Consider the following 57,671-nt stretch of genomic DNA (forward strand, 5'->3'; position numbering starts at 1 on the left):
AACAACTCAAACTCAGTCACCACCGAACTTGAGTTGCCTTTCACACTGACAACATCTTCACACACAATATAAAGATTCTTTTAAGCGAGGCTAACTTATGCCTCAAGCTTATGACGAGAGCCTTGCTCTTTGTCTATGGTTAAACTTTAGAGTGTTAGCTCCAATTTGACAAACGAGAAAAATAAACCTAATAGGTGAAAAAAACTAAACTATATACTTTCGTCTAATACATTAAGATTGGATTGCTTTGGAAGCCAAGGAGTTGATGAGTTTTACAGGCACAAAAAAAGCGCTATAAAGCGCTTTTTAATATTTAAGACGGGCTTAAATAATTTGATTTTCTTTCCAAGCTTGCTCTTTTGCTAAACGGTTTTTGCGTTTATCACATGGATCATCGCAATCACAGGCTTTATCAATACCGACCGAGCCTAAACCACCACAGCTACTCGCCATAGATTTTTTTTGCACGATCATACCAACGGCCATAGCCGAAACTATCAAAATTAGTAAGCCAAAAGTAAGAAGAAAAAGTGACATTGCTTAGCCCCTATTGATCAGCAATTAATTAAACTCAAACATTTTTGAGCAACTGCTATTATATACCCAAATAACGTGAAAATAAACAAGCCAGCGCCATACTACAAATAAGGTTTGAATGCAGGGCTTGAGTAAGTAACTAAACCATCTTTTGATTTACCTATTAAGTACACTGGTAAATCGTGCTGCTGAGCATAGGCTTGCGCTTTCTCCATACCCATCACAGTAAGTGCAGTTGCTAAGCCATCTGCTGTCATAGCGCTTGGATGAAGCACTGTTACTGACACTAAGTCGTGCTTAATAGGCATGCCGGTTACGGGATCAATTAAATGAGTATAGATCTCGCCATCCATTTTATAAAAAATACGGTAATCACCCGACGTAGCAATACCATTTGTACCTGGCGATAAAACACGATGTACTTTACGCTCACCTGGCGCTGCATCTGGTTGCTCTATCGCAATTTTCCAATCCTGATTATTTGGCTTTTCACCTGCTATACGCAGCTCTCCACCAATCTCAACCATGTAATTGGTAATACTGTGGCTTTCTAATAACTGCGCTACTTTATCAATACCATAGCCTTTAGCCGTTGCCGAAAAAGAAAGCTCTAGTCCATTAACTGTTTTAGCCAAGCCTTGCTTATTTAAAATAAGTTTATCAATACCTATTTTTCCGACCATACTCGCAAGCTCTTCATCACTAGGGCGATTTGTTGGTTTTTTATCAGGACCAAAGCCCCATAAATCAATTAAAGGCCCCATAGTGACATCGAGTGTTTTAGTTGACTCACCTAAGCGGATGGACTCACTGATAACGGCCCTAAAATCTTCGCTAATTGGCATAACTTGATTTGCTGGTAATCTGTTAAATGTATTTATTTCAGAGTCTTCTATATAAGTAGACATAGACTGATTCACATCTTTTAAAACAGCATCTATTTGCAGCTGTAACTGTGAGGCAGATAGCTGGCCCTGCTCATCGTAATATTTAATATGATAAGTGGTGCCCATAGTCTTACCTTCTAAAAAGGTTTCTTTCGACTCTGGTTTTTCACCACACCCAGACAGTAATAAGGTCAGTGTGATTAGTAAAAAGGCCATTATGCCTTGTGAAGTACTTACTCGATTCATAACAGCTCTACTTAATAGATTGATAAAATTAAAGAATAAAAAAAGCCTCGTAACACAAGTGCTACGAGGCTGGTATTTTAACCAAAACTAAACTGTTTTGGTATTAGTGTTAGCCACCGAAGTCATCTAGTAAGATATTTTCGTCTTCAACACCTAAATCTTTAAGCATAGTAATAACTGCCGCGTTCATCATTGGAGGACCACACATGTAGTACTCACAATCTTCCGGCGCTTCGTGATCTTTAAGATAGTTCTCAAATAACACGTTATGGATAAAGCCAGTATAGCCTTCCCAGTTATCTTCAGGTTGTGGATCTGAAAGTGCTGTATGCCATACGAAATTAGGATTTTCAGCGGCTAGGCCGTCAAAATCTTCTACGTAGAACATTTCACGTTCAGAACGTGCACCATACCAAAAGCTCATCTTACGTTTAGAGTTCAAACGTTTAAGTTGGTCAAAGATATGTGAACGCATTGGCGCCATACCAGCACCACCGCCAACAAAGATCATTTCAGCATCTGTGTCTTTAGCAAAGAACTCACCAAATGGACCTGAAATAGTTACCTTGTCGCCTTTTGTAAGTGACCAAATGTACGAAGACATTTTACCACATGGCAAGCTTAGGTTTCTTGGAGGCGGAGCAGCAATACGCACGTTAAGCATAATGATGCCTTCTTCTTCTGGGTAGTTAGCCATTGAGTATGCACGAATTGTTTCTTCGTCTACTTTTGACTCCAGATCGAAGAAACCAAAATGGTTCCAATCGCCACGATATTCTTCAGGAACATCAAAATCTGCATATTTAACATGATGAGGTGGCGCTTCAATTTGGATGTAACCACCCGCACGGAAAGGCACTGACTCATCACCAGGGATTTGCAGTTTAAGTTCTTTAATGAACGTTGCTTTGTTATCGTTAGAGATAACTTCACAATCCCATTTTTTAACACCGAAAATTGACTCTTCAAGTTCAATTTCCATGTCGTTTTTAACATTTACCTGACACGCTAAACGACAGCCTTCACGGGCTTCACCTTTAGAAATGTGATCAAGTTCAGTTGGCAGGATATCGCCGCCACCTTCTTTAATGTGAACACGACACTGACCACAAGAGCCACCGCCACCACATGCAGATGATACGAAAATACCTGACTCAGATAATGCACTTAAAAGCTTATTACCTGCTGATGTAGTAATGGCTTTATCTTTGTCGCCATTAATACCGATGATGATGTCGCCGCTTGCAACTAACTGAGATTTAGCACCAATGATCACTAAAACTAGTAGTACAACGATAGCGATGAAAACACCAACGCCTAAGAAAATCTGATAATCCATGATTTATCCTCGCTACCTTTACAGTGAAATACCAGAGAATGACATAAAGCCAAGTCCCATTAAACCAACAGTGATGAAGGTAATACCTAAACCACGTAAGCCGTCTGGCACGTCTGAATACTTCAGTTTCTCACGGATACCTGCAAGTAATGTAATTGCAAGCGCCCAACCAACACCAGCGCCAATACCATAAACTACAGACTCGCCGAAGTTATAGTTACGCTCAACCATGAATGATACCGCACCAAATATTGCACAGTTAACTGTGATAAGTGGTAAGAAGATACCTAACGCGTTGTATAGTGCAGGGAAAAACTTATCTAATGCCATTTCAAGAATTTGCACAAGTGCTGCAATAACACCAATGAAAGTTAAGAAACGTAAAAAGCTAAGATCCGCATCTGGGTAACCTAACCAAGTAAGTGAACCTGGTGCAAGTACCGCATGATAAACCAAGTTGTTAACAGGTACCGAAATACCCAATACAACTATAACCGCTATACCTAGGCCAATTGATGTAGTTACTTTTTTAGATACTGCTAAAAAAGTACACATGCCTAAGAAGAATGACAACGCTAAGTTCTCAATAAAAACGGCTTTTACAAATAAACTAATATAATGTTCCACTATTTGCCCCTTACGCTTTAGCTTCTACTTGGTCTTTCTTATAAGTACGAAGTACCCATATGAATAAACCAATGATGAAGAATGCACTCGGTGGTAAGATCAATAGACCCATTGGCTGATACCAACCGCCATCTTGTACTAATGGGATAATATCAACACCGAATAGTGAACCCTTACCGAATAGCTCACGAATGAAACCAACAGTAAGCAGTACTACAGAGTAACCTAAGCCATTACCAATACCGTCAAGGAAAGACATAATTGGTGGCGACTTCATCGCGTATGCTTCAGCACGACCCATTACAATACAGTTAGTAATGATTAGACCAACGAATACAGAAAGCTCTTTTGCCGTAGCGTAAGAGAAAGCCTGTAATACTTGGTCAACAACGATTACCAATGATGCAATAATTGTCATTTGTACGATGATACGTACAGATGATGGGATCTGGTTACGAATAAGCGAGATAAAGAAGCTCGAAAATGCTGTTACTAGTGTCAATGCGATTGACATGATTAATGCATTTTTTAAGCTAGACGTTACCGCTAGCGCCGAACAAATACCAAGTACTTGTAGTGCGATTGGGTTGTTAGCTAAAACCGGACCAAATAGGACCGCCTTCATTTCTTTAGTATCAGCCATTATTTCAATGCTCCTTTACGTACTTTCGCAAGGAAAGGGCCAAAGCCATTTTCGCCAGTCCAAAAATCAACTGCATGATCAACACCGTTAGACGTTAATGTAGCACCTGAAAGACCATCGATCTTATGCTCATCATTGCCCGCAGTACCTTTAACAATTTGAATTGGAAGCTCTTTACCTTCCCATGTAGCAGTCCATTGTGGATTTTGGATTTCGCCACCTAAGCCAGGGGTTTCATTATGCTTGTAAAAGATAATGCCCTTAACTGTTTCACCATCGCTTTCAAGCGAGATAAAACCGTACATTAAGCCCCATAATCCGTAGCCTTGGATAGGAAGAATGATTGCATCAACTGAGCCATCTTCTTTCTTAGAGATATACACCGGCGACTCTTTAGTCACACGTTGAATACCAGCAATATCCTTAACGCCTTTCTCTTTAAGAGAAACACTTAGCGCTGCATCATATTTGCTTTTTTCAAAGTCGAAAATTGTTGGGTCTGTATCTACAAACTCACCTGTAGTCATATTTACAACGCGCGCTTCGATTTTTGCATCAAATGTTTCTAAAACATTTTCAACTTTATCGATACCCGCAGCAGCCAAGATATTGCTTTGAATATCTTTTTCTTTATTAGCTTGCTGTAAAGGACGAAGCTGTACAGAAGCAAACGATACAATGATTGCGCACACTAAACATAGTGCGACAACAACTGTTAACGTTTTGCCGATTGATTCGTTATTACTAGACATTACGTGCCAACCTCCGCTTAATATTAGCCTGCACTACAAAGTGATCGAACAGTGGAGCGAATAAGTTAGCAAATAAGATTGCTAGCATCATACCTTCTGGGAAAGCAGGATTCACAACACGTATCATAACCACCATAAAGCCAATTAATAGACCATATGCTAATTTACCTTTGTCAGTAAATGCAGCTGATACAGGGTCAGTAGCCATAAAGAACATACCAAACGCAAAGCCACCAAGTACTAAATGCCAATACCAAGGCATTGCAAATACAGGGTTAGTTTCTGAGCCTACAGCATTTAACAAAAATGCAGTCGCTACCATACCTAGGAATACACCTAGTACAATGCGCCAAGAAGCGATGCGAACATAAATTAAGAATAAACCACCTACTAACAATGCAAGTGTAGATGTTTCACCTACAGAACCTTGAATGAAACCGTAAAACGCATTCCACCATAATTCCATGTTTGCAAAATCAAGTGTGCCAGCAAATGCTTGGCCTAGCATAGTTGCACCAGAGAAAGAATCTACTGCTGTCCATACTGTGTCACCTGAGATTTGAGCTGGGTATGCGAAGAATAAAAACGCACGGCCGGCTAAAGCAGGGTTTAAGAAGTTACGGCCAGTACCACCAAAGATTTCTTTAGCGATTACTACACCAAACGTAATACCTAACGCAACTTGCCATAAAGGAATTGTTGCAGGCAGAATAAGTGCAAATAAAACTGAAGTAACGAAGAAACCTTCGTTAATTTCATGCTTACGCACAGAAGCAAATATTACTTCCCAAAAGCCACCCACTGCAAACGTTACCGCGTAGATAGGTAGGAAGAAACATGCTCCATAGAACATTTTAGCGCCCCAGCCTGCATCAGCGGTTAATTCACCACCGAATAACTGGAACAAACCAACTTGCCATGTGTTTGCTAGCTCAAAGCCTTGTGCTAAAGCACCTGCGGCCTGATGACCGATATTGAACATACCAAAAAACATAGCTGGGAACGTCGCCATCCACACTAAAATCATCATACGTTTTAGGTCGATGTTATCGCGTACGTGTGTCGCGCCTTTATTTACGTAGCCTGGTGTATAAAAAATAGTTGCAGCTGCTTCATACAGTGCATAAAACTTTTCATATTTACCACCGGCTTCAAAATTCGGCTCGATATCTTCTAGATATTTTTTTAAACCCATCTCTCTAGCCTTCCTTCTCGATCGTAGTTAAGCAATCGCGTAGGATAGAACCATACTCGTATTTGCCAGGACAAACGAAGGTACATAACGCTAAATCTTCTTCATCAAGTTCAAGCGCGCCTAATGAAATTGCACTGTCTAAATCGCGTGCAATTAAGTCACGTAACAATAGAGTAGGCAAAATATCTAACGGCATTACGCGCTCGTAGCTACCAATTGGAACCATGGCACGTTTTGAACCACCTGTTGACGTTGTCATTTTAAATAAACGACTCGGCGCAAGGTGAGAAAGGAATGTACGCGTTACAGAGAATTTATCACTACCTGGTGCAATCCAGCCAAACAATTCTTTTTCGCGACCTTCAAGTAAAACAGATACTTGAACGTGGTAACGACCTAAGAATGCATGAACACCGTTTGAAATAGAACCTGATAAAACAGAACCAGAAATAACGCGGTTATCTCCGTCTTCTAGCTCACCAGCTACTAAATCATCCAATGAAGCACCTAATTGTGTTTTCACTAAACGTGGGTTTTTAACGCGAGGACCTGCAAGCGAAATAACACGATTTGTGTAAATTTCACCAGTAAGGAATAGGTGACCATACGCAATAACGTCTTGGTAACCGATATGCCAAACTTGTTTGCTAACAGAAACTGCATCAAGATGATGGATATGAGTGCCAACGAGGCCAGCCGGATGCACACCACCAAACTCATGTACTTCTACTTGAGCTATAGATGAGCTAGGAACTTGGCTACCTGCTTTTTTACACACAAATACTTTGCCATCGGTCAAACGCGAAATAACAGCAAGACCCGCTTCAAATGCTTGCGCATTTTCGGCAATTATCACTGCAGGATCTGCAGCTAATGGGTTTGTGTCAGTTGCGGTCACAAAAATAGAACTAGGATTTGCATCCACAGCCGCTACTTTACTGAATGGGCGAACACGAAGTGCTGTCCATTGACCAGACTGGATAAGTACTTCTTTGGCTTTTTCACGCTCTAAGCTCGCAAGCTCGTCTGCTTTGAAAGAGTCAAAGGTGATTTGCTCACTGCCTGCTACTTCAATAACAACAGATTGCAGCACACGTTTAGCACCACGATTTATTTCTTTTACTGTGCCAGAAGCTGGAGCAGTAAATAGGACGCCTGGGTTCTTTTTATCTTCAAAAAGTACCTGGCCTTTTTTGACTTGGTCATCCACACGAACATGCATGGTTGGACGCATACCGATAAACTCTTCGCCAAGCACAGCTACACGTTTGACAGCAGAACCGTCATGTATAACTTGCTGTGGCGCGCCCTCTAAGGGTAAATCCAGACCTTTTTTTATATTGATCATACGCACTTGCATTACATTAAAGGAAAGAAACTGAAAAATCGTATCAACCACGTCGCCATTTGAGTTATTCCAAGTTATATCAAGGTACAAAAGAGCAGCTTGCTAGAAATATCAAACAAGCAACGTAGTAAAACTCATCACATATTGTCGAGATTTTAACATCATTTTAGATGACTATGCGAGTGTATTTATGAAAATTATACGACAGAAACACTTATTTAGTTTTGTTAAGTGATTTAAATAAAAATCAAGGTAGACCAAAGTGGTAGCCTAAGCAATTATCATTCCTGATTTCATCGTAAATTAAACAAATAGCATAATACAAAAAAAGCCGCTATTGCGGCTTTTTATATCTAAATTCTGTTAGTCAATCATATTAGCAATTGGCTTAACTGAATCTATGTCTTGATCGTAGTCAACACCGTCTATACCAAAACCAAATAAGCGTAAAAACTCATTATGGTAACCAACATAGTCTGTTAGCTCATCAATGCTGCTTGTATCAACACTATCCCATACAGCTTGAACGCGTGCTTGCACATCGTCTTCTAGCTCTTTATAGTTTTGGAATAAATGCCCACCGTCGTCAAAGCGAGGTGATTCACCATATAGGTTTTCACTAAATAATGCGTGAATTTGCTCAATGGTGCCTTCATATGTGCCATCTGCTTTCATAACTTTAAATAAAGCAGAAATATATAACGGCATAATAGGAATAGCAGAACTTGCTTGTGTCACTACTGCATTAAGTGATGAAACATACGCCTCACCATTTAAATCTTTTGTTGATTCTTTAATAGCAGCCGTTGCACGGTCTAAATCTTCTTTAGCTTTACCAATAGTAGCGTGTCCGTATATTGGCCATGTTAGTTCTTTACCAATATAAGTATAAGCAGTCGTTTTAAAGTTATCAGCAAGTACATCGGCTTCTTTTAAAGCGTCAATCCACATTTCCCAATCTTCACCACCCATTACTTTAATAGTGTTGTCGATATCGTCTTGGTTTGCTGCTTCTACCGTAATTTCATCAATTTCACGCTTTGATGTATTTAAGTTTTTAGTAGTAACGGCACTGCCAATTGGTTTAAGGGTAGAAGAAAACACTTCACCAGTGTTTGGATCAGTACGACGAGGCGATGCAAGGCTGTAAATAATGCAGTCTATTTTACCTAAATCGGCTTTGATAGTATCGATTGCTTTTTGCTTGATTTCGTTAGAAAACGCATCGCCATTAATATTTTTAGACCAAAGACCTGCTTCGTCTGCAGCTTCTTGAAAAGCAGCAGTATTGTACCAACCGGCAGAACCTGTTTTACGATCGGTACCTTCTTTTTCAAAGAAAATACCTAATGTTTTAGCACCACCACCAAACGCAGCAGTAATGCGCGATGCCAAGCCGTAGCCTGTTGATGCGCCAATAACTAATACATTTTTTGGTGCACTTTTTAATGCCCCTTGTTGTTTTACATAGTTAATTTGTTCTTGAACATGCTCTGCACAACCAGCTGGGTGTGCGTTTGTGCAGATAAATCCACGAATTTTAGGCTTAATGACCATTGATCATCCTATATCTTTTACAATAAAAATTAGCGCTAGTTTAAAGGCTAATACTAAAAACACTGATCTGATCAGTTAAACACTCATCAAATACTCTAAAACATTACTTAGCTAATTTTAGAGCCACCCATACAATTAGGTGAATCAGGCGCTTCGCCGCCCTGCTCTGTATACTCATCTGGTGTATATGTATGAATAGCGAGTGCATGAATATGATTTGCTAACTCATCTTTTAAAATTTCATTAATTTCGCGATGACGTTGCAATAAACGCTTACCCGCAAAACCTTCGCTAACAACCACTACTTTAAAGTGTGATTCAGTGCCAGCACTGTGCATATGACTTTCATTGATTACGTTTAAATGTTTACACGCAATGGCGTTGCTTATTTTTTCTTGGATCTGCTGCTGCATTGACATAAAAAGACCGTTTTAATTAGCTAATTTATACACTTACTATAACAATTTAACGCAGCGGTTGCCTAACTAAATTGCTTTTGCTTAATGTGTTTAATAAATCGGTAAGTTAAACTTATTCGCGGATGCGCAAGTGTTGTTTGCTTGGGTATTGCATGTTGGTAGTCTCGTTGGCTATGCCCATTCATTATTAAGCAGCTGCCACTTTGTAATTTTAAGTCAGTTACTTTATTGCTTGCCTTGTGCTTTAACTTTAAAACCCTATCAGCTCCTAAAGATACACACACAATTGTTGGTTTATCACCAAGCTCTATTTCATCATCACTATGCCATCCCATCGTATCATTACCATCTCGGTAATAATTAACGAGCAATGAGTTCAGAGGCTGGCTTAAATGTGATTCTAAACGCTTTCTCATATTAAGTAATAACTCATCCCATGGTTCTACTATTTGCTTACTACTTGAATAGCCGTATTCAATATTTAAATCGCTCATGAAACATTGCAGTCGTGGAATAGGCCCCGTTTTGCCGTAAACGGTTACATCGGGTTGCTGCCAAAGGAGGTTTTTTTGCAAATAATAAAATAGATCGAGGCTTTTTTGCGCACTAAGTGCCCTACTTTGATAAGAAAAGCCATTTGGTAACTGTTGGGGGTTGGCGTTTTGCCGTTGCATGTTAGAATTTACCTACATTAGATTACTGATCAACGAACCATTATGACGACGCAAGCCCAGCTAGGCGATAAAACCTTTACTCTTGAACGCTTTCCATTGGATCAAAAAAACCGCAGCTTACAAGCGTGGGATTCGGCAGATGAGTACCTTATCAATTATGTTAACGAACATCACCCTGATTGTCGCTCATTGCTTATTTTAAACGATAGCTTTGGTGCACTTGCTTGTTATTTTAATAAGTTAACGGTTTGTTCAGTTAATGATTCTTATATTAGCCACCAAGCTGCGGCTTATAACTTACAAGAAAACAAGCTGCCTACAGCAGAGTTTACGCAAGTAGATAGTTTGTCGGCATTACCAGAGGATGTAGATTTAGTACTTATTAAAATCCCTCGTAATGTGGGTTTTTTACAGTTCCAATTAAGTGAACTTAGTGAAGTACTTGCACCTGGTACACCAGTAATTGCCGCAGGTAAAACAAAAGAAATTCATAATTCAACAATAAAATCATTTGAGCAATTTATTGGTGAAACAACAACAAGCCTAGCAGTTAAAAAATCACGTCTAATATTAAGCAATGCCAAAGGCGGATATAAAGCAGCAGACTTCCCTACAACATGGGAACTTGAAGGTACTGAGTTTAATATAACAAATCATGCAAATGTGTTTTCGCGTGATTCGTTAGATATTGGTGCGCGCTTCTTTTTTAACTACTTACCAGAAACACCAAAAGCTAAAAGCATTATTGATTTAGGCTGTGGTAACGGCGTTGTTGGATTAATGACGCTGGCTCGCTGCCCTAATGCATCAGTTACCTTTGTTGATGAGTCTTACATGGCTGTGGAGTCGGCTCGGTTAAATGTAGAGATTAACCTAGGCGATAAGTTTGATAACTGTGAGTTCATCGAAAACGACTGTTTAACAGGCTTTGAAAGAGACAGTGTGGATATGGTGCTATGTAATCCTCCATTTCACCAAGCTCAAGCTGTTACCGATCACATTGCTTGGCAAATGTTCAAGCAAGCAAAAGATACTTTAAAAGAAGGCGGCGAACTGCGCATTATTGGTAATCGTCATTTAGATTATCATGATAAATTGAACCGCATGTTCGGAAACTGTAAGTTGTTAGGGTCAAACAAAAAGTTTGTCGTTCTAAGTGCAACTAAAAATAGTGGAATGCTATAAATGAAATTAACAAGCATTATACTTGGGTGTTGTGTATTACTAATACTTGGTGGCTGTGCAAATCAGCCTAGCCAAGTAATACTTAACCCTGTTTATAAAAGCGGCCAAATAAGCTCTATAAATAGTAGCTTAAGTACTAGTGTAATTGATTTACGAGGTGATACATCAACACTTAAACTTATTGGGTCAGACAAAACTAAAACCTTTGCAAGCCAAGGTATTACTAGCTCTATTAAAAGTGTTTTAGATAGTGCACTTAGCCGCAATGGCGCCAGTATTTCTAATTTGGCAAGTGTACGCTTTGAAGTAGATATTCATGCACTACAAGCGGTAGTAACCGAAAAATTAGTGAGCCATACCAGTGAAGCCCATATAGAACTTGGCGTGCGAGTTATTCGCGCCTCAAGTAACTTTAGTAAAGTGTATAGAGGTAGTGCTAATTTAGAAGGTCCATTTAGTCACGAGCGAGCAAAAATAGAAGGTCAGCTCAATAAGTTGACTGAGCAAATTATTACCCGCATTGTATCTGACCCTGAATTAATAGAATTTTTAGAAGGTTAACTATGAAACGACTTTTTTTAATCTGCTTAGGCCTATTCTTTAGTGTAAGTAGCTTAGCAGCCCAAGAAGGCCGCTTTGTGCAAAAGGATAATATTTTTCCACGCGTCGAAATTGTAACGACTATGGGTAGCATAGTGGTTGAACTTGATCGTTCAAGAGCCCCTATCACAGTCAATAACTTTTTAACTTACGTGTCAGATAAAAGCTATCAAGGTAGTGTTTTTCACCGTATTGAACGTGATGTAGAAAACGAGCGCGACTTTGTTATTCAAGGTGGTGGCTACGATAAAGATTACGACGGCCTACACGAAAATGACCCTATTTTTAATGAAAGCGGTAACGGTATGAAAAACGATATGTATAGCATTGCTATGGCGTATCAGGACCGTGAGCCTCACTCTGGTACTCGTCAGTTCTTTTTTAATATGGATAACAACGATCACTTAAACCCAGGTAAAGATTGGGGTTTTGCTGTTTTTGGTAATGTGATGGAAGGCTACGAAACACTAGACAAAATTATGGCTGTAGAAACGGGCTTTAATGAAAAAATTGGTTACGATTTTGTACCTGTAAAACCAGTGGTTATTTTAAACATAAAAATGCTTGAGCAAGTCCCACTGTAATTTTTTAAGAGCAGCTTAGCTGCTCTGCATCTAAGCCAATGAAGGCCCTATGAGCAAATCACTCTCTATTAGCGAATATTTTTCTTACTTTAAAGACAAACGCTTAATCCATATTTTTATATTTGGTATGAGTAGCGGTTTTCCGTGGGTACTAATTGGCTCTGTTATGTCGGCTTGGCTAAAGGATGAAGGGCTAAGCCGCAGTATGATTGGCCTATTTGGCATTGTATTTGGCGCCTACAGTATCAACTTTTTATGGTCGCCACTCATTGACCGTACAAAACTCCCTGTTTTATATAAATGGCTAGGCCAACGCCGCAGTTGGATACTATTTTGCCAAAGCTTTATTTTTATTGGCACCCTGCTACTAGCTGGCCTTGATTTAAAAGCTAATCTGGCAATTGTTGCTGCAATTTGTTTATTAATCGCCATTGCTTCTGCGACACAAGACATTGCAATTGATGCATTTAGAATAGATACACTAAGCGAAAAAGAATCGCACAAAGCAACAGCAGCTGCAGCTATGGCAACGTCTGGTTGGTGGACAGGTTATGCGCTTTTAGGTGCCATTCCGTTTTATATGGCCGATATCCCCTCGCTCGACTGGCCACAAATTTATTACTTTTTAGCTGCTGTAATGCTGCTGCTAATGAGTGGAGCACTGTTTGCAAAAGAGCCTGAATCTAACCGCGAAGCAGTACATGCCGAACTTGAACGTGTGTACCTTGAAAAGCTCTCATCAGCAAAACAAACGCCACTTACCAAAACGGTTGCCTGGCTTGCAGTAACCGTTATTGACCCCTTTAGAGCTTTTTTTACTAAAAACGGCGTTAAAACAGCATTGGCATTACTTGCGTTTATTTTCTTATTTAAGATAGGCGAAGCGTTTTTAGGGCGTATGTCGATTGTGTTTTATAAAGAAATTGGTTTTAGTAATAGCGACATAGCAACATTCTCAAAGGTAGGTACGGCGGTGCTTACAATCATATTTACCTTTGTTGGTAGTTTATTTAATCAAAAATATGGCATTGTTAGAGGTTTATTTATAAGTGGCATTGCAATGGCTGCTTCAAACTTAGCCTTTTCGTGGATCGCTTTAGTTGGCCCTGATTTAAGGCTATATGCCTTTGCTATTGTTATTGATGGGTTTACGCAAGCATGGTCGTTAGTGGCTATGGTCGCCTTTATATCGATGTTATGCGATAGAGCATTTAGTGCAACGCACTATGCATTACTGGCATCATTAGGAAATTTAGGACGAACATTACTTTCGAGCTACAGTGGTGTCGTCATTGATGATTGGTTAATGGGGAATTGGTCGCTGTTTTTTGTTTTAACAGCCTTAATGGTTTTACCTTCACTGATATTTTTATATCTGATTAGGCATAAGTTGTATGAGCTTGAGAGAAATTATCATCAAAATATTTAATGCATCCCTGCATTAACATATTGCTTAGCACTATAAGTGCCCCTTAAGTGTACTAAGCAATTTTTGAGTTAATCTACTTTTAGCAAGCTAAGTGCTTCATGTGGATCAACTTCAAGAGCTGTACAATAACGAACAAACTCAATTACATCTAAACGGCGTTCTTGATTTTCAATCTTGCCGATAAACGAATGAGGCGTTCCAAGCACTTGTGCTAGGCTTCGCATTGTATGACCCTTTTCGTGGCGTTTACTTTTAAGCCACTTTGTTAGCTTTGCATTTTCTTCAGAAGAAACTGTTTTGCCCATCATTTTACATCTCCTACTAGATGATTTGACGTACCTATTAAAGCAGTAGTCTCTATCAATAGCTGTAGGCAAGTAAGTAGTCATACTTACATTCAATAGCAAGCTATTGCTTAACAAAGCATGTGTTGCTACTCACTCCACCAATATAGCTAAAAGAACTACGCTAATAATATGGTAAAGATTTATTTTTATTGAGAATGAAATTTTGCCCGTCTCATTCTTGGATACATTATATACTATTAACACTTTGGTTAAATAACTAATTACATACTCGGTACAAATATGAACACGAGTGAATATTTATAAACGCTGAATACTGACCTAAGTACTCAAAAAATATTAATAAATTATTTCTAGTTATAAAATATTTAAAGGAATATTTATAACAATTTTGTTCCAATTTATCGTCATATGTTTATGATTAAGCAATAATTAGCACCAAAAAGGCCGAATAATGTTCAGACTTCTTTTTTTATTACCTATCATATTGTGCCTGAGTTGGTACTTTTTTTTGCACCATAACGGCGTACCAATTAAGCAAGGCAAAAAAGGCTTCATATACATTTTAGCGTTTTCTGCTTTTGTACTTGGCTTTTTTGTATTGATAATGCAAATAACCGAATACGCCCCAACCGATTTGTAGGCATTAAAAAAGCCGCAAAAGCGGCTTTATTCTATTTAGCATTTAGCTGTTAAACGCTAAAGCTTGCACCACAACCACAGGTTGTTGTTGCATTAGGATTAGATACAAAAAAGCGTGCGCCTTCTAATCCTTCGGTGTAATCAACTTCACCGTCAACCAAATATTGAATGCTCATTGGATCGATAACGAGTGTTACACCATTTTTTACGATTTCCAAATCGCCAGGATTCGCTTTTTCATCAAAAGTAAAACCATATTGAAAACCCGAACAACCACCACCTGTTACGTAAACACGCAGTTTTAAATCTGGATTTTCTTCTTCGTCGATTAACTGTTTAACGCGAACAGCAGCTGCATCGCTGAACTTAATTGGTAATTCTTCAGACATTCTAAAACCCTCAATATCGCAATGGCGTGATTATCTAATACCCGAGTGTTTTAATCAAGTATAGTAAAACAACTCTTTACTCTAAGTTATACCTATAAATAAGTAAAAAAGTGGCTAAACGTTAGCTCACTAAAATAATACTTAAGCAAACTAAAAGCGACCCTTGTAAACTAAAAGTTCGTTAAAAATTTTAGTTATAAATAATAGGTCTTAATCTTTACTGCAAATTGTTAATATAAATTACAAAAATTTCAAAATCACAACGACTTAGCTAAACTCTTTTGCTAAAATGCTGCTGAAAAATGCGGCGAGGAAATAATGCATGTGGCTTGAGCAACTCAGACGTCGACTGGCAAAACCTAAAACATCTGTACAATTATGCTTACTGGGCGTAGTTGCCGGACTAATTGCTGCTTTTTTTATTATTTTATTTCGCTTAACTATTTTATTTTTCCAAAGTTTATTTTTAGAAACCCCTGACGACTTTACTACTCTACCTACACTTGAACGTGTACTCATGCCTTTAATTGCTGCATTACTAATAGCCACGTTTGCTGCTTTTACTGGGTTTAAACATTACCGTTTAGGCATTCCTTTTGTTATTCATCGTATTAAACGCCATTATGGGCAAATGCCTTTATACAATACGGTTAATCAATTTGTTGGTGGCGCACTTGCACTCATTAGCGGTTTTTCGGTCGGTCGAGAAGGGCCTTCCGTTCATATGGGCGCAACAGGTGCGAGTATTTTAGCAGATAAGCTACATTTACCGCATAACGCCATGCGCACTTTAAGTGGTTGTGGTGTTGCCGCAGGTATAGCGGCTTCATTTAATACCCCCCTTGCAGCTGTTATTTTTGTGATGGAAGTGGTACTTCGAGAATATAAAGTACACATATTTGTGCCAATCATGCTTGCCGCTGTTACTGGTGCATTAGCTACACAGTTTGTTTTTGGTGAAGGCTCTGAGCTTGCCCTCATTACCATAGCGCCATTGAGCGGCTGGCATTACCCTTATTTAATATTATGCGGTATGGCGCTGGGCGCTATAGCATTTAGCTTTAATCAAAACTTAATGCTAATTATTAAAACATTTAAACCTTTAAGTATGTTTCCTCGTTTACTAATCGCAGGCTGTATTGCCAGCTTAATAGCTTACGCGGTTCCTCACGCTATGGGCTCTGGTATGAGTGCAATTACTATCGCGGTTGAATCCCCTGATAACGTAAAGCTACTGACCACCATTTTAATCGCTAAACTACTTGCCACATTGTTTGCTATTGGTTTGGGTATTCCCGGTGGCTTAATTGGTCCGGTAATTGGGCTTGGCGTATTAATTGGGACATTAATGGCCTTTTTTGCCCAATACATTAGCCCGGGTACTGATATTGCGGGTACATATGGTGTTTTGGGTATGGCTGGGTTATTAGCGGCTACGCTGCATGCACCACTTGCTGCACTAACAACAGTAATGGAGCTTACATCATCACCTGAAATAATTGTTCCTGCGATGATAGTAATAACCACGGCCTATGTAACTGCATTACAATTTTTTGGAAATCGCTCCATATTTTTACAGCAATTAGATTTTCAAGGTTTGCCGTACCATGTGTCCCCTGCAACAGAAGCACTTCAAAAAGTGGGAATAATGGATGATATGGATGAAGACTTTAAATTGCTTTATTCAGACGATAAAGAACAAATAAAGAACACGCTTGATGCGATGGATAGTCAAACACCCTTGATTGTTTTTGACGAAGAAAATGGCTATCGCCTCGCTGAATACGATTTAACGCTAATGTCTGACGAAGCAATAAATATAAATTACATTAGCTTGCAGGGCATCAGCAGCCAAGCCACCCTAGCCGATGCATTCGATATACTAAAAGATAAAAGAAGTGGCGCGCTTTACGTTTATAACCTTTTAGATAATCAACAAATTATGGGGCTATTACGCTGGGATCAAATTCATCATATTTTAACCATTCGTAACAGCTTACTTTAAGCAATAAGGACTATTATGAGCGCATTATTGATTTATAAAACACTCCACATATTTTTTATGATTGCGTGGTTTGCCGGTATTTTTTACTTGCCTCGATTATTTGTATATCACGCAATGAGCGAAGAAAGATCATGCAACTCGATGCTTAAAGTTATGGAGCGCAGGTTACTTTACTTCGTAACCCCATTTGCTGTTTTAACGGCTGTATTTGGTGTATTAACCATTGTTGAATATGGTCGTGATTGGTTTAGATACAGTATGTGGTTACATTACAAACTTGTACTGGTAATTATTTTATACGTATACCACGGCTACTGTTTTAAGTTATTGAGTGACTTTAAACATGACCGAAACACTAAAACAGACCGCTTCTACCGTATTTTTAATGAGCTCCCTGTTATTGCGCTGCTCATCATAGTGGCACTTGCGGTAATAAAACCTAATTTATAAGCTTTGTAGCGCATGTTAAACTGCGCTGCAATTTACAATACTTGCTATAACACGCGCGATTGCGTGCTCCATTTATGGATTATCGCGCCCATTTGATTGATTAGGAATTACCCCATGTTAAGTTTCCAAGGCGAACATATACTGTCTGTAAATCAGCTAGACAGAGACTGCATTGAACGTATTTTTGCAGTAGCTAAAAAAATGGAGCCTTATGCTAAAAAGCAAAAGCAAACAACGGTGCTTAAAGGCGCTATTTTAGCTAATTTGTTTTTTGAACCAAGCACTCGTACACGAGTTAGCTTTGGTACAGCCTTTAACTTACTAGGCGGTGGCGTACGTGAAACTACAGGTATGCAAAGCTCAGCTCTTGCTAAAGGTGAGTCTCTTTACGATACTGCGCGCGTTATTTCAGCTTACGCCGATGCTGTTGCTATGCGCCATCCTGACGCAGGCTCAGTAAGTGAATTTGCTGATGGCTGTACTGTGCCGGTTATTAATGGCGGCGACGGTCCAAATGAGCACCCGACCCAGGCATTACTTGATTTATTAACCATTGAGCGTGAATTACAGCGTTTTGATCAAAATATTGATGGCATGCATATAGCGCTTGTGGGTGATTTAAAATATGGTCGCACAGTGCATTCTCTATCAAAACTATTGTGCCATTATAAAAACGTAAAGTTTTCGATGGTCGCACCTGATGGCCTACAAATGCCAACGAGCATTTTAGATGCAGTAGAAAATGCAGGACACAAAATTGAGCTAGTAAACAAGATGGAAGGTAATTTAGCAGCCGATATTGTTTACCAAACACGTATTCAAGAAGAGCGCTTTCCTTCGCAAGAAGAAGCAAATAAATATCGTGGCGGTTTTAGAATTAGCCAATCTATTTACAGCGCTCATTGCAAACCTAACTCTGTATTAATGCATCCGTTACCACGCGATAGTCGCTTAGAAGCCAATGAGCTTGATAACGACTTGAACAGTAACGACAATTTAGCAATATTCCGCCAAGTACAAAATGGCGTATTAATTCGTATGGCACTGTTTGCTTTGACACTCGGCGTAGAAAACAAAGTCGATAAGTATGAAGTAGACGTACCTTGGTTTAGCCGTAAACGCGACAGCTAAACCCTCTTTAAGTGACAATTTATAGGATTTTTCATGACAATTAGCCAAGACTTATTTGAACGCGCTCAAGCCTCTATTCCAGGCGGCGTAAACTCGCCAGTTCGTGCTTTTAATGGTGTGGGCGGTACGCCGCTATTTATTACAAAAGCAGAAGGCGCGTTTACATTTGATGCCGACGGTAATCGTTATATTGATTATGTTGGCTCTTGGGGACCTATGATCATGGGTCATAACCACCCTGCAATTAAACAAGCCGTACACGAAGCAGTAGAAAATGGCCTTAGCTATGGCGCGCCAACTGAAGCCGAAATATTAATGGCTGAAAAAGTAAAAGAGCTGGTTCCATCAATCGAAAAAGTACGCATGGTTAGCTCAGGCACTGAAGCAACGATGAGTGCAATTCGTTTAGCTCGTGGCTTTACCGGCCGCGATAAAATATTAAAATTTGAAGGTTGTTACCACGGCCATGCTGACTCGTTATTAGTTAAAGCAGGCTCTGGTGCATTAACAATGGGTGTGCCTAATTCTCCTGGTATTCCTGAAGACTTTGCTAAGCATACACTTACGGTATCGTTTAATAACCTAGATGAAGTAAAAGCTATTTTTGCAAAATACGCAGACGAAATTGCCTGTATTATTGTAGAACCAGTAGCCGGTAACATGAACTGTATTCCACCAGTGCCAGGCTTTTTAGAAGGTTTGCGTGATGTGTGTGACGAATATAAATCAGTACTTATTTTTGATGAAGTAATGACGGGTTTTCGTGTTGCACTTGGCGGCGCACAAGCTTATTACAATATTAAACCAGACCTTACGTGTTTAGGTAAAGTCATTGGCGGCGGCATGCCTGTTGGCGCGTTTGGTGGTAAAACCGAAATAATGGATTACATTGCGCCTGTGGGCCCTGTTTACCAAGCGGGTACTCTTTCTGGCAACCCTATTGCGATGGCTGCAGGTTTAAAATCACTTGAGCTATTATGTGAGCCAGGTCTACACGATAAGTTAGAAGCTATTTCAAAAGCAATTTGTGAAGGCTTTGAAGCTGGCGCTAAAAAAGCAGGCATTGCATTAACAACTAATTATGCTGGCGGCATGTATGGATTCTTTTTTACTGATGCTGAAAAAGTAACGACATACAAACAAGCGACTGAATGCGACCTAGAGCGCTTCAAACGTTTTTTCCACCTTATGCTTGAAGAAGGCGTGTACCTTGCTCCATCAGCATTTGAGGCTGGTTTTGTATGTGCTGCGCATACTGAACAAGAAGTAAAAGACACAATAGCGGCAGCAGAACGCTCGTTTGCTAAACTTTAAGTTAAAATTACTTTTTATATTTTATAAACGCTTGTTTTTACAGTATGTAATTAAGACTAAAGATTGAAAAAAGCCCGAAAGGGCTTTTTTTATTTGTAAAGTACTATAAATGAATGATAATTAAGCATAACAAGGTCTATTCACCTTTACCCTAATTACAAAAATACAAGAGAGCCTTATGTCAGGATTACGCCAATTTTCTTTTCCCGCTATCCAGCTAATGGCAAATTTAAAATACAAAACTAAAATCAGCTTAATGTTTGGAATTTTACTCGTTCCTCTTGCACTTAGTTTGTTTTTTTTAGTCTCATTATTAAGTGAAAGTATCGCTGTTTCAAAAATGCAGCAACAAGGCTTAAAAGGCTACAGGTCAATACTTTCAAATCAAATGCAGGGGGAAGCAAATCAAAATATAAAAATAGCTCGCTCACTCGGTTTTGATATAAAAGACGATCAAGAAAATGAAGTACTCGAACTTGTTTCTATTCAGTCAAACCTAGCATTAGATAGCCAGTTAGCCAGTGCTTATGTAAACCGCTCTTTAGTCACGCCGATTCCTGCACTTATAATGCAAATAAACTCGACAGGGCAAAGCGCAAACACTGTTTTGGCAAGTAATCGTTTTACGCCCGATACCTTTATAGCGCTTTCAAATTTTAGTAAATCACTTCCTTTGTACGAAAAACAACTAGATAAAATACTCAATGTAGCCACCAGTGCAGATAAATCAGTAAATAAAGCGCTCATGCCTTCGTTAACTAATTTACACAGTGCTGTTGGTGCATTTAAAAAAGCAATAGATGAAAAACTACTTGAGCCTGACGATATTTTATTAACTCAAGCAGAATTTAATAAGCTAACAAACAATGTTCACAGCAGTATTAATCAACTTGTTAGTAAGAGCATTCCAACGCTTGAGAGCCTTATTGAAGCAAAACTGCAAACTCAACAGTGGACTCGAAATCTTGTTTTAGCCGCTTCATTGATTAGTTTGTTATTTGCATTTTATTTAATGATTGGTTTTTATTTTGCGGTTGTTGATACCATTAATCGCTTTGCTGATGCGGCGAATAGAGCCGCGAATGGCGACTTAAATGCAACGATTGATTCAAGCACCAATGATGAAATGGGTATTATTGCATCGCGCTACAACGCATTACTTAATGCATTTTCACACTTATTATTTGATGTTAAAGCAAGTACAGAAGAGCTATGCGGCGCAACTAAATCGCTATCGCATGCGAGTAGCCAAACAAGCAATGATGTTTCAAAACAGCAAACTCGAGTAAATGCCATTTATAATGCACTAAGCGAAATGGCTCAAAACGCACTTGCAGTTGAAGAGTCAGCCCATCAAGCAACGCTTACCGCGCAAGATGCTGCTGCACATGTAAAACAAGGTTCAGACAATACAATGGAGCTTGCTAAATATATGCAAGATCTACAAATTGAATTTGCAGAGAGCCAACAAGCACTCGATAAGCTAGCGCAAGATAGCCAAGAAATTAGCAAAGTTAGTAAAGGCATTAGTGAGATAGCAGATCAAACAAACTTGCTTGCACTCAATGCCGCTATTGAAGCTGCACGAGCTGGCGAGCATGGCCGAGGCTTTGCCGTTGTAGCTGATGAAGTAAGAACTCTTGCTCAGCGTACCCAAACACAAACTCAAGAAATTCACCAAATTATTAGCTCCTTACAACAAGCATCTGACGACACTCAGCAAAAAATGCGTTCAAGCGTGCAAAAGATGGAGCAATCAGTAAAAGCAGCCAATCAAACTAATGATGTATTACAAAGCGCAGAGCAAAGTATGGGCGATATTAAACATCAGGGCGAAGTTATTGCAGAGCGTGTTAAACAGCAGTCAAATGCGACAACACAAGCATTGAATGATTCGCAAGAGGTGAGTAATTTAGCAGATCAAACGCTAACATCAGCCCAATCAACGCTGCAAGATGCACAGCAGCTAAGTCGCTTATCTAATGATTTAACCAAATCAATGCAGTTTTTTAAATCTTAATACCAATTCGCTTAATTAAGTGATCTATTTTGAGGGAAGAAAATCGTGTCGATAACAAGGCAAAAACTTCGTTATTTAGTTGTTCTCGGCAATTGCTCCTGCATTGCTCTACCTCCTGCATCCATGCAGTTGTATATCAGAAATTTTTAACGTAGTTAACGTCAGATTTAACCCCTCAAATTGATTAAGTATTATTACGGATTGGTATAATTACGCTAACTATACTTTAAACAACAAAGCCGCTAAATAAGCGGCTTTGTTGTTTAAAGTAATCTCAAATTAACGAATACATTGTGGTCTTGGCTCAAACTCACTCGCTCTAAGCGGAAGCTGAATCACCTTGCCACAACCTGGTGGTGCCTGCTTACCCGTTTGCTCATTTACAAATGCCCAGCGTATTGATGGTGGACGCGTATCAGCTATTGCTTGTGGGTTAAGCGGCTTTAAGTAACGAATATACGCTTCTAATGCGCCTACGCTGCCTGTTAAACCCGTGCTTTTGTTGTCGTCTCGGCCAAGCCACGCAACAGTCACTGTATTTTGATCAAAGCCTGCGAACCAACTATCACGTAAATCGTTACTAGTTCCTGTTTTACCAGCTAGTTGAATTGACGGAAAGTGTAAATTCAATCGTTTAGCTGTACCGTCTTTCGTTACGCGTTTCATTGCGTATTTAGTCATATACATTGCAGATTTATCAAAACGAGGCTCTGCATTTACTGTATGTTTATAAAGCACTTTACCAACTGAGTCAGTTAATGCCGAAATTGCAGTGAGCTTTTTATATTCGCCATCTGCAGCAATTGTTGTATAAAGCTGAGCAACTTCAAAGCTCGACATTTCAACAGCTCCTAAAAGCAACGATGGGTAATCGTCTATTGCCCCTGTTGCACCTAAACCTTTTAATGTATTTACTACCTTATCAACACCTACATCGAGGCCTAAATTAACCGCTGGAATATTAATACTGTTACTAAATGCTTTATAAAGAGGGATTGCACCACGGTATTGATGATCAAAGTTCTCTGGTTGCCACACTTTTCCCTGCTCATTTGTAACCTGTACTGGCGAGTCATCAAGCAAAGTAGCTAAATTATAATGTGGTAATTGCAAGGCGGTTAAATACACAGCTGGTTTTACCAGCGAGCCGATATTACGCTTTGTATCTAAAACACGATTAAACCCTGAGTAACGAACATCGCGCCCTGCAACAAGTGCGGATACACCGCCCTTTTCTACATTTACAGAGATCATGGCCGCTTCTAGATTTTCGGTTCTAGGGCGATTTTCTAGGTACGGTAAGCTTTTTTCAACAGACTCTTCCATTGCAGTTTGCTTTTGCAAATCAAAATAAGTAAATACTCTTACGCCTGCATCAAGTGTGTGCTGATCTGGCAGTAATTTATTTAGCTCCCTGTTTACTAGCTCTAAATACCCAGGGTATGATTTTTGTAAGCTGGCTTTCATAGGCGCAATATCAATTGGGCGGTTAAGCGATGCACGGTACTCTTTTGTGCTAAGTAGCTTGTTTTCAACCATAAGGCGAAGCACTAAGTCTCGGCGCTCCATTGTGCGCTCTTTATAGCGACGTGGGTTGTAATAAGATGGACCTTTAACCATTGCCACCAGCAAAGCAATTTGATCGTACTCAAGCTCATCTACCGGCTTTGAAAAGTAAAAATCAGCAGCAAGCCCCATTCCATGCACACCTTGGTTATATGACTGACCTAGGTATACTTCATTTAAGTAAGCTTCTAATATCTGATCTTTTGAATAACGATAATCTAAAATAAGGGCAATAAAGGCCTCATTTATTTTTCGTACCAAAGAACGCTCACGCGTTAGGTAAATATTTTTAGCTAATTGCTGAGTAAGCGTACTACCACCTTGAACGGTGCGCCCCGCTTTAATATTAGAATAAAGCGCGCGTAAAATAGAAAACACGGATACACCATGATGTTCGTAAAAATCACGGTCTTCAACCACCAATAGCGTATCTTTTAGCATCGCTGGAAACTTATCTAGTGGTACAAATTCTCTATCTTGTTTAGAGTCGTTACCAATACGCGCTATTTGCACAGGCTCTAAACGAGCGGTGTTTAAACGTCTGCCAAACTTATCTTTAATAGTCGCAACTTTTTGTCCTGCAAAGCGAAGTTCAATAATATGTGATTCTTCAAGCCCATCATAAAATTCAAAATCACGACGATAAATCTTAATGCTATCTGCTGTTTTAACAAATTGCCCTGTGCGGCTCAATCTATTAACCGATGAATAATTTAAACGCTCAAGTTCAAACACAACCTCTTGGCTTGATAAAAACTGCCCCGGATAAAACGCCATAGAACGAGCATACACTTGCGCTGGAAGCTGCCATTTATTGCCTTCAAATATACGTGTTGTTTTTGAATCCAAATAAATGAAATACATTGCCATGGCAATAAAAACAGCCAAGCTTAATTTCCAAAACACTGACCATGTTTTTCTCATAAAAGAGCGTTTAACAGTAGTTTTAACTGTTTTTTTACTGCCCTTTGAGGTACTTTTTTTTGTTGTGCTTGATGATTTACTTGCACGTTTAGTTGCAGATTTGCTGGTAGGTGTTTTTTTATTATCGGCCATTTAAGTGTAATTTATTCCAAGGGTTATTCACGAGAGTGAGCTTAGCATATTGGGCATATCCTAACATCCGAAAAGTTAACCCCCCCTGAAACAAAAAAAGCCCTACCGAAGTAGGGCTTTGTGTAAACACACTATTATTTAAATAAACTATTAGCTATTTCGAACAGAAACAAACTCTGGGTAGGCTTCAATACCACAATCGTGTTGATCCATACCGTTTAGTTCTTCTTCTTCGGTTACTCGTATACCCATTGTTTTGTTAAGCACAGTCCAAACAATAAATGATGCTACAAATACAAAGGCAAGAATACATACTAGACCAATTAACTGATTAACAAAGCTTGCGTCGCCATTTGTTAGCGGTACTAACATAATACCTAATGCGCCACTCGTACCGTGAACAGAGATAGCACCCACTGGATCGTCAATCTTAACTTTATCAAGTGCTATGATACTAAATATAACAAGTGCACCACCAAGTAGACCAAGTAGACATGCCATTAATGGTGATGGTGAAAGTGGGTCTGCTGTTATAACAACTAAGCCAGCTAATGCACCATTTAATACCATGGTTAAATCTGATTTACCCCAAAGTACTTTACATACAAACAGTGCAGCAATAGCACCCATTGCAGCGGCAGCATTAGTATTAAGTAATATTTGGCCTACTGCAGTTGCGTTTTCTTTATCAGAAAGTAGTAATTGAGAACCACCGTTAAAGCCAAACCAACCCATCCATAAAATAAATGTACCTAGTGTAGCAAGTGGTAAGTTTGAACCTGGAATCGGGTATATTTCACCGTTCTTACCGTATTTACCTTTACGAGCACCCAGGATTAATACACCTGCTAATGCAGCTGCTGCGCCTGCGCCATGTACAATTGCAGAACCTGCAAAATCAACAAAGCCCATTTCAGATAAGAAACCACCACCCCATGTCCAGTAGCCTTCAATAGGGTAGATAAAACCAGTTAGTACTACAGCAAAACCTAGGAAAGCCCACAGTTTCATACGCTCAGCAACAGCACCCGATACAATTGACATAGCGGTTGCAACAAATACTACTTGGAAGAAAAAGTCAGATTCTAAAGAATGGTCAGCATCGGCAGCTTGTGTACCAATTAAAGCGCCTATTGAAGGAATGAAACCACCTTCGGCATTGTCTACATACATAATGTTGTAGCCAACTAATAAAAACATCGTACATGCAATTGAATATAGCGCGACATTTTTAGTTAAAATTTCAGCTGTGTTTTTAGAGCGAACTAAGCCCGCCTCTAACATGGCAAAACCTGCTGCCATCCACATTACTAATATACCTGATATTAAAAAATAGAAGGTATCGAGTGAAAACTTTAGTTCTATTATTGTATTTTCCATGAGACCCCCTTAAATTGCTTCTTCGTCAAGTTCGCCAGTACGGATACGAACAATTTGATCCAAGTCGTACACGAAAATTTTACCGTCACCAATTTTACCTGTTGATGCAATTTTAGTAATTGCTTCAACAACGCGTTGACAATTTTCAGTACGCGTTGCAATTTCAAGTTTGATCTTAGGAATAAAATCTACTTGGTATTCTGCACCACGATATAACTCAGTATGACCTCGTTGACGTCCAAAACCTTTAACATCAACTACTGTCATCCCCTCAATTCCTAAATCAGCGAGTGCTTCACGCACGTCGTCTAATTTAAATGGTTTTATGATTGCACTAATCATTTTCATAGCGGCCCCCTCGGACTCTTTATTGTTATCTTATTGGGTTAAACAATCCAACCTTTGTGCCACTATTTTTATATTTTTAAAAACAACAAGTTAATACAAAACACAAACTCAAGATCAAAAAAAACGCACCAATTAGGTGCGTTAATTTAACAAGTCAGCTACATTGGTGCGTGGTATATCTCTATATATTTATCGCGTACCTAGCTTTATTAACAAAGGTTATACCACGCAGTTTCTGCCTTGGCTTTTAGCTTGATATAATGCTTTGTCAGCAACACGCATTGCCTGCGTTAAACTAGTGTCTTGAAAATCAGCTAAGCCTATACTCGTGGTAATTTTAATTGATTTATCGCTAATAGAAAAATCGTAACTAGCCATCTTTTTCCTGAATGCTTCAAAGTATTCGCGACCGCGTTCTAACTCTATTTCAGGTAATATTATGGCAAACTCTTCTCCGCCAACGCGTGCAACCGTAAAGTTTGAAAATGTAGATCGTATTAAAGAACCAACCTGCTTTAAGGCCTGGTCGCCGCCTTCATGGCCGAACGTATCATTAATATTTTTGAAAAAATCGATATCAAGCAATGCAAGAGTATTTTTTTGATTTTTACCTTTAAGAAGCTTTTCTGCATATTGATAAAAATAGCGTCGGTTATGAAGCCCTGTTAAATGATCCCTATGTGCACTTTCCTTAATATCTGAAATTAACGACAGCTGCTCCATTGTTTGAAGTACACGACAATGAAACTCCTCATTCATAAATGGCTTTGTTAAAAAGTCATTAGCGCCGTATTTAATAAATCGCGCGGATAACCCATGTTTCCCAGCGCCCGATAAACCAATAATTGCTAAATCGTCTCGGCCTCTAAAATTACGCACAGCTTTAACCAGCTCAAAGCCATCCATAGAGGGCATAGCGTAATCAGTCATTAGTAGCTTTATATCAGGATTAGCTTTTAATATTTCGAGTGCTTGCTGACCGTCATGGGCATCTGTTACATCAAACAATTGCTTTTCAAGCATTTGCTTCATTAACGAGCGACTTAGTAATGAGTCATCTGCTATTAATGCCTTACACCCCTGGTTTCTTAGCAATTGCGCAACGAGTTTAACGGCGTAATGGTAAGAATCGCGGTTATCTTTAATGACATAATCAACCACACCCAATTCAAGCATTTGTTGGCGCTTGTACTCATCTATTTTTGAGGTTAAAACAACGGTAGGAATTTTTTTAGATAAAGTATATTTTGCTACTTCACCGTGCGGAGCATCTGGCAGAGTTAAGTCAACTAAGGCAAGCGTATAATCGTACTTTTCTACATAAGTCGCGCATTCAGCTAAAGACCAAGCAAAATCGACAGCTACATCGAGGTATTGTGCCGTTAAGTGGCGAAGCACCTGCTGCACGACTTTACTGTCTTCAACCACTAATACTCTTTGCATAAAGCTTCTCTTTACCTTTAATTAATTTTGTAATAAAACAAAAATACAATGCTATTACCGTAATAGCATTTATCAATAAACATCCAGTGTAGAGTGCACTTATGTGCTTGAAAGCGTAATCCATTAGGTTTTTTGGTGATAGCTTGTATATAAAATCAATACAAGCAGGCCCGCAATATACCTGAATTTTGTAATTAACTAAATAAAGAAACCCAACCCAAAATAACTATAGAAGTGATTAATACGCATCTACAAGTGTATTAATCACTTACTTAACTAGTATTATCGGCCACTAGTCTCAATACTTTTGTTATTTAGCTCATTAATGTCTTTAATGGTGTATCAACAATAATAAGGACACCTAATGAAGCTTAGTCGTATTATCAGTTTACCGATAACCGTTATTGCATTAATAATCAGTACAAGCACACTTGCCGATAACCAACGTCGTATTGATGTAGACAGCAAAGTTGTTACTCAACATAAAGCTAAAATCAACGGTCAACGTTTTAACTACACTGTTGCTACAGGTACACAACCTGTATGGGATGATAAAGGCGACGCGGTTGCTACACTGCAATACACCTACTACACCCGCGACAAAGTTGACGACAGAACAACCCGCCCATTACTTATTTCTTTTAATGGCGGGCCAGGTTCGGCTTCGGTATGGATGCACCTTGCTTATACTGGGCCTCGTGTATTAAAAATTGATGACGAAGGCTACCCTATTCAGCCATACGGCGTAAAAGATAACCCTTATTCTGTACTTGATATTGCCGATATTGTTTATGTAAACCCTGTAAATACAGGCTATTCTCGCGTACTTGAAAACGAAAAAGGCGAACTTCCTTCTAAAGCCCAACAAAAAGAAATGTTTTTTGGTGTTAATGCCGACATTAAATACCTTGCTGAGTGGTTAAATACCTTTGTAAATAGAGCTGAGCGCTGGCGCTCACCTAAGTTTTTAATAGGTGAAAGCTACGGTACAACACGCGTGTCAGGTCTTGCTCATGAGCTTCAAAATAGTCAATGGATGTACATAAACGGTGTTGTACTAGTATCCCCTACTGATATTGGTATTAAACGCGATGGTCCGATTAAAGCCGCTAACCGCTTACCTTACTTTGCAGCCACTGCTTGGTATCACAAAGCACTTAAAGCCGATTTACAAGCTAAAGACCTAGACGAGTTATTGCCTGAAGTTGAAGAGTTTACTGTAAACGAGTTAATCCCAGCGCTTGCTAAGGGTGGCTTTATTAATGCTGAAGAAAAACGTCGAATTATTACAAAAATGGCGCACTACGCTGGCTTATCAGAAAAATTTGTTGAACAAAATAACTTAGATGTTCCAACTCAATTTTTCTGGAAAGAGCTACTACGTGAACGTGGTCAAACTGTGGGTCGCTTAGATTCTCGTTATTTAGGAATAGATAAACGAGGCGCGGGTGAATCCCCAGACTACTGGGCTGAACTTACCTCTTGGTTACACTCTTTCACTCCTGCAATTAATCACTACTTACGTGAAGAGCTAAACTATAAAACAGATGTAAAATATAATTTATTTGGTAATGTTCACCCATGGGATAGAACCGGTAATAATACGGGCGAAAATCTACGTTTGGCAATGGCGCAAAACCCTTACTTAAACGTGATGATTCAATCAGGATACTTTGATGGTGCAACCAATTACTTTGACGCTAAATATACGTTATGGCAATTAGACCCAAGCGGTAAAATGAAAGACCGTTTGAGCTTTAAAGGCTACAGAAGTGGGCATATGATGTACCTTCGCCACGCTGACTTAGAAAGCTCTAATAACGATTTACGTGACTTTATACAGGACGCTTTACCTAAGAAAGGGGAAGCGGCTAAATACTAAAATATTTTAAACATAAAATGGCTCTTTATGAGCCATTTTTTATATGCGTTTTTCATATCGTAAACAATAGCTTTTAAGTTGCGTTACTACATCGTTAAAGCATACTTCAAGCTGCTGTATATATTCATTTTTAACTGTTTCGTTTTCTGCCTGTGTTTCTATCTGCTGGCATATATTTGCCAACTCAATAGCCCCCACAGACTTTGAAGACGATTTTAATGCATGGGCCTGAAAAGCCAAATCAACATAATTTTTACTCTTAGCATACGCATTAGCTAATTTAATTTGCTCCCCTGCCGTTTGTAAAAACGCATTAAACACCATGCAGTGCACAGTAGGATCATCACCAAGCATTGCTTTTAGCAGCGTAATATCGAGTTGTTCAAAACTATCTGAAGCTATATTTTCACTATCAGATTTTTCGGAGCATGTACTAACCATTGTTTGAGAGTGTTCCATTAACAGCGACTTTAACTTAACAAGCTCAATGGGTTTGGTCAAAAAGCCATTCATTCCACAACTGTAACAATTATCTATATTGTTTTTGGTAATATTGGCAGTAATTGCAATTATAATTAGTTTATCAAAACGGGTGTTTTCGCGTATTTTTTTAGCTAACCCTAACCCATCGAGTAAAGGCATTTGAATATCGGTTAGTAAAATATCAAAGTGTTTATTTTGTAGAGCTTCCCAAGCTTGTTCGCCATTACTTACAAAAGTAGAACACACTCCAAGCATGGTTAATTGCTGTTTTAATACTTGCTGATTTGTAACCTGATCTTCTGCAACTAAAACCTCAAGCGTAGGAAGAGTGACTGTATCTAAGCTTTGCAGTGTTATTTGAGGAGATTGCTCTTGTGCTGGCAAGTCAGCTTCATCAAAGCTGTTAAAGTTTAGTGTAAAACAAGAACCTTTGTGCTGCTCACTTTGCGCGCTTAAAGAACCCTGCATACGCTCTACCAGTTGCTTAGTTATCACTAAACCAATACCCGTGCCATTTACTTTACTGGTTTCAGCTCCTAAACGGTCAAAAGGTTTAAATAAGCGAGAAATATCATCTGGAGCAAATCCACATCCGGTGTCTGTTACATCTATTTCGCATTGTTTATTACTTAACACTCGGCAATTTATATTAATGCTGCCATTTGGTTTGTTGTATTTAATCGCATTTGAAAGCAAGTTAAGCATCACTTGTTTAAAGCGGCGCTGGTCAATATAAACTCTCAACCCTTCTAAGGACTCTAAACCCTGGGTTTGCAGTGTTATTGAGTGCCCTTTAACAAGCTCAGTGACGAGTTCTACTGACTCCTCTAATATGCTTTTAATAGGCACATAAGAAAAACTAAACTGCATATTACCCGACTCAATAGCGGTCAAATCAAGTACATCGTCTATGAGTAATAGTAAATGTTCTCCAGCTTGATAAATGCTTTTCGCGTTTTCTTTTTGTATTTTATTAGCACTTTCATCATATCCATACAATTGGGCTAAGCCTAAAATTGCATTTAACGGGGTTCTTAATTCGTGGCTCATACTGGCCATAAAATCTGACTTTGCTTTACTTGCTGACTCAGCCTGAATTCGTAATACATTTAATTTTTGATGGTTATTAGCAACCTCATCAACCATGTTATTAAATGCACTTATTACGCTGCCTACTTCATTTTGTTGTTGCTTATCTATATGGCAATCAAAGTCACCTTTGGCTAAACGTGAAAACCCCTGTTTTAACGTCCTCAAAGGCGACGTAACCCTGTAATCCACCAGCCAAGCTAAACCTATAAAAACGATAACTAAAATAATAAATTGTATATATATTAGGGTGTAATGAAGTTTTGAAGATTCGTTTATTTCATTCGTAAAATTAACAACCAAGCTAATATTAGCCAGCGGTTTATCTAAAAACACCACCTGCTGAGATAACAGCATGTCACCGTTTTCATTTGCTCCAACCCAGTTTTCAAGCGGGTATAATTGGTTATTTGAATCCACATCAACAATTTTAATACTTTTCCAATTAGGGCGAGTTTGTAGTTGGCTGTCTATTTCTTCATACAGCTCTGCATACTGCCTAGTTAACAACGGAGTCGTTATAGAGGTCGATAACTGCGCTAAAGAACGCTGTGCAGCCTTTGAAAGCCCATCGTTTACCCAACGCGCTTGCTCAGGTAAGGCGTAAAACATAAAAAGACAGGCCATAAGCAAGCCACAAAGCAATACAACAATAAAGCTTTGTGCCCTTAGACTACGAAACCCTCTAATTTTCAACATAAAATGAGCGCAAGCCCCACTGAGTCAACTGCTGATACTCTGCTAAAGTTGCAATACTAGGTTTAATAATTGGGATACCTGCAAGTAAATGTTTATGCTCTGGGCTTTGCCCAATATCTAAAATAGTTTGTTGCACTTTTAACTGTATTGCAGGATCAACCCTAGGGTGGGCTACAATTGGATGGCGACTAATTTCACGCGTTTTATAAAGAATTTTAAGCTTATTTTGTAAGCTTTCTGGTTGCTGTTTAAATGTGCCCATTACACCACCACCCGCCATTGTTGAGTGCAGCGCTACATTTAAATATACCGATGGATGAGTTTGAACATATACAGGCTTTATTGTAAGCCCGTATAACAGTGCTAAATCAGCTCTCATTAATAATGATGCCCCTAATGCATTAGGAGCAGGGAATGCTATTTCGGCGCCCTCTAGTTGGCTTAAATTATCAATATTACTATTTTTATTTACGAGCAAAATACCTTGCAGCTTACGCCCTGCATCTTTTATTAGTGGCAAATATCCCTGTTTTTCGTACGCTACAACACTATGCCAAGGGTTCATGTACGCAAAGTCGTACTCGCCTTCAGCAAAGGCTTTTTCAAATACCGGAATAGATTCAACTGTAATTAGCTTTATTGATACCCCTGTTTGCTTACTTACTTGCTTTAACAAAGGTTGCCAAATAGCATTTAATTTTTGCGGCTCATATTGCGGCACTACACCAAAGGTATATTCTTGAGCCAATAAGAGTGAGCTGTGCATCAAACATAATATAGCCACTAAATACTTCATCAATTCTCCAAATAATAGCGTGTCATTATTGTTTAAGCGTAGTTAAAGACTACTCAACACACCATAAAATTATTATATATTCGATATTTAGCACTGACCGACTTTGATTACAGGTAGTTTTGGAGTGTATTTTTATGTGTGAGCATATGATCTAAATTAATAAAGATGTTGTAAGTACTTTTTAGGCAGACTTTGTTGCTTAGCCAAGTAGGGATTGATCCATGAGGCAAAGCTGGTTGGTATTTCGTTCATCTGCGCTTTTACTTCAAAAATATTATCACTGTGGCTTTGATAATACACACTTACGCCATTTTTGTTTTTATACAAATGCCATGTTGGCTCAGCGTAAGTGTTAAAAAATAAAGAGTTAAAAAATAACGGATAAGCACTTTTGTAACTGAATTTTATTACAAAAGCGCATCATTTATTTTTGCCAGTAAGGTTCTATGTCAAATGAAGCAAGGCGACTTTGCTCCATGGCACTCACCAAATATTCAGACTTTTGTTCAAGCCATGACTGGATTTTAGCAAGCTGTTCATCTTCTTGCCCTGCACATAGCTGCTTTAAATATTCAAGCGTACTTAACTCATAAATACCATGAGAAATATCAAGCCAAGGCAATCTAAACTCTAGGCGTTCTTCTTTATCAAATAACGATCCTAAGCAGTTACCGCTCAGTAAACTATTTTCAAGTTGAGTGCGCAGGTTTAAATACGAAGCGACATCGAGTGTTTGTTCTTTAGGAAGTAATTCGTGCAGGTTTTTCCAGTCTTTATTAAAAAGCCTACTCGCAATCGACGACACGTTTTGCTCAGCCGCTTGAAGCTCTATTTGCCCCCAATCTTTACGCCACTGTTTATCAATTAACCACGTAGTTAACGACAGTAATAAACGATTATAACGCGCACTATGAAACAGTGCATTTATATCGTCAATGCTTGGCTGTAACTCTTTTAAATCACCAATGACTTGAGTAAGTGCTGGAGCAGCATTAATTTTTTTATAAAAAGCATGGCGTTTAGACGTGTACGTTTTTAATTGAATTGCGTTTTCTACCCACGCTAATTCACTTAATAACCATTTAAGCTCTGTACGTAAATGCTCTGTACTTTCTTTGGATACTATATCGTCATACAACCAAAAAGTATGGCGTATTAGGCTAATGCCATCAGTTACGCGTTTAAGCGTTTTTAAACTTGGCTTATCGAAATAGCATTGCTCGTGCTTTTGCACAAAGCGAATGCCAAAATTCATGGCTTCAACTAAAGCACGTTCTTGGGTAGTCGACTTTGGTAATTGAACAAAACCAATAGATTTGCTTGGTGTTAAAGGTTTTTCATCAGCAAGGCGATAACCACGCGCAGCCTTAGAGTATAATCCTAAACGGATACAGTTTTGGCTAACCAGTACATCTGCAAACGCAAACAACTCATTACGACTGCCCTCAACAAGCTCAATTTCAAGCTCGCTAATAATTTCAATTTTACCCGAAGCCGCAATTTCACCTTTATCGAGTACAACTTCAATTTTAGCGCCACTTTCGGTTTCAATTAACCAAGTACGACGAATAAAGTTAGTACTAAATATTGGATACAAGTTTTTTGAAATGGCGCTTATTTGCATGCCATGAGGCCAAATATCAGCATCAAACGCCATTAAATTAGGGCGGCTTGATTCAATTGGTAAATTGTACTCTGGACGTTGGTGTAAACCTCCTACAACTTCACCTGCAAGCTTTATAGTTTGCTCGCATTCGCTATCAGAACAACGCGTTCTAAAGCCTATATCAAGCGCTCTTAGCTCTCGACTTGGCGTGTCGTAGTATGCATTTTGTAAGCTGCGTGACGGTTTATTCTTCACCGTTTTTGCAAATTGAGTAATTAACGAGGGGATCAGTGGAATAACGGCATCTGATACCAAAAATTTCAGTTCTATCTCAGTATCCATTCGGTTTGCGGATTACCTTTAAAATAAATAAGTGCTCAAAATAAACAAAGCACACTAACAATGCAAATTTTTTAGTCTTATTTCTCTTGTCATATCAGGGGCGAGTTACAATATCAGTCTTGCTATTGAGCTATATAATCCATACTATCTAGCTACTTATGTGAAATAAAATCACGTTCATAACGGACGCAGCTAGATCAACAAGGTAGATAAATGCTAAAACATTGTTTATTAGGGCTACTTTTAACAGCCACGACATTTATGAGTTATGCACAAGAAGCAAAACCTGCAAATTCAACTGATGCAAACACCGCTTATATTATCGATAATTTATATACTTTTATGCGCTCTGGTGCGAGTAAGAATTATCGACTACTCGGCTCTGTAGATGCTGGAACAAAATTAACCTTGTTATCTGCTGAAGAAAACGGCTTTATAAAAATCAAAGATGATAAAGACCGTGAAGGTTGGATAGAAACTAAGTTTGTTACCAAAACGGCAGGCTTACACCAACAGTACAAAACACTAAGTAGCGAAATGAGCACTATGCAAGAAAACCTGCGCCAAGCTCAAATAGAACTTCCGCAGCTACAAGAGCAAAACCAAACTTTAACTGATCAAAACCTGCAGTTATCGGCCCAAATTACTAAGCTTAAAACAACGCTAGAACAAGAGCGCACTCAAAAAGAAGCAGCGAGTTCAAAAGAGAAACGCCAGCTACTTACTTACGGTGGTGCTATTGCGTTTCTAGGCCTATTTTTAGGTATTATATTAACGATAGTGTTGTCGCGTCGTAAGCGCTACGAAGGTTGGGCATAACCCTCCTTTCTATTGAATACAAAAAAGCCGCTTTATAGCGGCTTTTTATTCTCTGTATTTTCATGCAGTTCGAGTTTTGGTGCACTCATACCTTTGAGTAACCGACCAAATATATCAGCGCCGGTAATAATGCGCTTCACATCACTCCACACTAACACCACGTCGTGATCAATGGCCCCATCAAACGATTTATCTAAAGAATGACTAGCCCGTATTTTTAAAATAACTTCACTCAGGCGCATCGCTTCATCAGCAACAATAATAGGTCTATGACAATAATGATAAGGGTCGAACGACTCTGGTTCAAACAAGGCTGAACGTAAAAAGCCGTCAGCATCTACCACTAATAAAGGCCAACCGTCTTCATTGGTAATGATCACCCAGTTATAACCTGACTTATGTAGTTTTCGTAAAAACTCATTATCAGTCGTTAATGTAAGGTCTGGGAAAATAGGTAAATCAAGCTTAGTCGGCAAAGAAATAATAGAGTCTGGGTCAATTATCTCCCCTTCTTTGGTTACGCTTATTTCATCTAAACTAAAAAAGTTAAGTGCGCCAATTCCCTCAACGTGCTGAACATCAGCCTCTTCCGCTTCTATGTGTTTGCGAATAATACCTCTGAGCTCACTTTCAGCAAAATACGTAATCCCTTCTTTACCTAGCCATGCATCGAGAATTAAAGCCGTTGGCTTAGCAACTATATAAAACAGAATTTGATAAAACTTAATGAGTGGTGAAAGTAGGCTCGCCATTTTAAGTGCATTACGCGAAAAATAAGCTTGCGGCGTAATTTCACCAATAATAGTAATCGCGATAGTTGAGAATAAAAACGAACTGGCGCCCATTAATACAGAATCAGAAAGTAGCGTAAGCAGTACGTTTATACCTACGTTACCCCATAAAATAGTCGATAATAAAAAGTTAGAGTCGTTTCGAAGTGCCATCACTTTTATGGCAGCTTCGTTCCCTTTTGTGCTTTCCATTTCGAGCTGGAGTCTGCTTAGCGAAAAAAACGCTAAGTTTAAGCCCGAAAATATTGCCGATTGTGAAATACACAAAGCAATTGCACACCAAATCATGACTTCAAAGGTCATTGTATTTTCCTGTAAGTAATACCAATCCGCTTAATTAAGCGAATTGGTATAAGGCTTATAAAAGCAGTAAACTGCCTAAACCTAAAAAGGTAACAAACCCAACAATATCAGTAACAGTAGTTAAAATTACCGAGCCAGATAACGCAGGATCAATTTTCATTTTGTCTAAAATAGACGGAATAACAACACCTGCTAGTGACGCCGCGACTAAATTCAATAAAATGGCTACCGTTATTGTAATGCTGAGCATTAAATCGTTAAACCATAAGAATGTAAGCAGACCTATTACAAACGCCCATACCAAGCCATTTACAGCGCCAACACGTAGCTCTTTTTTAAGTAACGCATTGCGGTTTGAATCTGTAACCTGTCCAAGCGCTAAACCACGCACAATAACGGTTAATGTTTGACTACCTGCAATCCCCCCCATAGAAGCAACAACTGGCATTAATACAGCTAGTGCTACAACCTGCTCTATAGTTGCGCCAAATAAACCGATGAACCAAGACGCTAAAAAGGCAGTAGCTAAGTTAATACCTAACCATATACCACGGTTTTTAGCACTTTTTCGAACACTTGCGAACAGGTCTTCGTCTTCACGTAAACCACCCGCTTTAGCGGCTGCTTCATCAGCAATTTCTTGGCGTAATTCATACGCTGAGGCAATGGTTAATCGCCCGAGTAATTTATTGTCTGCGTTAACCACTGGCAGTGCCATTTTTTCACTGTGGATCACCACTTCTGCCGCTTCATATAAATCATCATCAGCATGGAGCGATGAAAAGTCATGATTTGCCAATGTCATTAAGTTATCGGTGTCGCTGGCTTTTATTAAATCATTTACCGCAACCTCACCTATTAAGCTGCCCTTACGGCTTACTAAATAAATAACCTCACTGTATTGCGGTAAACCTTTATGTAGCAATTTTTTAGCGCCACCGGCGGTTAGCTTCTCTGATACTTTTAAAAAGTCAAAACCTAACCAGTGACCTAATTGTTCTGGCGGGTATTGCTGCGCTAAATCATATTGTTTGGTTTGCGCTTCATCGAGTTGCCTTTTTGCATACTCAACAAATCGCTCTGGTATAACTTCTTCAAGTTCCAATAACTCTTCTACATTCACTTCATCAAGAAGCTTAAAAGCCTCAGTGTCTTCTAGTGTTTGCAGTAACCACAGACAACTGTCTTCACTTAAATTAACAAAAATTTCGTGTTGCGTGTCTTCGTCAAGTAATTGCCAAATTTCAAGTCGCTGTTCTTTTGGTATCGCCTCAAAAAGTAATGACAGGTGCTCTGTAGAAAGCGTCAACTGCGCATCTGCTAATAATTTATTTTTACGTTCTGTTGTATCGCATTGCAATAAATCATTTATGAGTTGTGGAAGCTGGTCTACCGGATACTCAATCATCTTAAAACCTTAAATTTAAAAGCGTACATTACTCACAGTTTACTTGAACAATAAAAAATTGCAGAAAAAACGTGAACTTATTAAGCATGCGCATGCTATTTTTGCGCATTGTATGGGCAAACTAAATGCAGTACTAATATTTATTTTAAAAAATTAAAAAAACAGTAAAAGGAATTGTTTTTAAGAGATTAAACGACAAGTAAGCAAACCAAAGGGATTACTTATAATAAAAAAAATCCCATATTAGCCAGGCTAATATGGGCAAAATCACACAATGAATTAGGTGTTTTTAAATTACGGTTTGTGCTTTAAATTAAAGTCTATCGGTAATATTTCGTACTAAATCAGAATCTACAAATTGAGTGATAAGTGCAGCGCCCCACGCATAGCCACGCTGTATTGGGTAACCTTTAAAAATCCAGCGTTTACGCACGTGATTAAAGCGCTCTAAATAGTCTTGCTTTTTTTGAGGCAGAGGTTGCTCGCCCAATTTATTCCACGCTTTATATACACCTGACATGTCAGATCCTCGCATAAAGCGTTGCAACCAGCGCGGAAAACGTGAAAAGCTAATAGTGGACTGAAAATCAATAAAATAAGGTTTACCGTCTGCGCCACATAAAATGTTACCCATATTACGCAAGTCTAAATGCACGATGCCTTTACGATGCATTTTCGCTACTTGACGCTCAAGCTCACTAAAAAAGCTTACTGGTAGCGTTTTGTTTTCATGAATTAAAACGCGCAGTGGCGTGCCTTCAATATAGTTATAAGCTACGGCTATCGGCGATAATCTACAAAAGCGGTTAGCGACGGCATCAAGCTCAGCTAAACGGCTCAATCCTTTATACTCTTGATTTACAGATAGTCGTGCAAATGTTTTGCGGATAAACCACGGGCTTTGGCTAAAGTCTTTAACAATTAAATCAAATTCATTATCTTTATATCGATACACAATCGCGTTAGCAAAACGCCCCTTATGGACAACACTTAAGTGATGTTGCATAAAAGTATGTTCTGGATATTGCTGCTGTAATTGTACTAACAAATTATTTTCAATCATAACAAACCTAACAAGATGATAACTTTGATTGCCTAGGCAACCATGTTATCAAAGTTAGATTCTACGCACAATCAGATCAACTAATTAGCACGCTAACTTTCTGTTGAAACAGTATCGCTATTTTATTGATAATCTATTTGTGTGGGGGAATTTCGGGTAATATATCTAGATTATTTATAGCTTTGAATAGTAAGTCGATTATTTGATTTTTTTCTGGCTCTGAAAAACCATTTAATGCTTGCGCATAGACTTCGTTCACTACAGGCATTATTTCTGGACAAAGAGCTTTACCCTTTTCACTTAAACACAAAATAGTTGAGCGCTTATCAAGCTCGCATTGCGTTTTAATAATGAGTCCTTTTTCTTCAAGTCGGTTTAGTAAACGGCTCATAGCACCACGATCATAAACCATATACTCGCAAAGTCCTGCAAGCGTATTAACCGACTCTCTCGCAAGTAGTACTACCACAATATATTGCGCTGAAGTTAAGTCCATAGGAAGTAACTTGGCATCAACATGAATGGCTAATCTCGAGCGTAAAAAAGACACTAGACGCCCCAAGTCTTGCTCTGGCGCTAACTCTTCGCGAGTACAACGTTTAATTGATGGCATGTTTTGCATGGTTATTCCACTGTATAGGTATATTTGCATGCTGATAGACCTTAACGCATACAAAAAATTCAATAATTTTTATAAAAACTAAGCAGCTAAAACTAAGCCACAAAAATAAAGCCGCAATCAGCGGCTTTATTTTATATAGTTTAAAATTTTGCTAAATTTTAAACTGACCAACAAGCTGGCCTAGGTTTTCACCACGCGCCGCTAAATGCTGACCAACAGTAGACGTGGTTTTACTTGAAATAGTTAACTCATTAACTATTTCTTGAATGGCAAATACATTACGATTTATTTCTTCTGTAACACTACTTTGCTCCAGGGCTGCCGTTGCAATTTGCGTACTCATGTCGTTAATTGATCTAACTGAGGTTGTTACCGCACCTAAACTTTCTGAAATAGCACGAGACGATTCAACCGAGCGATTACAACTACTTTGGCTTGCTTGCATTGCAGCTACGGCATCTGATACTAAATTATGTAACTCACTTAACATCTCACTAATCTCTAGTGTGCTAACTTGAGTACGACTTGCTAGGCTTCTTACTTCATCAGCAACAACAGCAAATCCTCGGCCTTGCTCACCTGCTCGTGCAGCTTCTATCGCAGCATTTAGTGCAAGTAAGTTTGTTTGCTCGGCAATTCCACCAATTACGCTTAGTACACTATTAATCTTTTTAGATTGATCACTGAGTGAATCAACTTGTTCAGCGGCTAGGTTTATCTCGCCCATTAGGTTGGACACCTCACTGAGTGAAATATCAACACACTCTTGAGCCTTAGCAACTTCTTGCGTTGCCGTTTGGGTTGATTCTGCCACTTGATTCGTATTTTGGGCCACCTCATGAGAAGTAGCTGACATTTCGGTAATTGCCGTCGCAACTAGGTCTGTTTCATGGTTGTGATTAAGTAGCTTGTCTTCAATTAATCGTGTTTGTGTATTTATATCACTAGAGGCTATTTTTACATCGTGTGTTACATCAACCACATTGGCAATTATACCGTGAAGCTTACTTACAAACATATTAAATGCTTCGCCAAGTTGGCCTATTTCATCGTTAGTATCAATATCTAAACGTTTGGTTAAATCGCCCTCACCCTTTGCAATGTCGTCAAGGCTTTGCGCCATGCGTTGTATTGGTTTTACCATTGTATTTGCAGCAACTAACGCACATATAATTGTTAACACAACCCAAAACAAAGCAATTAGCAACAAGGTCATTACCTTATCATTCATGTGCTCTTGCATTGCCGTTTGGTATTTAAGTAGTTCAGCGTCTATATCATCCATATATGCGCCAGTACCAATCATCCAGTTTGTTCCTGGGATCATTGCTGCGTAGCCCATCTTTTCAACTAAGCCTGTGGTATTTGGTTTTTGAAAATGATAGTTAAAAGCGCCGCCGCCATTTCGAGCCTGTTCTAGTAAACCCACTATGATTTTTTTACCGTTAGGGTCAGTCATTCCTATTTTATTTTGCCCTTCAATAGCATCACCTAATAATGCATGAAAAACACTAACGCCATTTGTGTCGTATATAAAAAAGTAACCGCCTTGACCAAACGTTAAGTCTCTTAAAGCGTTTTTAGCATCTTGCTCAGAGCCATTTGCTATTTGATAGCGCACAATTTTACTGGCAATTTCCACCTCGGTGCTTAGCAACGTTTGTTTGTCACTTATTAGTTTAGTTTGAAATGAATCAAAGTTTTGTTGCTGATTTTTATTCTCTAAATAATAAGAGCTCAGCATCAAGCTAATCAAAAGTAGCATTAAGGGCAATATAGCTAATAACAACAGTTTGTTTTTCAAGCTTAAATTACTCATTATTTCTCCGGGGTATATAAATGCATATATAGCGACAATAGCCAAAAATTAAATTACGGCTGTTTACATTGTTTTATTGGGTTTAAAAGCATAGTAAATAAAAAAATTGGTGGGAGTAAACTCATACCATGCTCAATTAGCTGATATTATAGTCACAAGGAAGGTATTTGGACACTAAAAACACTGAGACCTTCGTATTAATTAATATATAATTTGCCACTCTTTCATTAGAGATTTAAAGTTCTAGCAGCTGCATTGATCCAAACTTAATTTTATAGCGTACTAAGACGATTAGTCACCATCTATGTAATGAGTTAACGCATGACTCATGTTAGTATTGATTTTAGGTTCATATAAATAATGAACATATAGATATTAAACTTCCATTAACATATAATAACCCTATATTACTAATACCAAACAACTAGAAAAATCGGAACGCATCACTTTGAGTCACAGTTATAATCTAATAAAAATGAATTATTAATGAAATATATTTTATACCTTGCACTTTTAGTGTCTGCTCATGCATTTTCAGCTCCTGTAAATAATAGTATCGCTTTTTACTACTCAGCGCCGATGCCATTAGCCGAAATGACCTTTTATTCTCGAGTTGTAGTCCAGCCTGATCTTGTGACTGAGCACGAACTTAATTGGTTTAAACAGCGTAATATTGCTGTCTATGCTTATTTAAGTGTTGGTGAGTCGTTTATTGAAAGTAAGTCTTCACTCGCAGTTAACCCTAACTGGAATAGCCATATTGCCGATTTAGCATCAGCACATTGGCAACAACATATTAAAAGTAGCGCTGCGGCATTAAAAGCACGCGGCTTTAGCGGCTTATTTTTAGATACCCTAGATAGCTATCAGCTATTAGATGCTACACACAGTAAACCCGATCAACAAGCTGGGTTAGTCACCATAATAAGCTCACTATCTGAGACTTTTGATAAGCACCTTATCCTCAATCGGGGATTTGAGTTATTGCCTAAACTCGCTAATTTAGCAAGTGACTTAGTTGCTGAGGGTTTGTATAGCCACTTCAATCCAACCGACAATAGCTATAAAGTGACCAACAAAAACGACCAAGATTGGCTAAGCGCACAATTAAAAACAGCACAAAGTTTAGGCCTCAACGTCCAAGTTATTGATTATGCAAAGCCCGGTAATCGCCTTACTATGGCACAAAATATTATAGACGCAGGTTTCAATCCGTGGGTAACCGACGGTCACTTGCAAACGTGGGGCACATCATCAATTACGCCGATCCCTAGGCGCATTTTAATCCCTTATAACAGTAACGTAAAGCCACTCATATACACTACCGTACACTTAAAGCTTGCGACCATGATTGAGTATTTGGGGTACATACCTGATTACATAGATATGGCAAAACGCGACTTACCTTTGGTTGACCCTAGCTTACATGCCGGTATTATTTCGTGGACCTCAAGCGATGCATTTTACACCCCAACACTTACCAATTGGCTTGAAGCTAATTTAGGTGTTGTGCCAGAACTTATTTTAGGCGAGTTACCACAGTCTACTAAATTACTATTTAGCATGGGTATTGAGTCGTTAAACACACTACCTGAAGGTCCATATAAACAAGATAGCTTTGCACCTTGGCTCAAAGGAGAATCCACAACACCTCCCCCTATCGTTAAACCATATTTACTAAAATTAGCAACTAATGCGACTCCTTTAATTACAATAAAATCAGCTGATAACACGATAATTGTACAAGCGGCTAAAACTAAATATGGCGCAGTCGTGGTTGCTCCTTGGCTAATTGATACATTTCCGATGGAAGGCAGCAAATGGGTTATTGATCCACGTACACTACTAACTCAGGCTATGGAACTACCACCTATATTAGTGCCAGATACAACCACCGAAAGCGGCAGGCGAATGCTTACGCTGCATATAGATGGAGATGGATTTACAAGTGTTGCCCACTATGCGGGTAGGCCTTATTCAGCAGAAGTAATTCGAGATGAAATAATTAAACACTACAAACTACCGTTAACGTCCTCAGTGATCCAAGCTGACATTGAAGAAGGCGGTATTCACTCTAAACAAAGTGCCAAACTCGAAGACATTGCGCGTAGTATTTTTAAGCTGCCTTACGTAGAAGTTGCTTCACACACCTATAGCCACCCCTATTTTTGGACTGCTCTATCTGGGCGAAAAAAAATAGATGAAGACGACACTGATTACGGTTTTCATCTAGATGTACCTGGCTACAACACCATCAGCCTTAAAAAAGAAATTACAGATTCGATAAAATATATTGATGAAAAACTCACATCTAAAAATAAAAAAACAGTGATGATGTTATGGTCAGGCGATGCAACACCTGGTCCTAAAGCGCTTGAACTTGCTCGTGACGCAGGTGTGTTAAATGTCAACGGTGGCAACACTGATGTAAATTCCGATAACCCTAGCCTTACACATATATCACCTATTGGCCGCCCTGAAAGAGATTTGCTGTATCAAATTTATGCCCCCATATTAAATGAAAATGTTTACACTAACTTATGGCATGGCCCTTATTATGGCTTTAGACGCTTAACTGAAACTTTCGAAATTACAGAAAAGCCATATAGGTTAAAACCTTACACTATTTATTATCACTTTTATTCAGGTGAAGTTCTTGCGGGACTAGACGCTCTTAAACACAACATAGATTATGTTTTAGCAAGACCAAATACACCTGTGCATTTAAGCCATTATGCAAAAGTAGCAAAGGATTTTTACTTTTCTGCACTTGCAAAAAACAGTAATAATGAATGGTTATTTAGCTCAAAGTACATTCATACTTTGCGAATACCTACCGATTTTGATGTGCCAAACATAGCTCAAAGTGAAGGTGTATCTGGTGTAACTGAAAAAGGTGACTACATACATATTATAAATAACATAGCTCGCCTTAGCTTTGATCATAGCCAAAATAGTAAAAAACCTTATTTAGCATCTGCAAATGTGGTTGTTAATAGCTGGCAAGTTAACGGGCCTGTTAGCTTTAAAGCGTGGGTACCTGCTTCGCTTGATTTAATGAATGCACGCTCTTGTGAGTTTGTATCTGGTTTGGGTGAGCACTTTAAAGGTATTAACCGAGGTAAATTAACACATTTCAAAATACCTGCAGGTGATTTTTATGGTTACCTTAACTGCGACGGAGCCGCACTATAATGAATACTACAAAGCGCCCTCAGTTAATTTCAGTAAAAACAATATTAGCGATATTAGCCGTAAGTTGTTTTGCACTTTATGCATTATTTCCACATACCTTATTTTTTGAAGATGATGCACTTTCACAAGACTATACCTTTGAGAAGTCTTACCTTAATGCAGCGCTCAATACAGAGCCCGACAACGAAAAGCTACGCGCAAAATTAGTTGAGCTACATATAGGGCTTAGTGAGTATTCACAAGCTACTAACGAGCTTGAAAAGCTACCTAGAGGTGAGCGCAAAGCAACACTTGAAATAAAGCTGCTCTACTCATTATGGCTAGCAAGCGGTGCTAAAGTTGACGACCGCTTTGAAGAGTTGTCTTTAAAAATTGGTGCTCATAAAAACTGGAACGAACAAATATTAACTATTGCAAAAGCAGTTGGGTTAAATGCAAAAGTTGCTCAGTACTATCAAAAAAATAAACAGCCTCTCCTTGCAGCCGATTACTGGTTAAGCGCAGGCGAACCAGACAAAGCATTCGCTATTTATAAAACAAATATAAATGCTGATATTGCAGCTAAAGCGATTGAAACTGCACTTGGTGCAAATAACCCGATACAAGCTTATGCATGGTGGAAAACCTATGGCGACCAAGCTAATATTAAACGCACACTTTATTTGGCTAACTTAGCAGGCAATACAGAAGATGCGGCTCAAGCCATTGAAAGTTTATTAAAAGCTGAGCCAAATAACACAGAGTACTTAACACAAGCGATGCACCTGCGTTTAGCAAATGCAAATGCAAAAGGGGCAGAGCAATTACTCGCAAAGTTATTACTACAAAGCCCAGCTGACAAAGAGCTACATTTATTAAATTGGAAGATAAAGCGCTGGCAAAACAAGCCTAAAGAAGCACTTCGAGAGTTTAAATGGCTAATGTCTAACAAAGCTGTAACTCCTGCGATGCTTACCGATAGTATTAACGATGCCACCGCTTTATATTTATACCAAGACGCTAATGATATATACGAATATAAAGCCCAAAATAGAAATCTAAAAGGTAATGGCTTTGCTAATTGGATGCAAGCTAACGAATTTATTGGTAACACAAAGCAAGAATTAAATAATATTGAACGCTTTGAGCAAATAAATGGTAAAAGTGCATTATCACAATATTGGAAAGCAAAAGTACTTCACGATACTGGTAATTTAAAAGCATTAAGAGCTTTGTGGCCTACATATAAAGGGCCTAAAAATGAAGAAGATTTACTTTGGATTGCCCGCGCATTTTGGCTAGATGATGACTTTTCTACAGCTCTGCAAGTACTAAAAAACAAACATGAAAGTTCTGACGATGAGTTTTGGAGCGCCAATGTTGACATGGCAATGCGAGTTAAGGACAAAGCTCATGAGCTATATGCATTAGAGAAGTTACAAAAAATAAGTCCTTTGAGCGTAGGCGACATGCTGCACTACCAACAACTGCGCTTTGAAGGTCGGCCTCAGGAGCTTCTTGATTATTTATGGAAAAGTGAGTCGCAAACTGACCGTCAATTGATTCAAATTGCATTATTAAGCACACAAGTAAATGATGCTAAATCAGTTGCACGTATTCATGCTGAACTTGATAAGCAGCGCTACAATAAAGCTCTCTACCCTGCTTGGTTAATTCTTTCAAATTGGTATCAAAACCAAAGTGATTTAAATTCAGCTTATACAACTTTAAACCGCGCCGCTAAATTAAGTGAATATGACTCTGATGTTGTGCTGGCACAAGGTTGGTTAGCGCTGCAAATGCACGACACCGTGATGATTAGCCGCATTTTAGCTCGCTATTCTCAAAGCGACCCTTCCTATGCGTGGACCCAGCTATTAGCAAGCTTATCTATTCACGAAAAGTCATATAACAGTGCTTACTTTTATTTGCGTAAATTAGCCATTGCAGATCCAAGCGATTTAACAACACTGGTTAACTTAGCCGATGTAATGAAGCAACTTGGTTATTATGCAAATGCTGCTGAACTTAATCACTATTTACTGCAACACTTACCTAAAGATAAATATGCATACAGAGGCTTAATGTTCCGCTGGGCGGGCGCGATGGCTGTTCCTCATTTAATGCAATTAAACACAATGGAAGAACTTGCCCCCGACACTATTGGTGAGCCCCAAACAAACTGGTGGTTAGCGCGCAGAGCTGCACAAAAATTAGAGCCATGGCAAAAACTACAACTTTATATGACCAACGGCGAATTTAATAAAGCGAAACAACTATTAGCAGAAGGCTCACTAAGCAAATTAGATGAACTAAACGCCCTACTCTATCTAAAGCAGCCATACGCAACAATGCAGCGTTGGTATGAAGAACTGACTGGTGAGCTTGACGAATCACAATTGAGCTTACTTAGAAATGCACGTGCATCCTACTTTAGGGCGCTTGAAATTAACCTATCGCCAGAGGCTGGTTTAAACAGTAGCCAGTACGATGTAAACGTTTATTTTCCATATGCTAATGGGCAATGGAAATTAAGTTTAAGTAATCAGCAAAATCTTGATAACAACGGATTACTGTTTGCGATAGAAGATAAAATGACATTTGGTCGTTGGTATTTTGATGCAAAAATAGATTCTCACCAAGGCAGCTTAGTTAGCCGCCAAGGTCTTAGCTTAGACTCTCGTTATCAATGGGATTCGCGTACACAGATAGGTTTAAAGCTTGAATATAATGTTGAAAACCGCCAATCAGAAGCGCTACTTAGTTATGCTCAACTAGATAAAGCCACGGCCTATGTTAACTACAACATTGATGGTAGACAAAACGTACAACTATCAACAGCAGCGATGTCTTTTTCTCGAAGAGACGATGGCAGCTCACTCATTAATGGCCAAGAATATAATGCACGTTACCAGTACAGCATTTTAAAAGATCGCCCAATTTGGAACGCTTATTTTAGTGCACAATGGCAAGACTTTGAACGTGTAAATGCATTAATAAATACAGACACAAGACCTCTAAGAGTTGACCTTCAACCATTTAGGCGCTTTGCACTAGGCACCTCATTTGCCTCAACGGGTTCGTTAGAGCCGCCTTATTTAGGCGCAAACCCTTCATGGCTATTCGATATAAGTACTGGCTATCAAACACTTAACGATACAGTAGATGTATCTGTTTCGAGTGGCGCAGGTTGGTCTGTACTAGGCGATGATTTATTTAAATTACAGCTGGGTTACCAAAGTAGTAATAAAGTGGGTAACTCAGATACACAATTACAATTAGGTTATTACGTACATTTTTAATGTTAGGAGAGAGTATGTTTCGTTTAATTATACCGTGTTTGGTATTACTATTATCAGCATGTACCACCAGCAGAGTTGCTGATGATGTAGAGCTTAGCCCTTTAAAAACAGTGGCATTAATGCCACTTGTTAATCATGCTCAAACACCGCTTGCAGGTGAGCGTGCTGAAGATATTTTAGCCAGTATTTGGCAACAAAATAAATTACCAACTCTTATACGTGCACCTCGCGTTAACACCAAAGAGCTTCCACCACTGGACGATCAATACCGCTTAGACAATGCTATGCAGTGGTTAAACACTCAACAAGCTGACTATGTATTAACAGGCAGTATTGAAGAGTGGCGCTACAAAGCTGGCCTTGATGGCGAACCCGTTGTTGCACTTACATTATCACTCACTGTAACTGGACAAACAACACCGATTTGGACCGGTACTATTGCTAAAAGTGGTTGGGGCCGCGATAGCATTGCAGCAACAGCACAAGATGTGATTGCCGATTTAATTTCTTATATAGAGGTTAGTGAGTGAAAACACATTTCCTTAGACCAAGAGACGTTCCTGAGCTACAAATATGGGCTGAGGTATTTATATTTACCGCGCTTGCTTTAGGGCTGCCTGTATTATTTAACGCAGAGGACCCATTTTGGACTGAGGGAGGGTTTTCGTGGCCTGTACTTGGCCCACTTTTAGTTTCTCTACGTTATGGCTTTTCAAAAGGCTTTATTAGTATTTTATGTTTGCTTGTTGGCCAACTTTTTTTACTTCAAGCAAATATTTTATCACCACAAACCGACTTCAATATTAACGCCATGATTGGCTACATTATTGTAATTATGATCACAGGTGAATTTAGGGATGTGTGGGAGCGCACTAATCAACAACAAAGTATTCAGCTTGAGTACGTAACCGATCGCCTTGAAACATTTACTCGTCAGTATCACTTAATTAATTCATCTCACGATAGAATAGAGCAAATGTTAGCTGGCCATACGTTAAGTTTGCGTGAATCGCTACAAGCAGTAAGAACCTCTATCGGGCTATTAAAAGAAAGAAGACTTGATAGCGCAGCGCAAAAAATAATCGACCTGTTCGTTGAATATGGTTTATTAGAAAGAGCGGGTTTATATAAAGTTGAAAATGACACTGTTTTAGAGCCACCACTTGCCTCTATTGGCAAAATGAGTCAAATAGCTGAAAACGATCCTCTTATACTAGCGATGATTGAAGAAAAAGAATTAGTATCAGTAAAAGACGCAAAAATGGCATCAGGTATAAGTAAATACCATATGGCGATTCCACTTATCGACGTAAATAACACAATTTATGGCGCTATTTTAGTTGAAAGAGTACAATTTTTTGCACTTAAAAATACCACTCTTACACTACTTGCAGTTATGGCTGGGCATATTGGCGACCTACTGCGCCATGAAATAACAAACCCAGTAATGACTTATGAAGAGTATCCATACTTTATTCGCCAAGTTAAACGTGCGAATAAAGAAGCAAAACGATACAACATTCCATCGCAGCTACTAAAGATAAAAGCTAATAATATTACTGATAAATCCACTCAACTTATGAGTTATTTAAGTGAAGCACGCCGTGGTTTAGACATTTATTTGTACGATAATCAAAATCAGGTATTACTGCTATTGATGCCATTAGCTGATGAACTTGAAAAAGCAGGGTTTATCGCCCGAATGAACACTTGGTGTAAAGAGCGCACTGGTAGCACTTTAGCTGAGCTTGATATTGTTATTGAGCAGCAACTTGCACTACCTATAAGCTCAGATGACATAAAGAGATTGGTTTCACTTTCATGATTATAATTATTGTAGCGGCTATATTAGGGTGTATTTGTCAGTACTTTGCACTAATAGAAGTACTGGAAACACCTGATTGGTTTTTAGCTATATTATTGCATGCTATTGCTAGCATCTTTTTTGCTATTGTTAGTTATGTTTTTATACCTAAAAAATACAAAACGACTCCTTATAGCTCTTTGCTACTCATGTTTTTATTATTGTTTACATTACCAGTACTTGGAATTATAGGTGTTGTAGTAGCACTTACATTTGCTCTTTGTAAACCTCTCAAGAATGACGAGATAGAAATAGAGGAGCATAAAATACCTGAGCTTCCTTTTGAAGCCAGAGCAATATCAGCAAATCCAACCTATTCAATTGGCGGACTTAAAGCAATTTTGAAGCACGCTAATGAGCCAAACAAGCGTTTAAGTGCTGTAATGGCGGCTCGTCACATGAGTGACTCACAAGCTATTCCTATTTTAAAGCTAGCACTTAAAGATTTAGAAGATGATATTCGACTACTCGCCTACTCAACCCTTGATGGTAAAGAAACCAAACTTAACGAAAAAATCAGTTTGTATCAGCAAGAAATAGCAGTTACAACTAATCAGCCAAAATTGAGTCATTTACAAAAACAGCTAGCCGAACTTTATTGGGAACTGAGCTATTTAGGCTTAGCCCAAGGCGCACTGCGTAAATACGTTTTAGAAAAAGCAGAAGCACTTGCATTGCAAAGTATTGAGCACGTAAAAACACCCGCAACTTTTATATTTTTAGGGCGTATATCTTTAGCCTTAGACAAATACGAAATAGCCCATGAGTATCTACTTAAAGCAACTGAGTTTGGTATGGCAAGGCGCCATGTATTGCCTTATAAAGCCGAAGTTGCCTTTTGTATGAACAAGTTTGACGACTGTAAACGCTACTTAAAAGAACTCCCAGAACAACCTAAGGGCAGTGAATTACGTCATTTGCAGGAGTATTGGCATGAGTAATAAAAATGCAGACATTTTACTGCTTTTAGAAGGCACTTACCCTTATGTACGTGGTGGCGTATCTAGCTGGGTTCATCAAATAATTGAAGGGTTACCTCATTATAACTTTGAGCTTGTTTTTATAGGTGGAGCACCAGAGCATTATGGCGAGATTCAATATACTTTGCCTAAAAATGTTACAAAGCTGCATGTACATTATTTAGTGGAAAATGACACTTCTGAAATAAAAGCCAAGCATGGCGTTAAATATAAAAAAGAACTCTTTGATTTTTGGCAGCAGCTACAAAATTATTTTAGAGATTGTGATGAGCCCATCCCAACTGATTTATTAAAGTTTGCATTTGAGACTTTGGCTAAAAAAGACGGTATTAACGAAGCCGACTTTTTATATAGTGAATCATCGTGGCAAGTACTCACCAATTACTATTCAACTTTTTGTGATGAATCCTCTTTTATTGACTTTTTTTGGTCATACCGCAATTTATATAAACCGCTATTTAAAATAGCCGAAATTGCACGCGGACTTCCAAAAGTTAAACTTATTCACTCAATATCTACTGGGTATGCTGGTATTTTAGGATCTGGTGCCAGTGCAATAAGCGATACTCCCTTTTTGTTGACCGAACATGGTATTTACACCAAAGAGAGAAAAATAGATCTTATTCAAGCCAGTTGGATCAAAGAGTCTGAGCAAAGCCTAGGTAAAAACTTAAATACCGAGATGGGCTTTATTCGCCGTATGTGGATCAGCTTTTTTGAGCAAATCGGCCGAACAACATACCAAGAAGCAGATAAGGTCATTTCGCTATACGACGGTAACAGGCAGCGCCAAATAAAGGATGGTGCAGCGCCTGAAAAAGCATTTGTTGTACCTAATGGAATTAAAACAGTGCGCTTTATTGAAGCGCTTAAGCAGCGTCCAAAACAGATACCATCGGTTGTTGGATTAATTGGACGTGTAGTGCCTATAAAAGATATTAAAACCTTTATACGTGCGATTAAAGAGGCACAATCGATGCTGCCTGAAGTAGAAGGCTGGATCATCGGCCCTTATGAAGAAGACCCGCAATATTACAAAGAGTGTGAACTACTTGTAGGCAGTCTTGATTTACAAAGCAGTGTAAAGTTTTTAGGTATGCAAGATATTACCAAAATTTTGCCTAAGCTCGGAATTGTAGCTTTAACCTCGATTTCCGAAGCGCAGCCTTTAGTACTTTTAGAAGCAATGGCGGCCGGTGTGCCTGTACTTGCTAGTGATGTTGGCTCGTGCCGCGAAATAATCGAAGGCGGAACCGATGAAGATAAAGCATTAGGTAAAGCCGGTGAAGTTGTCTCAATTGCTTCACCTAGCGAAACAGCACAACAAATATCAAACATGCTAACAAATGAGCAAGTTTGGCTTGAGTATCAAAAAAGTGGTTTAGACCGCGTACAAAAATTTTATGACGAGAGCCACATGTTTGCCCGTTACGATAAACTTTATAAGGATACAATGGCATGGCCGGAATAGGTTTTGAGATACGAAAAATTCTCAAAAAAAACACCCTGCTCTCAGTTTTTGAAGCATACGGCTACGCGGGCTTAATAGGCTCAGGTCCTTGGCTGCTCTCTATTGTAGCATTAATGCTAATTGGTATTTTAAGTTTAGGCGTTGTATTACCCAAAGTACTTATTATTCAGTTTTTAACGCTTGTTACCTACATGATGGCAGCTTCACTTATTTTAACGGGTGGCTTGCAGTTATTATTAACTCGATTTATTGCAGATTTGTTTTTTCAAAAAGAAGAGGCAAAAGTACTCCCTAATTTACTTGGTGCGCAACTTATAACAACAATAGCCGCATTATTGGTGGGCTTGGCTGTATGGCCTATGCTCCCTATACCCGTTGTTACTAAGATTATAATTTTAGGTGCCTTTGTAAGCTTATGTAATCAGTGGCTTGGCGCTATTTTTCTATCGGGTATGAAAGAATACCGGTTGATTTTGATTACCATGCTAAGTGGTTATGCCTTTATGGTACTGCTTGCATATTTATTAAGAGACTGGCAGTTAGACGGCTTGTTTTTTGCATTTTTCGCTGGCGAAGCACTGCTCTTTTTTAGCTTTTTATTTATGATTATTCGCCGCTACCCGGGTGAAAAACTTATAAGCTTTGACTTTTTAAGCAATAAAAAAGTGTATTACAGCCTGTTCTTTTGTGGTCTGTTCTACAATATTGGCGTGTGGGCTGATAAAATCATTTTTTGGTATTCTCCAAGCACATCAATCCAAATTATTGGCACGTTAAGAGCCAGCCCAATTTATGACTTACCTATATTTTTGGCCTATTTATCTATTATTCCTGGTATGGCAGTATTTTTAGTAAAAATGGAAACCGACTTTGTAGAAGAGTACGACCGTTTTTACACCGCTATTCGTGGTGGCTCATCTCTTGAAGAGATCTACATATTAAAAGACAGTATGATCCAAACTGCGCGTGCTGGTTTATACGATATATTTAAAATTCAGGGTATTACCGTTGCCTGCTTATTATTATGGGGTGAGCAAATACTTACCTTTATTGGTATTGATCCAAACTACAAAACGCTGTTATTTATTGATGTAGTTGGTGTAGGTGTACAAGTTATATTTTTGTCTATTTTGAATATTTTGTTTTATTTAGATAAACGCTCAACAGTCCTATTTTTAGCTGGACTATTTTTGGTAATAAATGTGGTTTTAACTTTGCTATCAATAGCTTTTGGGCCGCAGTTCTATGGATATGGCTTTGCATTAGCAACCATTATTACCTCGGTAGTAGGGTTGTTCTGGCTTTCAAAGCAATTTGAAGATTTAGAGTATGAAACGTTTATGCTGCAATAGACTATTTAAAACTCAATAGAAAACACATTATTTACCAAAAGGTACACGCGTAGAGCTCTTTTATGACTAACGGAGAATAATATGGAAGTAGACTATTTAAATTATTCACTGCAAGAGCTACATGAAGCTTGGATGACAATTGATGATTACACGTACCCAGAGCGTGCGATCAGGGTGATCAGCTTTTGAAAAATGCTGAGGCTAAAGCGACAGAAGATAATTCTTCCAATGCATCTTCTACGTGGGTCGCGTCCGTGCTACGTAATTCAGTAGGCCTAGGCTATATGACCCAAGCTTTAGCGATATATTACTGGAAGAAAGTAGTGCAACAATGAAAGAGCAACGTGTGATAAAACTCATCGCAAAAAGAGAAAGTATTGACCACTAGCAAGTGCTCAATACTTTTAAATAAAGTGAAGCTCAACACTATCCATTAGTCTGCACTTGCATAATCCCTGTGTAACTAAAAATAGTTAAGCTGATGTAACTACTTACTCACCCAACGCGCTTTAAAACCTCTCGTATCAACATGTATAAATGCGCCCCTGTGCGACTTAGGCCCATAAATACCTAAACCACCTAACAAACCTTTAAATGATTCACGTCTAGCTAACGACTCCACTATATCAGCCATAGCTTTAGCGTCACCAATTGAATAGTTACCGTCATTATTTATGTCATCCATGCGGTAGTTGCCATCGTTATCTATAAAAATATCGGCAGCATCACCAAATACGTGTCGGCTAAGTTTTACATTGCCAATTGATTTATTGTAGTACGGAGTTCGGTAACCGCTCATAACCACCATATTACTGACAGGTATGTTTTCTAAAATGAGCTCTTTGCGTATTTTTTCTAGTTTAAGTAGCAACTTGTTTTGTAAAAATAAATACTTTGGGTGCTTACTTCGCTGCTTACTAACAAACTCTTTTAGTGAAAAGTGAGGTGAAATTTTTACGTTTTCATTTTCAGGCGTTACCTCAACAAATCCATCGGGCACTATGTAATGTGCAGTGTCTTTAATCTGTGGAGGCTTAGGGTAGTGGCCAATGTGATAATACTTGAGCTTTCCTCCTTCAACGTGGTCTGCGGGTACTTTTACAAAAACGTTAATTTTCATACGCTGTTTTTTATCGGGCGATTCAATAATTACCGTTGTTAAACCAGGCTCTTTGGGTGCTTGCCATTGCCAGCGGTTAGTGTCTGTAAGCTCGGACTTTCCTTGAGTATTAATTAAATTGTAGGCTTTTTTTGATTGCGCAAAAAGCACTTCAAACTCAACCTGCTCTTGGGGCATTACGAATACCGAAAACACCGAGTATGGCATAACTATATCGTTAATTTTCAGGCTAAATTCTGCATCTTCAAAGTTAGCTTTATTTTTTATATCAACCACCTGATGCGCTGCTTTTGTTGGCGCTGCAGCAAATACATTATTGCTAAATATAAGTGTGAATATGGCGATAGAAATATAATGAATAAATTGCATAAACCCTCTCATTATTTATTTTTTAACAAAGCGGCAATCACCGATTGTTCATCATTTTTTAATAATGCTTTTTTATCGCGTTGATAAATGTCATCTCTAAAGTTAACCAGCTTATTTTCATCAACCCATGCAGTCCAATAAACTAAATGAATAGGAAGAGGCTTATTTAAATAAAACGTCTGAGTACTGTTTTGAGTACGTGCGTTGTCTATATGATTAAGTGTTTGTGCCTCTCCTTCGTGCTTAATAATTTCACGCGCTAACGAAAAGGGTTGCTCTATCCTTATACAGCCATGCGATAAAGCACGATTTGATTGGCTAAAGCGCTGCTTTGCTGGTGTATCGTGAACGTAAATTGCTTCGGCGTTAGGAAATAAATACTTAACCTCTCCTAGGGGGTTTTCTTCACCAGCACGTTTAACTAAAAAGTGATCAAATTGATATGGCTTAATAGAATCCCAATCAATATTGCTAGGATTAACAGTTTGTGAGTCTAGGTAGCTGTTTTTTCTAATTTCAATATTATTTTTTACAAGGTAGTCAGGATCCTCGGCTACCTTTGGAGCAATTTCTTTAGTAGCGATTGAGGTGGGTATACGCCATTCAGGGTTAACTACAAACTTTTCTATTTCGTCGCTAAATGCAGGTGTTTCCCAACTTGGTTTACCTACAATTACGTTATTTTTTAATTTTACATCGCCCGCTTTTACAAACCGTAAGCTATATTCAGGAATATTTACATACACATATTGCTTATCACTTGCGCCTTCAAAGTTAGTTATTCTATAAAAGTTAAGTTTTAATTTATCGAGTTTTTGCTGTGCGGGCACATTAAGCGATGCAAAAGTACGCTTACCCACTCGGCCATCAACTTTTAAACCATGGCGGCTTTGAAATTGCTTAACAGCTTGCTCTATATCTTTATCAAACGTGCATATAACTTCGTCGCACACATTAGTTTTTAAGTCACGCTCTTGGTATAAACGCTGTGCAAGTAAGCTCACTTGTTTATTATTACTGCCTAGTTCAAGCAATTCATCGTTATATAAGTGTGTAAAACCACCTTTGTTAACTATTTCTTGATACCAATTAATGGCTTTTTCTGTACGTTCAATTAACTGCGCTGAATATTGGTCAAAGTAGTAGGTGTCATCTGCTTGCACGTACTTTTGTGAGTTGTAAGTAGTTAGTGAAGAGTTAGCGAGTACCACACTTTCAAGCTCATTGGCAGCGAGTGTTGGTGCTGAGCATAAGCCGCTCATGCCAATAAACAATGCAGTTTTTAAAGTAAAACCCTTTGCTTTAGTAAGCGCTTGATTTGAAAATGACCCCTTCACTGTGTACCTCCTCGCTAAATATCGTTGATAAATGCTTATGTACTTACCACTAAGTAGTACACTGGAGGAGCAACGGTAATGCCAAATTAAATTTCAACAGTAAACGTTTGAAATTTAATGACTTTTTAAAAACTCGTTTTTTGAACTTTAATAAATTAGATTAGTGAATATGTAATTAATATGCTTAAGTGTGTAAAGTTGCTATGGCAATTAATCTTTTAAAAAAGCTAAAAAACCACGTTCATAACGACTCAAGTACTTCGTTTTTCGTGGTAATGAAAGCGACTCTCTCCACGCAGTTTGAGTATCTTCATCTTCTTTGCACAGCGTAATTAAATCGGGATGCACATAAGATTTACGTGCTATAGCTGGAGTATTACCCAGTTGCTGGGAGACACTATCAAGCATATTTTTTAAAGTAAGTGCTCCTTTCGCTTTAGCTAATTGTTTAAATGCAATTACGCTTGCTCGCCAGGTTCTAAAGTGTTTTGCACTAAACTCCTCACCCATTATTTGCTGAATGTATTGATTTATTTCACTTGATGTAACATTAGTGCGCTCACCCTCATTTATATACTGAAACAAATGCTGGCCGGGTAAATCTTGTAAGTCTTTTATTACATGGCTAAGCACCCTATCGGTTATATTTACTTCACGCTCCTTGCCTGATTTAGCACGGTACTTTAGCTGAATGTTTTTACCCGTGAGTTTTGCATGGCGTGTGCGTAATGTTGTAGCACCAAAACTTTTATTTTGCTTTACGTTACGTTCGTTACCTACCCTCAGCGCACCTAAATCCATAAGCCTTACAACTGCCGCTAAAGTACGTTCAATATTAAGCTCATCACCTTGTAAGTCTGTTTCTAAACGTGCTCTTAACAAAGGAAGTTTATTACCAAATACTCCACA

At 38.7% G+C, this 57,671-nt stretch carries 48 protein-coding genes (1 of these 48 running past the window's edge); 19 read left to right on the top strand and 29 right to left on the bottom strand.

Annotation, left to right across the window (positions count from 1 at the left end; all coding sequences use genetic code 11):
• Positions 1-324: 324 nt before the first annotated feature.
• From nqrM to WNY79_RS16870, 11 genes are all read right to left on the bottom strand, one after another.
• The gene (nqrM, locus tag WNY79_RS16820) at positions 325-537 is read right to left on the bottom strand and encodes a (Na+)-NQR maturation NqrM (protein ID WP_007376137.1); all 213 of its coding nucleotides are present in this window, start codon (positions 535-537) and stop codon (positions 325-327) included.
• Between the two features lie 101 nt (positions 538-638).
• The gene (locus tag WNY79_RS16825) at positions 639-1,670 is read right to left on the bottom strand and encodes an FAD:protein FMN transferase (RefSeq protein WP_342876443.1); all 1,032 of its coding nucleotides are present in this window, start codon (positions 1,668-1,670) and stop codon (positions 639-641) included.
• A 109-nt stretch (positions 1,671-1,779) separates the two neighbouring features.
• The gene (gene nqrF, locus WNY79_RS16830) at positions 1,780-3,009 is read right to left on the bottom strand and encodes an NADH:ubiquinone reductase (Na(+)-transporting) subunit F (RefSeq protein ID WP_007584893.1); all 1,230 of its coding nucleotides are present in this window, start codon (positions 3,007-3,009) and stop codon (positions 1,780-1,782) included.
• An 18-nt stretch (positions 3,010-3,027) separates the two neighbouring features.
• Entirely contained in the window at positions 3,028-3,636 is a 609-nt protein-coding gene (nqrE, locus tag WNY79_RS16835; protein WP_002958896.1) for an NADH:ubiquinone reductase (Na(+)-transporting) subunit E, read from the bottom strand.
• Positions 3,637-3,646: 10 nt separating this feature from the next.
• Positions 3,647-4,279: an NADH:ubiquinone reductase (Na(+)-transporting) subunit D gene (locus tag WNY79_RS16840; RefSeq protein ID WP_007584891.1), complete on the bottom strand. Its 633-nt coding sequence runs from the start codon at positions 4,277-4,279 to the stop codon at positions 3,647-3,649.
• Complete coding sequence (locus WNY79_RS16845) at positions 4,279-5,031, bottom strand: Na(+)-translocating NADH-quinone reductase subunit C (RefSeq protein WP_076925154.1); 753 nt, start codon at positions 5,029-5,031, stop codon at positions 4,279-4,281. Before WNY79_RS16845 ends, WNY79_RS16840 begins: the two co-directional genes overlap by 1 nt.
• Entirely contained in the window at positions 5,024-6,226 is a 1,203-nt protein-coding gene (locus WNY79_RS16850; protein WP_010555189.1) for an NADH:ubiquinone reductase (Na(+)-transporting) subunit B, read from the bottom strand. The genes WNY79_RS16845 and WNY79_RS16850 overlap by 8 nt, the downstream gene beginning before the upstream one ends.
• A 4-nt stretch (positions 6,227-6,230) precedes the next feature.
• Positions 6,231-7,574 carry a Na(+)-translocating NADH-quinone reductase subunit A gene (locus tag WNY79_RS16855; protein ID WP_010555190.1) on the bottom strand — a complete coding sequence of 448 codons (1,344 nt, stop codon included), beginning with the start codon at positions 7,572-7,574 and terminating at the stop codon, positions 6,231-6,233.
• A gap of 363 nt (positions 7,575-7,937) precedes the next feature.
• Positions 7,938-9,131 (bottom strand): enoyl-ACP reductase FabV, encoded by a 1,194-nt coding sequence (gene fabV, locus WNY79_RS16860; RefSeq protein WP_024598284.1) that lies wholly within the window; start codon positions 9,129-9,131, stop codon positions 7,938-7,940.
• A gap of 107 nt (positions 9,132-9,238) precedes the next feature.
• The gene (locus WNY79_RS16865; RefSeq protein WP_024598285.1) at positions 9,239-9,550 is read right to left on the bottom strand and encodes a BolA/IbaG family iron-sulfur metabolism protein; all 312 of its coding nucleotides are present in this window, start codon (positions 9,548-9,550) and stop codon (positions 9,239-9,241) included.
• A 62-nt stretch (positions 9,551-9,612) separates the two neighbouring features.
• Positions 9,613-10,224 (bottom strand): alpha-ketoglutarate-dependent dioxygenase AlkB, encoded by a 612-nt coding sequence (locus tag WNY79_RS16870; RefSeq protein WP_342876444.1) that lies wholly within the window; start codon positions 10,222-10,224, stop codon positions 9,613-9,615.
• Positions 10,225-10,266: 42 nt separating this feature from the next.
• Between WNY79_RS16870 and WNY79_RS16875 the strand changes: the two genes are divergently transcribed.
• The 4 genes from WNY79_RS16875 to WNY79_RS16890 are packed head-to-tail and all read left to right on the top strand — an operon-like array spanning position 10,267 to position 14,022.
• Entirely contained in the window at positions 10,267-11,409 is a 1,143-nt protein-coding gene (locus WNY79_RS16875; RefSeq protein ID WP_024598287.1) for a methyltransferase, read from the top strand.
• Positions 11,410-11,970, top strand: a complete 561-nt coding sequence (locus WNY79_RS16880; RefSeq protein ID WP_342876445.1) for a YajG family lipoprotein — start codon at positions 11,410-11,412, stop codon at positions 11,968-11,970.
• A 2-nt stretch (positions 11,971-11,972) separates the two neighbouring features.
• Positions 11,973-12,593: a peptidylprolyl isomerase gene (locus tag WNY79_RS16885; protein ID WP_024598289.1), complete on the top strand. Its 621-nt coding sequence runs from the start codon at positions 11,973-11,975 to the stop codon at positions 12,591-12,593.
• A gap of 49 nt (positions 12,594-12,642) precedes the next feature.
• On the top strand, positions 12,643-14,022 hold the full coding sequence (locus WNY79_RS16890; RefSeq protein ID WP_170072009.1) for an MFS transporter: 1,380 nt from the start codon (positions 12,643-12,645) through the stop codon (positions 14,020-14,022).
• Between the two features lie 68 nt (positions 14,023-14,090).
• On the opposite strand, the gene WNY79_RS16895 is transcribed toward WNY79_RS16890, so the two are convergent.
• The gene (locus WNY79_RS16895) at positions 14,091-14,330 is read right to left on the bottom strand and encodes a helix-turn-helix transcriptional regulator (protein ID WP_007584874.1); all 240 of its coding nucleotides are present in this window, start codon (positions 14,328-14,330) and stop codon (positions 14,091-14,093) included.
• A 451-nt stretch (positions 14,331-14,781) separates the two neighbouring features.
• On the opposite strand from WNY79_RS16895, the gene WNY79_RS16900 reads away from it, so the two are divergent.
• Complete coding sequence (locus WNY79_RS16900; protein WP_342876446.1) at positions 14,782-14,970, top strand: hypothetical protein; 189 nt, start codon at positions 14,782-14,784, stop codon at positions 14,968-14,970.
• A gap of 49 nt (positions 14,971-15,019) precedes the next feature.
• Here WNY79_RS16900 and erpA read toward each other — a convergent pair whose 3' ends face one another.
• Positions 15,020-15,358 (bottom strand): iron-sulfur cluster insertion protein ErpA, encoded by a 339-nt coding sequence (gene erpA / locus WNY79_RS16905; protein ID WP_002958911.1) that lies wholly within the window; start codon positions 15,356-15,358, stop codon positions 15,020-15,022.
• A gap of 322 nt (positions 15,359-15,680) precedes the next feature.
• Here erpA and WNY79_RS16910 point away from each other — a divergent pair, with 322 nt between their 5' ends.
• The 5 genes from WNY79_RS16910 (at position 15,681) to WNY79_RS16930 (ending at position 22,278) form a co-directional block, all read left to right on the top strand.
• Complete coding sequence (locus tag WNY79_RS16910; RefSeq protein ID WP_076925158.1) at positions 15,681-17,363, top strand: chloride channel protein; 1,683 nt, start codon at positions 15,681-15,683, stop codon at positions 17,361-17,363.
• Positions 17,364-17,378: 15 nt separating this feature from the next.
• Entirely contained in the window at positions 17,379-17,813 is a 435-nt protein-coding gene (locus WNY79_RS16915; RefSeq protein WP_024598293.1) for a CopD family protein, read from the top strand.
• Positions 17,814-17,927: 114 nt separating this feature from the next.
• The gene (locus tag WNY79_RS16920) at positions 17,928-18,944 is read left to right on the top strand and encodes an aspartate carbamoyltransferase (protein WP_076925159.1); all 1,017 of its coding nucleotides are present in this window, start codon (positions 17,928-17,930) and stop codon (positions 18,942-18,944) included.
• A gap of 33 nt (positions 18,945-18,977) precedes the next feature.
• Positions 18,978-20,258, top strand: coding sequence for a glutamate-1-semialdehyde 2,1-aminomutase (hemL, locus tag WNY79_RS16925; protein ID WP_024598294.1), 1,281 nt, complete (start codon positions 18,978-18,980; stop codon positions 20,256-20,258).
• A gap of 178 nt (positions 20,259-20,436) precedes the next feature.
• Positions 20,437-22,278 (top strand): methyl-accepting chemotaxis protein, encoded by a 1,842-nt coding sequence (locus WNY79_RS16930; RefSeq protein WP_342876447.1) that lies wholly within the window; start codon positions 20,437-20,439, stop codon positions 22,276-22,278.
• A 279-nt stretch (positions 22,279-22,557) separates the two neighbouring features.
• On the opposite strand, the gene mrcB is transcribed toward WNY79_RS16930, so the two are convergent.
• The 4 genes from mrcB to WNY79_RS16950 all read right to left on the bottom strand — a co-directional run bounded on the left by mrcB (position 22,558) and on the right by WNY79_RS16950 (position 28,071).
• Complete coding sequence (gene mrcB / locus WNY79_RS16935; protein WP_342876448.1) at positions 22,558-24,900, bottom strand: penicillin-binding protein 1B; 2,343 nt, start codon at positions 24,898-24,900, stop codon at positions 22,558-22,560.
• A gap of 150 nt (positions 24,901-25,050) precedes the next feature.
• Entirely contained in the window at positions 25,051-26,280 is a 1,230-nt protein-coding gene (locus WNY79_RS16940) for an ammonium transporter (RefSeq protein WP_342876449.1), read from the bottom strand.
• 9 nt (positions 26,281-26,289) lie between these two features.
• The gene (locus tag WNY79_RS16945) at positions 26,290-26,628 is read right to left on the bottom strand and encodes a P-II family nitrogen regulator (protein ID WP_004587162.1); all 339 of its coding nucleotides are present in this window, start codon (positions 26,626-26,628) and stop codon (positions 26,290-26,292) included.
• A gap of 219 nt (positions 26,629-26,847) precedes the next feature.
• Positions 26,848-28,071, bottom strand: a complete 1,224-nt coding sequence (locus WNY79_RS16950) for a response regulator (protein ID WP_024598298.1) — start codon at positions 28,069-28,071, stop codon at positions 26,848-26,850.
• 364 nt (positions 28,072-28,435) lie between these two features.
• Between WNY79_RS16950 and WNY79_RS16955 the strand changes: the two genes are divergently transcribed.
• Positions 28,436-29,953, top strand: coding sequence for a carboxypeptidase (locus WNY79_RS16955; protein ID WP_342876450.1), 1,518 nt, complete (start codon positions 28,436-28,438; stop codon positions 29,951-29,953).
• 39 nt (positions 29,954-29,992) lie between these two features.
• On the opposite strand, the gene WNY79_RS16960 is transcribed toward WNY79_RS16955, so the two are convergent.
• The 4 genes from WNY79_RS16960 to WNY79_RS16975 form a co-directional block, all read right to left on the bottom strand.
• Positions 29,993-32,224 (bottom strand): ATP-binding protein, encoded by a 2,232-nt coding sequence (locus tag WNY79_RS16960; protein WP_342876451.1) that lies wholly within the window; start codon positions 32,222-32,224, stop codon positions 29,993-29,995.
• Positions 32,211-33,020: a phosphate/phosphite/phosphonate ABC transporter substrate-binding protein gene (locus WNY79_RS16965; protein WP_342876452.1), complete on the bottom strand. Its 810-nt coding sequence runs from the start codon at positions 33,018-33,020 to the stop codon at positions 32,211-32,213. The genes WNY79_RS16960 and WNY79_RS16965 overlap by 14 nt, the downstream gene beginning before the upstream one ends.
• Before the next feature lie 156 nt (positions 33,021-33,176).
• Positions 33,177-33,320, bottom strand: coding sequence for a hypothetical protein (locus WNY79_RS16970; RefSeq protein ID WP_231616763.1), 144 nt, complete (start codon positions 33,318-33,320; stop codon positions 33,177-33,179).
• 124 nt (positions 33,321-33,444) lie between these two features.
• Complete coding sequence (locus WNY79_RS16975; protein ID WP_007584831.1) at positions 33,445-34,968, bottom strand: CYTH and CHAD domain-containing protein; 1,524 nt, start codon at positions 34,966-34,968, stop codon at positions 33,445-33,447.
• A 213-nt stretch (positions 34,969-35,181) separates the two neighbouring features.
• Between WNY79_RS16975 and WNY79_RS16980 the strand changes: the two genes are divergently transcribed.
• Positions 35,182-35,787 (top strand): TIGR04211 family SH3 domain-containing protein, encoded by a 606-nt coding sequence (locus tag WNY79_RS16980; RefSeq protein WP_197183971.1) that lies wholly within the window; start codon positions 35,182-35,184, stop codon positions 35,785-35,787.
• Positions 35,788-35,819: 32 nt separating this feature from the next.
• Here WNY79_RS16980 and WNY79_RS16985 read toward each other — a convergent pair whose 3' ends face one another.
• From WNY79_RS16985 to WNY79_RS17005, 5 genes are all read right to left on the bottom strand, one after another.
• Positions 35,820-36,881, bottom strand: coding sequence for a CNNM domain-containing protein (locus WNY79_RS16985; protein ID WP_076925166.1), 1,062 nt, complete (start codon positions 36,879-36,881; stop codon positions 35,820-35,822).
• Positions 36,882-36,936: 55 nt separating this feature from the next.
• On the bottom strand, positions 36,937-38,289 hold the full coding sequence (locus WNY79_RS16990) for a magnesium transporter (protein WP_170071999.1): 1,353 nt from the start codon (positions 38,287-38,289) through the stop codon (positions 36,937-36,939).
• 313 nt (positions 38,290-38,602) lie between these two features.
• Positions 38,603-39,352 (bottom strand): serine/threonine protein kinase, encoded by a 750-nt coding sequence (locus tag WNY79_RS16995; RefSeq protein ID WP_170071998.1) that lies wholly within the window; start codon positions 39,350-39,352, stop codon positions 38,603-38,605.
• A 133-nt stretch (positions 39,353-39,485) separates the two neighbouring features.
• Positions 39,486-40,004, bottom strand: coding sequence for a MarR family transcriptional regulator (locus tag WNY79_RS17000; RefSeq protein WP_231616762.1), 519 nt, complete (start codon positions 40,002-40,004; stop codon positions 39,486-39,488).
• 121 nt (positions 40,005-40,125) lie between these two features.
• The gene (locus WNY79_RS17005) at positions 40,126-41,793 is read right to left on the bottom strand and encodes a methyl-accepting chemotaxis protein (RefSeq protein ID WP_342876453.1); all 1,668 of its coding nucleotides are present in this window, start codon (positions 41,791-41,793) and stop codon (positions 40,126-40,128) included.
• 486 nt (positions 41,794-42,279) lie between these two features.
• Here WNY79_RS17005 and WNY79_RS17010 point away from each other — a divergent pair, with 486 nt between their 5' ends.
• The 7 genes from WNY79_RS17010 to pelG are packed head-to-tail and all read left to right on the top strand — an operon-like array spanning position 42,280 to position 53,936.
• Positions 42,280-44,988: an endo alpha-1,4 polygalactosaminidase gene (locus tag WNY79_RS17010; RefSeq protein WP_342876454.1), complete on the top strand. Its 2,709-nt coding sequence runs from the start codon at positions 42,280-42,282 to the stop codon at positions 44,986-44,988.
• Complete coding sequence (locus tag WNY79_RS17015) at positions 44,988-48,269, top strand: tetratricopeptide repeat protein (RefSeq protein ID WP_342876455.1); 3,282 nt, start codon at positions 44,988-44,990, stop codon at positions 48,267-48,269. Before WNY79_RS17010 ends, WNY79_RS17015 begins: the two co-directional genes overlap by 1 nt.
• A 14-nt stretch (positions 48,270-48,283) precedes the next feature.
• Complete coding sequence (locus tag WNY79_RS17020) at positions 48,284-48,799, top strand: protein PelC (RefSeq protein ID WP_076925174.1); 516 nt, start codon at positions 48,284-48,286, stop codon at positions 48,797-48,799.
• Positions 48,796-50,094 carry a PelD GGDEF domain-containing protein gene (locus WNY79_RS17025; protein ID WP_342876456.1) on the top strand — a complete coding sequence of 433 codons (1,299 nt, stop codon included), beginning with the start codon at positions 48,796-48,798 and terminating at the stop codon, positions 50,092-50,094. The genes WNY79_RS17020 and WNY79_RS17025 overlap by 4 nt, the downstream gene beginning before the upstream one ends.
• Entirely contained in the window at positions 50,091-51,074 is a 984-nt protein-coding gene (locus tag WNY79_RS17030; protein WP_342876457.1) for a protein PelE, read from the top strand. The genes WNY79_RS17025 and WNY79_RS17030 overlap by 4 nt, the downstream gene beginning before the upstream one ends.
• Positions 51,067-52,584 carry a GT4 family glycosyltransferase PelF gene (pelF, locus tag WNY79_RS17035; protein WP_342876458.1) on the top strand — a complete coding sequence of 506 codons (1,518 nt, stop codon included), beginning with the start codon at positions 51,067-51,069 and terminating at the stop codon, positions 52,582-52,584. Before WNY79_RS17030 ends, pelF begins: the two co-directional genes overlap by 8 nt.
• A complete protein-coding gene (gene pelG, locus WNY79_RS17040) occupies positions 52,572-53,936 on the top strand; it encodes an exopolysaccharide Pel transporter PelG (protein WP_076925178.1) in 1,365 nt (454 codons plus the stop codon). Before pelF ends, pelG begins: the two co-directional genes overlap by 13 nt.
• A gap of 487 nt (positions 53,937-54,423) precedes the next feature.
• On the opposite strand, the gene WNY79_RS17045 is transcribed toward pelG, so the two are convergent.
• From WNY79_RS17045 to WNY79_RS17055, 3 genes are all read right to left on the bottom strand, one after another.
• A complete protein-coding gene (locus WNY79_RS17045) occupies positions 54,424-55,425 on the bottom strand; it encodes a D-Ala-D-Ala carboxypeptidase family metallohydrolase (RefSeq protein WP_342876459.1) in 1,002 nt (333 codons plus the stop codon).
• 11 nt (positions 55,426-55,436) lie between these two features.
• Entirely contained in the window at positions 55,437-56,762 is a 1,326-nt protein-coding gene (locus WNY79_RS17050) for a L,D-transpeptidase family protein (RefSeq protein WP_342876460.1), read from the bottom strand.
• A gap of 210 nt (positions 56,763-56,972) precedes the next feature.
• Positions 56,973-57,671: the 3' portion of a DNA topoisomerase IB gene (locus WNY79_RS17055; RefSeq protein ID WP_197185370.1), read on the bottom strand. It continues 279 nt past the right edge of the window; 699 of the gene's 978 nt are visible here — the last part of the coding sequence; its start codon lies beyond the right edge, outside the window; its stop codon occupies positions 56,973-56,975.

Origin of the sequence: Pseudoalteromonas sp. AS84, assembly GCF_038900255.1 — a bacterium.
Lineage (GTDB): Bacteria > Pseudomonadota > Gammaproteobacteria > Enterobacterales > Alteromonadaceae > Pseudoalteromonas.

Coding starts and splice junctions, on each gene's coding strand:
- nqrM (WP_007376137.1), bottom strand. CDS start 537: ATGTCACTTTTTCTTCTTACTTTTGGCTTACTAATTTTGATAGTTTCG.
- WNY79_RS16825 (WP_342876443.1), bottom strand. CDS start 1,670: ATGAATCGAGTAAGTACTTCACAAGGCATAATGGCCTTTTTACTAATC.
- nqrF (WP_007584893.1), bottom strand. CDS start 3,009: ATGGATTATCAGATTTTCTTAGGCGTTGGTGTTTTCATCGCTATCGTT.
- WNY79_RS16840 (WP_007584891.1), bottom strand. CDS start 4,279: ATGGCTGATACTAAAGAAATGAAGGCGGTCCTATTTGGTCCGGTTTTA.
- WNY79_RS16845 (WP_076925154.1), bottom strand. CDS start 5,031: ATGTCTAGTAATAACGAATCAATCGGCAAAACGTTAACAGTTGTTGTC.
- WNY79_RS16850 (WP_010555189.1), bottom strand. CDS start 6,226: ATGGGTTTAAAAAAATATCTAGAAGATATCGAGCCGAATTTTGAAGCC.
- WNY79_RS16855 (WP_010555190.1), bottom strand. CDS start 7,574: ATGATCAATATAAAAAAAGGTCTGGATTTACCCTTAGAGGGCGCGCCA.
- fabV (WP_024598284.1), bottom strand. CDS start 9,131: ATGGTCATTAAGCCTAAAATTCGTGGATTTATCTGCACAAACGCACAC.
- WNY79_RS16865 (WP_024598285.1), bottom strand. CDS start 9,550: ATGTCAATGCAGCAGCAGATCCAAGAAAAAATAAGCAACGCCATTGCG.
- WNY79_RS16870 (WP_342876444.1), bottom strand. CDS start 10,224: ATGCAACGGCAAAACGCCAACCCCCAACAGTTACCAAATGGCTTTTCT.
- WNY79_RS16875 (WP_024598287.1), top strand. CDS start 10,267: ATGACGACGCAAGCCCAGCTAGGCGATAAAACCTTTACTCTTGAACGC.
- WNY79_RS16880 (WP_342876445.1), top strand. CDS start 11,410: ATGAAATTAACAAGCATTATACTTGGGTGTTGTGTATTACTAATACTT.
- WNY79_RS16885 (WP_024598289.1), top strand. CDS start 11,973: ATGAAACGACTTTTTTTAATCTGCTTAGGCCTATTCTTTAGTGTAAGT.
- WNY79_RS16890 (WP_170072009.1), top strand. CDS start 12,643: ATGAGCAAATCACTCTCTATTAGCGAATATTTTTCTTACTTTAAAGAC.
- WNY79_RS16895 (WP_007584874.1), bottom strand. CDS start 14,330: ATGATGGGCAAAACAGTTTCTTCTGAAGAAAATGCAAAGCTAACAAAG.
- WNY79_RS16900 (WP_342876446.1), top strand. CDS start 14,782: ATGTTCAGACTTCTTTTTTTATTACCTATCATATTGTGCCTGAGTTGG.
- erpA (WP_002958911.1), bottom strand. CDS start 15,358: ATGTCTGAAGAATTACCAATTAAGTTCAGCGATGCAGCTGCTGTTCGC.
- WNY79_RS16910 (WP_076925158.1), top strand. CDS start 15,681: ATGTGGCTTGAGCAACTCAGACGTCGACTGGCAAAACCTAAAACATCT.
- WNY79_RS16915 (WP_024598293.1), top strand. CDS start 17,379: ATGAGCGCATTATTGATTTATAAAACACTCCACATATTTTTTATGATT.
- WNY79_RS16920 (WP_076925159.1), top strand. CDS start 17,928: ATGTTAAGTTTCCAAGGCGAACATATACTGTCTGTAAATCAGCTAGAC.
- hemL (WP_024598294.1), top strand. CDS start 18,978: ATGACAATTAGCCAAGACTTATTTGAACGCGCTCAAGCCTCTATTCCA.
- WNY79_RS16930 (WP_342876447.1), top strand. CDS start 20,437: ATGTCAGGATTACGCCAATTTTCTTTTCCCGCTATCCAGCTAATGGCA.
- mrcB (WP_342876448.1), bottom strand. CDS start 24,900: ATGGCCGATAATAAAAAAACACCTACCAGCAAATCTGCAACTAAACGT.
- WNY79_RS16940 (WP_342876449.1), bottom strand. CDS start 26,280: ATGGAAAATACAATAATAGAACTAAAGTTTTCACTCGATACCTTCTAT.
- WNY79_RS16945 (WP_004587162.1), bottom strand. CDS start 26,628: ATGAAAATGATTAGTGCAATCATAAAACCATTTAAATTAGACGACGTG.
- WNY79_RS16950 (WP_024598298.1), bottom strand. CDS start 28,071: ATGCAAAGAGTATTAGTGGTTGAAGACAGTAAAGTCGTGCAGCAGGTG.
- WNY79_RS16955 (WP_342876450.1), top strand. CDS start 28,436: ATGAAGCTTAGTCGTATTATCAGTTTACCGATAACCGTTATTGCATTA.
- WNY79_RS16960 (WP_342876451.1), bottom strand. CDS start 32,224: ATGTTGAAAATTAGAGGGTTTCGTAGTCTAAGGGCACAAAGCTTTATT.
- WNY79_RS16965 (WP_342876452.1), bottom strand. CDS start 33,020: ATGAAGTATTTAGTGGCTATATTATGTTTGATGCACAGCTCACTCTTA.
- WNY79_RS16975 (WP_007584831.1), bottom strand. CDS start 34,968: ATGGATACTGAGATAGAACTGAAATTTTTGGTATCAGATGCCGTTATT.
- WNY79_RS16980 (WP_197183971.1), top strand. CDS start 35,182: ATGCTAAAACATTGTTTATTAGGGCTACTTTTAACAGCCACGACATTT.
- WNY79_RS16985 (WP_076925166.1), bottom strand. CDS start 36,881: ATGACCTTTGAAGTCATGATTTGGTGTGCAATTGCTTTGTGTATTTCA.
- WNY79_RS16990 (WP_170071999.1), bottom strand. CDS start 38,289: ATGATTGAGTATCCGGTAGACCAGCTTCCACAACTCATAAATGATTTA.
- WNY79_RS16995 (WP_170071998.1), bottom strand. CDS start 39,352: ATGATTGAAAATAATTTGTTAGTACAATTACAGCAGCAATATCCAGAA.
- WNY79_RS17000 (WP_231616762.1), bottom strand. CDS start 40,004: ATGCAAATATACCTATACAGTGGAATAACCATGCAAAACATGCCATCA.
- WNY79_RS17005 (WP_342876453.1), bottom strand. CDS start 41,793: ATGAGTAATTTAAGCTTGAAAAACAAACTGTTGTTATTAGCTATATTG.
- WNY79_RS17010 (WP_342876454.1), top strand. CDS start 42,280: ATGAAATATATTTTATACCTTGCACTTTTAGTGTCTGCTCATGCATTT.
- WNY79_RS17015 (WP_342876455.1), top strand. CDS start 44,988: ATGAATACTACAAAGCGCCCTCAGTTAATTTCAGTAAAAACAATATTA.
- WNY79_RS17020 (WP_076925174.1), top strand. CDS start 48,284: ATGTTTCGTTTAATTATACCGTGTTTGGTATTACTATTATCAGCATGT.
- WNY79_RS17030 (WP_342876457.1), top strand. CDS start 50,091: ATGATTATAATTATTGTAGCGGCTATATTAGGGTGTATTTGTCAGTAC.
- pelF (WP_342876458.1), top strand. CDS start 51,067: ATGAGTAATAAAAATGCAGACATTTTACTGCTTTTAGAAGGCACTTAC.
- pelG (WP_076925178.1), top strand. CDS start 52,572: ATGGCCGGAATAGGTTTTGAGATACGAAAAATTCTCAAAAAAAACACC.
- WNY79_RS17045 (WP_342876459.1), bottom strand. CDS start 55,425: ATGCAATTTATTCATTATATTTCTATCGCCATATTCACACTTATATTT.